Below are 57,565 nucleotides of genomic sequence, written 5' to 3' on the forward strand. Positions count from 1 at the left end.
ACCGGGTCGAGCAGATCAAGGCCAGCATCCGAGCGAAGGTGGAGCACCCGTTCCGCGTGATCAAACTGCAGTTCGGATACACGAAGGCTCGCTACAAGGGACTGGCGAAGAACACCGGCCAGGTCATCACGCTCTTCGCGTTGAGCAATCTGTGGATGGCGCGCCGAAAACTGATGTCCGGCATGGCATGAGTGCGCCTGAAATGGGCGAATCGGGTGATTTGCCCATGATGCACGGCCGAAAAGCCTGCGAGAAACTTCGTCCGAGCGCTGGTTGAAGCATCGTCGGCTGCCGGCCCCGTTAAATCCGCCAGCATCGACCTCGAAAACGAGTTGTTCAGACCTTCCCTAGCTGAGGCATCCTCGCGCCAGGAATCGGAACTCCTGGGCTACGCAGATTTTGCCTCGCCCATGATCTACACCCACGTTCTTAAGGTGGGAGGTGGCGCTGCACGCGGTTCCTTGATTCCCTAACCGCCACTGAACTGCCGCAAAGCAGACGTCGTTGAATTTCCCCAATCAGCCTAAAGCACGCATAGCCCGCCTCGGATGGAGGACTGCTCATGGCGGCGGTTTTAGTCGATCAGCACCAGCGGCGGCCAACCTGAACCGGCGCGGGTGACCAAATAAGCCGGCACATGCAGTCAATGAGCTACCTTCAGCGTGATGACCCCGCCCACGATGACCGCCACTCCGAGCACACGCATGACCGATGTCGGGTCACCGTAGAAGAAGATTCCGACAAGGAAGGTGCCCGCTGCTCCGATACCGGCCCAGATTGCATACGCCGTACCGATCGGAATATTGCGCTGGGCCAGCCACAGCAAGATGCCGCTGCATGCCATGAAGAAGATGGCGATAACGATCCCCAGCCAACGCTTGGTGGGGCTTTTCTCCGCGAGGCGTTCGATCGAGGTGAACAACGCCGACCACTCGGGACAAAATCAGGCGCATGAAAAACAAGGCGCCGGCCCACCTCGCACACAATCTCGCGAGGCCGGCCGGCGCCTGGGGAAGCGGTCTGTGTTCAGGCCGTTTCGCTGTCGCTTACTAGGTGGCTTACAAGGATCGCAGGAAGGCCATCAGCGCATCCCGGTCGGTCGCCGCGAGCTTCTCGAAGCGCTGGCGCGACTTCTCCGCTTCGCCACCGTGCCACATCACCGCTTCGGTCAGCGTCCGTGCCCGCCCGTCGTGCAGATAACCCACGAACGACGCACCGCCCTGAACCTTCTCGGTGTACCCAATGCCCCACAGGGGCGCCGTGCGCCACATCGCGCCCAGTGCCTGGCCTTCCGGCAGGTTGTCCGCCAGGGCAGGGCCCATGTCGTGCAGCAGCAAGTCGGTGAACGGCCGGATGGTCTGGCCACGCAACTCGGCAAACGGCGTGTTGTTGCCCGTCTTCATCTCGGCCGTATGGCAGGCAGCGCAACGCAGCGCGTCAAACACGCGGCGGCCGGCCTGGATCTGCACCGGGTCGACACGGTGCTCGGACATCGGCATCACACCCTTCGGGAAACCGCTGGACAAGCTGCGCTGGGCAGGTACCGCCAACAGGGCGACGTAGCGGACCACGGCGACCAGGTCGGTCTCGGAGATGCCCTTCTGCACGGCCGCCGTGTGGCAACTCGCCGGGTCGAACAGGCAGCTCCGGTTCGGGTAGACGCTGGAGGTCACGGACATGTCCTGCAGCAGGGCACCGGCGGCCTGATGGCGCACGCTGACCTTCGCTGCCTTCCAGCCAAAACGGCCAAGCCGCACCGCTCCGGTCTCGGGGTCGTACACATAGTTGGCTCGGCCCACCACGCCGTCTTCATCCGGTGTGGCGCGGGCGCGGGCCAGGATGTCGGCCTCGTTCACCGCCTCCAGCAGGCCCGCCCCGATCATCGGCTGGGCGCTGCGCACCGAGTAGAGCTTGGGCACGGGGCCGTCAAAGCCCACGGTGGGCTTGCGCAGTTCCACGCTGGTGCCATCGGCCAGCTTGGCCGTGGTTGACGTGAAGCCGGTCACCCGGACGCCGTTGCCCCAGTCCTGCGGTGCGCCGCTGGCGGAGACACCGTTCATCTGGATCGCGACGCCGTAACGCGGGTCCGCTTCCACCTGGCCCTTGGCGTTCAGCACCCCGGTGTGGATGGACATGGTGTCCAGCCGCTGGTTCAGCGTGGTCAGGGCAGGGCTGCGGCCATTGTTGGTGTGGCACTGCACGCAGGCGGTCTGGTTGAAGCGCGGGCCCGTCAGGCCCTTGATGGCGGTGTCGACATCATTGCCAGCTTCGGTGTGTGCCCCCGTCAGGAAGCTGCTGTGCGTGACACGGCGGCCTTCCACAAAGCGCTGCATGTTCTGCATGCCGATCCGGTTGTCCGGCTGCATGAACATCCGGAAGCCTTCGTCCGAATAGTTGTAGGAGACGGAACCCAGCCCCCCGGACAGCGTCTCCGCCGGCAGCGGCACGCTGTTCAGGCGCGGCTGGATGCCGTACCAGGGGGCCAGGCCTTGACCCACCACATAGACCCACTCATTGGCGTAATAACGGACGCCACCGTTGTCGCCCTTGGCCTGCATGGCGGCCGTGGTGGAGAACATCGAAGGCGCGACCTCGATCACATCGCCCGCCACCAGCGGACGAGCCGCCACGGTCTGCCCGTTCGGGAAGCCGTTGGCATCCAGCGCGGCGTGGCCCGGGTAGTCCTTGATCACCAGGGTGCAGGCGGAGTCCTTGCCCAACTGGCCATCCGCCGGGTAGGGGTTGGGCGGGCAGATGGTGGGGTTGCCCTGCAGCGCGCCCGGGGCCATCCAGCCGTAGCCGGTGACGCCCGGCCGGTCGAAGCCACGGAAGAAGGCAATGCCCCCTGGCAGGTTGTCGATCTGGTTGTAGGTGTTGACCTTCAACTGCGGCTTGGTGACACCGGCCACGCGGCTGTTGTCGATGATCTCCAGACCCCAGGTGCGGTTCTGGAAATACTGCGGGACAAAGGTGAGGTAGGCGCCAGGACCCTTGTCGACTTCCAGGCCGGTGGCCGGGTCGACGGTCTCGTTCGGGCCATAGCCGATTTCGTTCCACTCCTCCCCACGTTCGCGGCCATGGCGGCCGACCCCACGGTTGCCGAAGCGGGTGACGATGGTGCCGTCCGCCAGCGTGAACTGGACGGTTTCCAGTGGCGCCTGCGGCTGGAACAGCGGGCTGGCGGCCTGGCCCGACGGCGGGACGGGCAGGGCGGACGTGGTCTGGGTGGGGATGCTGTTGTCGCTGCCCGGTGTCTTGAATTGCACCTCGAACAGCGAGTAGCCATATTGGGTGGCCCGGGCCACCCCCTGCAGGCGCACGAAACGGGTGGTCACGCCCAGGTTGTAGAACTCTTCCGTGCCGCCCTTGCCGTTGATGACTTCACGCAGCAGGGTCCAGGTCGTGCCGTCGTCGGAGACCTGCAGGTTGTAGGCCTTGCCGTAGGCGTTCTCCCACAGCAGGCTCATGTAGCCCAGTTGCACCTTGGTGCCGAAGTCCCAGGCGATCCAGGCGCCGTCTTCCGGTTTGCTGGACCAACGGGTGGTGGTGTTGCCGTCAATGGTCTTGTCAGCGGCCAGGCCGCCGTTCTCGGCGCTGGAGGCGGTGGCCAGCACCGGCTTGACCAGCACGCCCGGCTGGCTGGTGTCCACCACCGGTGGTTGCGGCGGCGTGGTCTCGACGGGCGCACCGCTGAAAGCCTGGATTTCGAAGATCGAGTAGCCGTAGCTGGTGGAGCGGGTGAGGCCCTGCATGCGCAGGTAGCGGCCTTGGCCGCCGAGGGCGGTCAGGTCTTCGGTGCCGCCAGCGCTCTTGTCCACGGCCCGCAGCGTCGTCCAGGTGAGGCCGTCCTCGGAGGTCTGCAGCTGGTAGCTGCTGGCGTGGGCGTTCTCCCACTGGATCTTCACCCGGTTGATGGAGACGCTGGCCCCGAAGTCCAGTGTCAGCCATTCGTTGTTAGTGAAACCGCTGCCCCAGCGGGTGCCATCGTTGTGATCGATGGCCTTGTCGGCGCTGAGGTCGCCCCGCTCCAGCGAGCTGGCGGTCGCGCTGACCGGCGTGAGTGCCGTCTCGGTATTGGCCGCCAGGATGGTGGCGCGGGTGCTGTCCGCAGCACTGGCAGACGCCGTGGCCGTGTTCTCGCTGGACTGGCCGCCACCGCAGGCGACCAGCAGTGCGCTGCCAACGAGCGCGAAGGTCCACGGCAGCATGCGGCCGTGCACAACAGTGTTTTTCAGGAATCCCATACGTCCCTCCCTGGGCTTGGCGCTGGTGGCGCCGACAAGTGGCTGAGATCAGGAGCGCCATGAGGCCAGGCCCACGGCGGGCGCAGTTTAGGTGGGGGCCTCTACACGGCAGAAGCGTCTTTGTGTCCAAAGGCGTACATACGGGACACGCCAGCAACAACTTCGGAAATCCGGCGATTCATGCCGGTCTACCCCCTGTTCAAGGGCCAGGCCTTAAGTCATGCGGGCTGGCGGGATCCGCGGCCTATAGTGACGCAGGCCTCTGGGGCGCTCTGCATCAGGCCACGCAGTCGGACACACCGCTTGCGGTTGGTTGCCTGCGGTGACGGAGCGACAGATAAGCTGGCGCTCATTCGTGCTGCTTGCTTGCCATTCCCAGCGCGTCGGTTCCTCTGTGCCGTTTCCAGTCGATCGTTTCCAATCGATCATTTCCCACCGGTCGTTCGCCGTCTTCCCTTCGCCGCGTTTCACCAGAGCTGCCCCCCCATGCTTCACACACCGCCCTGGGTGCGCTTTCATGATGCGGGCCGCCTTCACTTCCTCTGGGAGGACGCTGTTCGCAGCGCCAAGGACCTGGGCAGCGAGGCACAGGCAGCTCCCGTCCTGCGGACAGCGCTGAAGATCGAACCGCGTGCGCGGATGGCGCTGGCGGTGGCCTTGACCGAATGGATCGTGTGGCGGTTCGAGGGCCTGCATGTGCGGTCGGCGCCAGGCGCCTTCATCGAAGCCGCCTGGTGCGCCACGGCGGACCCACGCTACCTGCGCTTCTTCGAGCTGGCACCGGTTGAATGGCGCGGCCCTGTGGAAGGCCCGCTGTGGTGTGCCATGACGCATCTGCGCCATGCGATCTCGGTGGGCGTGGACTTCCCGCGTTATCTCAATGACGCCCTGAGCTACCTGACCCGGCTGGCCTTCCACGTGCAGCCGACTTCCGGGCCGCTGATGGCCTGGTTGCCGCTGGTGCTGGATCGGCTCGCCCTGGTCTATCCGGCGCCGCCGGAAGATCCGCTGCCGGATCTGTTCTCGCGCGACTTGTCGGCCCGGATGGGTCCGTGGGTGGCGCGTGAAGTGTTCGACCTGGCCATTCCGGTCGACGGCAACACCGGCCGCGCCTTCCTGGAAGAGACCCTGGCCACGGCCCGGCGCGAGGAAAACCCTTTCCTGGTCACGCCCGAAGAACTGCTGGCGGCCGGGTTCAGCGGCACGCCCTATGAGCTGCGGAACCCGCGCCCCGGCGGGCGGGCAAAAACCCTGCTGGTGGCGCGGGACCGCCAATTGCCGTCTACTCCGACCAACCACGGGTAGCTCCGCCATTTCCAAGGACGGGCCATGAAACACCTCAGCACTACCGCTATCGGATTGTCTGTGGCTGTCGTTGCCGCTGCTGCGATTGCACAGACCAAACCGCCGGAAACGCCGACGACGTCCAATGCCAGCCGGAAGCAGTCCGGCACCGTTGGCACCAGCCCGGATGCGGCGCCGGTGGCCAATCCGGCGTCCCACACCCAACCCGCCGAACCGGCCGCAGTGACTTCACCGGCCGCGCAGACACCCGCGCAAGCACCCGCTCTGACACCGGCCCCGGCAACGACGGGCACCGAACATCAGGCACCCGCCGCCAGGTCTCGGCCGGTCGCCCCGGCGGCCGACGCCGTGGACGAAGACGGCCATCAGGCCGCCGCGCCGGCTCGCTTGCCCAAGCGGCCGGACCGGAACTGACGGCGGAGCAGGGCCGTGGCCGCGCGGCGTTGCGCAGCCGTGCCTGCCATGTGGGTGTGCCGTCTGATTTCATGGCCAGGCTGTCCTTGCCCACGGTGAGGCGGATCTCGTCCTTGGCGTGCACCGCATCAGGGCGCTGGTGGCCGCTTGAAGTCGTAGTCCGTCAGGACCACGGGCTGAATGCACGTCGAGTTGTTGACGTCACGGCGGCACGCAGGCTGGGCGATGTTCGCGCGAATCCGGTGGTGGCACTTCCGTCACGATGACCACCGCTATAGTCACGCCCCCGCCGCAGCCCTCACGATTGTCAAGTCCATGTCCCTTGCCGACGTCCGCGCGGCCCTGAATGCCGAGCTGTCGGCCACGCCCGAGTTTTACGACTTCAAGGTCCTGCACACCGAACGTGACGGTGCGTTGTGGCGCGTCACGCTGGATCCGGGCTACGTCTACGCGGAAGGCCAGCGGCCCGGCCAGACATCGGCCCATGCCTTGCTGGACGACAGCCTGGACGGCGCCTCGGCCTGGTGGGGCGCACCGGCCAAGGGTGGTGCCAGTGTGCTGGCAGTGGTGCCGGAGGAGGATCAACTGGTGCTGCAAAACGCCAGTTCAGCGCCGCCCGGGCCGGACCAGTTGATCCGCCTGTATCCGACACGCTTTCTCAACGCGGTGGCGGATGCCTGGTCGGACACGCCGTGGGCGGAGCAGGCCATGGCCGCACTGCCGGATCTCACCCGGCCCCAGGCAGCGGCAGGCCCGGCCCTCACCGGCGAACCCTTCCGCTGGTTGCGGCCGGCGCAGCGCCAGGCCCTGCAACTGGTGCAGCACAGCAGCGCCTTCCTGTGGGGGCCGCCTGGTACGGGCAAGACCACCACACTGGGCGTGCTGCTGGCGGAGTATCTGGCGCGTCGTCCCCAGGCCCGTGTGCTGCTGCTGTCCACCACCAACCAGGCAGTGGATGTGGCGACGATTGCCGTCGACAAGGCGCTGCACAAGGGCCGCCGCGAGCCCCTGCGGGTTGCGGTGCAGCGCCTGGGCACACGCTTTGACGCCGCGATGTATGCCGGCCGCGAGCACCTCATCCCGACGCAGGACCGCGACCTCATTGCCCGGCTGGCCCGCGCCGAGGCCGCGCGCCCCCACGCACGCGACGCCGCCGCGTTGAAGACCTGGACCGACCGCGTGGCCGCCTTGCGAGACGAACTGCGCACCTCCTCCCTGCAGGTGCTCCAACGCTGCCGCCTGGCCAGCATGACCACCACACGCGCCGCCTTCACCCTCAAGACGCTGCGCGAGCTGTCACCGGATGGCGACCCCCCGTTTGACCTGCTGGTGTTTGACGAGGCCAGCCAGGTGAGCCTGGCCCACGCGCTCATCCTGATGCCGCTGGCACGCGCGCGGTTGTTTGCCGGTGATCCGCAGCAGCTGTCGCCGGTGCTGCGAAGCTCGGACCGAGGCGCACGCCGATGGTTAGGGCGCTCCGCCTTCGGCGAGATGCCGCGGCAGGGCGCTTCGGTGGCGATGCTGGACGAGCAGTCCCGCATGGCCGCGCCCATTGGCGAGCTGGTCAGCCAGATGTTCTACGACGGCTTGCTGCGGGTGGCCGAGGCGGCGCGTCAATCTGACGAATGGTGGGCTGCCCGGCGCCGGGCCTTTGGCGACGTGCCGGCGGAGCAGCATGTCCATGTGCATGCAGTCAAGACGGAGGGCGGCTGGTCGGCCGAAGCACGAGGCCCCGTGAGGCGCGAATCTGCCGAGGCGATTGCGCAGGCGGTGGCAAACGCGTTGAGTACTGGCGACTGGGCGGCGCACGAAGTGATTGTGTTGACACCATTCCGGGCCCAACGGGCCCTGATCCGGGTGCGCCTGCGGGCGCTGGGGGTGACGGAGGCGGTGAAGGTCAGCACCGTGCACCGGGCGCAGGGCAGTGAGGCGCCCGTGGTGTTGTTCGATCCCGCCGATGGCCGGCAGCCTTTTCTGCAGACCGAAGAAGCCCAGCGCCTGATCAACGTGGCCTTGAGCCGGGCCCAGGCCAAGGTGATGCTCTACCTCTCGGCCGCGGACCTGTCCAACCCGCTGCTGGCGCCCATCGTGCACCGGCAGCGCCTGGCGGGGGACGCGCGGGAGGTGGTGCCCTTGCTCATGCTCGCCGCCGCAGCCGATTTCCCGGCCAACGCGCTGGGTCGGCGTGTGGCTGCAGGACGGCAGGTGGGGGAGGTGGCCCGGATCAGCACGGATGGGGCGCAACTCTGGCTGATCAATGAGCGGACGGGGGCGAGCCAGGTCATTGACGCGGCATTCTGGCGGGCGCGGGCGGCTGCGGCCAGGGGATGACATCGGCTCCGCCTGAAGCCAACGCTCGCATGGCGGCCACGGAGTCTGATACCGTGCCACCTTCTTGCCCACGTTCCGACCCATGGCCCTGCACACCTGGCTCGTCTATTTGCTGACTGTCGTTGGCCTCTCGCTCACCCCGGGCCCGAACAGCCTGCTGGTGCTGAGCCACGGCGCCTTGCACGGCCACCGGCGCGCATGTTTCACGGTGGCAGGCGGGGCGGTGGGCTTCATTGCGCTGATCGGTCTTTCGATGCTGGGCATCGGTGCACTGCTGCAGACCATGGCTGGCGCGCTCACCGCGCTGAAGATCGTCGGTGGCGCCTACCTGTGCTGGCTGGGGTTCAAGCTGTGGCGGGCGCCTGCCATCGAGCTGGACACCACTGAAGCGTCCACCTCCGGCGATGCCCGTCGCCGGACGCTGTTCCGGCAGGGCCTGTTCGCCGCCATCTCCAATCCGAAGGTGCTGCTCTTCTACGGCGCCTTCCTTCCGCAGTTCATTGACCCCACCCGCAGCCTCCTGATGCAGTTCGCCGTCATGGCGGCCACCTTCGCCCTCATCGAGGGCGTGGTGGAGTACCTGCTGGTGCGCCTGGCCTATCGCATCCGCCCGTGGCTCAGGACATGGGGCCGGCAGTTCAACCGGGTCTGCGGTGGCATGTTTGGCGTGCTGGGCGTGGCGTTGCCGTTCACCAGGTGATGTGAGCTACCCCAGTCAATCCTTTTGCTAGGGGGCCGCCGCATTCACGGGATGACAGCGCCCATGGGCCATCCCGTCACGTTACCGCGAAGGCGCTATCGCCGCTTCTTCCTTCAACACCTAGTCTGCATTCATTCCAACCGGGGCGGCATCCGCCCCACATCTCGGGAGTGAAGCGATGGCAACGATCGAAGAACTGGGCAGGAAGATGCTGGGCACCCTGAACGACATCCTGACCGGCGGGGATGGCAAGGTCCCTGCGCCCGTCAACAACAAGATCTCATGGTGCCAGCCCGGCATCCCCTTCATGCCGGAGGACTTCCAGTTCGCGGCCGAAGGCATTGCCAGCATTGCCGATGCCGAGCATCTGAAGAAGATGCAGAAGCAGGCGTTCAACTTCTCGCTGGCGGTGGACTTCGTGCCCGACGTGAGTGGCATCTATGCGGGCGACCGGCAGCAGACCATCTACCGCACCTCCGAAGCCCGGATGAGCCACATGTATGGCGAGATCCTGAAGTTCTCCAAGGTGGTGCAGAGTGAACTTTCCGCCGACGAGAAGGCCAAGATCGAAAAATTCCGGGGGTTGCTCTACGCGACGAAGACGACCAAGAACCTCGTGAATGACGAGGAGAAGACGTTCTCCGAGCCGGGGCCGGTATTGGTGGCCTACAACAGCACGATGTCTAACTACATCGACGCCGCCACCAACTACCAGAACAAGCGCATCCAGGCACAGGTGGCGACCGGGCCCGGTGGTGCGGCGGCGGTGGCGGACTTTCAATACAACGCCGAGAACTACTACCTGAAGGTGAAGGCCGCGCTCAACCAGTGGGTCTCGGAGGGGTACCGCAACGAGGTCGATGAGATGCACGCCTACATCGACCACGTCACCCAGCGGTCCATGACGCTGTGGAAGCAGCAACTGCTCGAGCTGTATGACCGCGGCACGCTCACCGACGCAGACAGCAACTCCCCGTTCAAGTACACCACCATCATTCCCGGTGCTTTCGCCACCTCCAACGGTTGGACGGGTTATTCGTTCAGCCACGAACAGGCCAACTCCAGCAGTAACTGGCGCACGAGTTCCTGGAGCGGGGGCGGTGGCCTCAATCTGGGTCTGTGGCGCGCGAGCGGGGGGGCCAATGGCAACACCGAGTCCTCGCAGAACAGCCTCAACGTCAACAACTTCAAGATTTCCTTCGAGCTGGTGCAGGCCGTCATCGCGCGCCCCTGGTTCTACCCGGAGTTCTTCATGAACCGGGGGTGGACGCTGCGCAAGGGGGAAGGCTGGAACTTCGAGGAATACCCCTCCGACGGCGCCGCCGTGCCCAAGGGCACCTTCATCGGTTATCCCACCCAGGCCATCTTCATCCGCAACCTGGTGATTGAATCGGACGAGTTCGCCACGGCGTTTGCGCAGCATGCGTCGTCGGTCAGCGGTGGTGGCTCGGTGGGCTGGGGGCCGTTCTCCATCCATGGCAACTACTCGCACGCCAGCGGCAGCCAGAGCTACAGCATGGACCGGCAGGGCGGCCGCATCGTCGTGCCGGGGATGCAGATCATTGCCTTCATCAACCATTTGATTCCAACGGCGCCCAACCCGTTGCCGGACATTCCCGCCGAGCAGTTCCAGTAAGGAGCGGCCATGACAGCGCTTGACTCACGTCTGGCCCTGGCGCTGATGGCCAAGGCCGAGCGGGTGTTCGGGTCACCGGGGCAGGTACTGGCGTTTCCCCTGTCGGGCGCCAGCTACCGCGCCGGGCAGCTCAACTTCCTGCCGACCAGCACGGATGCCGAAGTCGCGCGCGCGGCATTGGGCGCGCTCTCTGACTTCTCGAGCCTGGTGAACACGCTCCCCCTCGGGCGTGCCTGGGAGGCAGGGGCCGGGCGGGCGGACCTTCCATCGGTCTACCGGCAGGTCATCGAGGGTGCCCAGATCGCGGACCCGACGGAATCCGAGGCGGACCGCCAGCAGCTTCAAGCCGCGCAGCGCTTGTTGATCAGCAGCAACCTGGATGGCTCGGAGGTCGACACCCCGGTGTATGCGGCCTACAAGCGGTGCCGCGACACCTGGTTGCTGGCCTCGCAGCAGTACAGCGCGGCCAAGGCCAGTGGTGAACTGGGCGCGGACGAGGCTGCAAGGCAGGCCTGGCTGTTCAATGAGCCCGTGCTCAAGGCTGCCGTGGACAAGGCTTTGGAGGACTGGCGACTGGCCGGCCACAGGAACGAGGTGGAGGAGGCGCAGGCCCGGATCGATGCGCTGACCCAGCGGGCACCCGTCACGCAGTGGCACGACTGGGACCTCCGGTCGCGCCGCGGCGTCGGCTCGGTGGCGGACCTCACTGGTCAGCCGTTCTGGCCGGCCTACATCAGCCCGGCCAATGCCTGCGAGGTCGGCTGGCAGCGGATGGTGCTGACGCGTGGCGAGGTCGAAGCCTTGCAGGCGAGTGCGCCGGCAGAGATGAAGGCCCGGCTGGGGGCGGGCAGCGCAACACTGGCGGTGGAACAACTGCAGTTCGAGTTCACCTCCGCCAAATTGCAGCGGCCCTGGTTCGATGGAGAGGTGTTCAGCGCCCGCTTCTGGCGGCCTCGGCCCGGGTCGATTCTGCAGGTCAGCCAGGGCCTTGAGCCCTTTGCCGGAGCCTGCCCGCTGTATGCCAGTGCGGTGGTGTTCTTTCGCCGGGTCCGTGCCGTGGTTCAGGGCGAGACGGCGGCGGCCAATAGCCTGGGGGGCCAGGCGGGAGGGTTGGATCTGGGCCTTATCCAACCCACCTGGACCGCGCTCAAGGAAGTGCCGCCTGCGCAGGCTGGTGGCGCCGCGCCGGAGCGGGTGGAGGAAGCGCCCGATGAGCTGTTGCACCGAGGGGCGATCCGGCCGGTGGCCCTGCCTGCCCATCTGCGCATGGCGCCTGAACACCCCTCCATCGGGGGTCTGGCGGCGGCCGTGGTGGAACCGCCCGATCCGGTGGGCATCGCAGGCATTGCCGGTCCAGGCCGCGCGCGAGCGGCGTTTCGCTTCTCCGAGCGCGATCTGGTGAACCGCCATCTCATTCTCCGCGACGTGCAATGGACCCCGCCCGTCATCCAGGAACCCGCGCTACCGGCGGGCGGGACCTCGGTCCTTGCCACCAACGACGACGACATCTTCATCCTGGCGTTCATCTGCACCGCAGTGCCCGCCAGTCCTGACCCCGATCCCGGCCTGGTGTGGAACCCGGCCGGCTGACTCTCAACTTCAAGGAGCATCATCATGACGACCCCCTTTCGTCCCTACGGCGAAGCATCGCTGAATTACTACCTGCAAGGTTTTGCCAAGGCCTATATCGCCAACGAAGTCTCGGTTCAGGAAGACGAGGTCCCCGAGGACATGCAGGCGCCGTACCGGGACGGCTTGCAGGACGGTGAGCGTTGTGCGGTGGAAGGCTTCCCTGTCGAACCGACGTTCTATGACCTCCGGGAAGGCGTGCACCATCCGGTGGTGACGGCGGCCGAGGGGCTGGATATCGCCGCCGAGATGTACGGCGTGGGGCACGCCATCTGGAAGGGCCTGCTGGGTGCGGCATTCTTCGAGACGGCCGTGCTGGCCCTGATGGTCAGCATTGCGGCCACCCAGCATTTCCAGGAAGCCGCAGCGGCGGTGCGCCCGACCAACTACGTGGAGTTTGCCAACTTCCTCGGCAGCATCGCAGACCCCGTCTCCATCGAACTGTTTGTGGGCGGTGGCGTGGACGAGAACGAGGAGGGCAGGGAGCTGCAGATGACGTCCGTCTTCAAGACGCTGGAAGAAGCCCGCCAGGCCGTACTGGCCTTGGGCCGACCCAAATACATCATCTGCTCACTGCGGACCGACATGAGTGGGGGCATGCGCCTCGTGGAACGGTCGGAGGAATGACGAACCACGGGGGGCCCCCACCCCTTATTTGGCCGCGTTGACGATCTTGGTGATGATGTCCGAGTAGGTGCGGCTGCCGGTGGTCCGGTCAAACAGGCCCATGCTGTGATTGCTGGTCGACGCGCCGGCGTCCCAATAGATGGGCACGGCACCATGCGTCCAGGCGGACCGGGCCACGTACTGGTCCCAGGCGGTTCGATACGCCTCCGCTCCCGAATACTCGGTGCGGCGGATGGCGCCGAACTCGCCCAGGATCACCGGGACGCCCTGGTCGACGAAGCGCGTCTTCATCTTCTGGAACTGACCGTCGATATAGGACTCGTTGGCCCAGGTCTCGGTGTTGGCCGCACTGCTGGCCCCCGCACCCCATTGCCAGATGGCGCTGTTTTCATTCAGCGTGAAGTTGTAGGGGTCGTAGAAGTGCACTTCCATCATCAGGCGCTTCGCCACCGAATCGCTGGGCACCGTCGCGAAATTGACGGTGTGGTCGATGTTGGTATTGAAGCCCTGGACCACCAGGTGGCGCGCCAGGTTGCCGCCGCCCGTGGCGCGTACCGCGTTCACGAAGGTCTGGTTGAAGCTGTTCTGGACCGTGTAGTACTCCACCGTCGGGGTGCCGTAGTCATTGGTCACCATGACCTCGTTGGTGCCAGCAAACAGCAAGGTGTCGTCATACCCCTTGAAGTTGTTGGCGATCTGGGTCCAGAACTTGGTGATGCGGGTGTTCACCGTGGCCTGCTGGGCATAGGTGGGTTGCATCCAGCCACCATCCCAGTGGATGTTGATGATGGTGTAGAGGCCGGCCGTGCGGGCGTAGTTGACCACCTGGGTCACCCGCGCCATCCAGGTGGCGCTGATGTTGTCGTTGGCATCGGCGTACTGCTTCCAGGACACAGGAATGCGCACGGTCTTGAAACCCGCGGCCTTGATGGCGGTGAACAGCGCCTGATTGGCGGCCGGGTTGCCCCAGGCGGTTTCGCCGCCAATGGCCTCCAGTGAGTTGCCGAGGTTCCAGCCGGCCCCCATCAGCGCGGACAGCTGCAGGCTGGTCAGGTCCCGGAAGCCCGGCACCGTGACAACAAAGCTCTGCGTCGACTTCGTGCCGCAGCTGTTGGTGTAGGTGGCCACGGCGGTGCAACTGGCCTTGGCGGTGAGGCTGAGTTCCCGCGAACTGGCGGACGCGCCGCAGCCGGACCAGGCCCAGGCACCACCGCTGGTGGGTTGGGGCCCGAAGGTGAGGGCGCTGCCGGCCGCCGCTGTGGCGGCTGCGGTGTTGCTCCAGGCGCCGGTGCCGATCTTGACGTAGGGCTTGATCGTGGTCGCCGTGCAGGTTTGCGCGTCTGCGTTGAGCGCGCTCATGAGGCCGCACGCTGCCATCAGCAGCGCGGCCAGGGGTCTTGCCGTCATGGTGTTGTCTCCAGGTCGAAGGTCGCCTCGCGCCTTGCCGCAGAGGGCCTCATGGGACCCCCTGTCCTTGGGAGGAAGGTTAGTTCGCGCGATGGACTAATTTAGCGGCATAAACCCTGAGACGGATGTGCGGGAGAGGCAACTCTCGTAACCAGGCGATGGGGCGTGCCGGGCGTGACCCCTGAAACAGCGGCACTCCAATGACGGGCTGTCACTAACGACGCCGTTGCCTGCGGATGGCCGCCAGCAGCATCAGCGCCCCGACCGTCATCAGCAGTCCCGTGGTGGGTTCCGGCACCGCCGGCGCCAGCGCATTGGCGTAGTCCACCCCGACCGCATTGAATGCGGTGATGCCACTCAGCAATTGGCCGTTGACATCCCGTACCTCGGTGATGCCGCCCCAATAGAGGCTGCTCCCGAAACTCGTATTGAAGGCCGACACGCCGTCCATGGCCGCATCCAGGTTGAAGTTGCCCACCGTGGCCGACCCTTGCACGACGGCGTCCCAGGTGAAGGACAGCGGCTGGCCGATGATGAAGCTGGCGGTGTGCTCCCCGTCCCAGATGGGTCGATCGTGTGAATCCCCGCCGTACTGCATGCGCAGGAGGCTTCTGAACATGGCGTCTTGCACGGCGGACCCCGGGTTATTGACGTCCGGGGCCGACATGTAGAAACCACTGGAAATAGCGGAAAAGGCGGTGAACTGGGTCCCCGAGCCCAAATCCGGGTTCTGTACCAGATTGCCATCGGCAAACACGCCGCCCTCGGCCACCAACCGGAAGGTCACGGTGGCCTCGGTACCCGCCACACAGGTGGGGCAGGTGATGAGGAAACTGTCGGTCAGCCGGGCGTGGGCCTCCGCACTGGACACCACCTGGTCAATCGTTCCCGCCCCGCTGAGATGGGCCCCGCCGACGGTCTGCAACTGCATGTGGCCATAGTCGACCACGCCCCATGCGCTGGCCCACGCGCCACCGGTGAGCCCGCCCAACTGCCCATCCGTGCTGGCGTGTGATGAGACGCCGCCGGCGCGAGCCAACGATTCGGTGCCAGGGGCCACCGTGCGGCCAAAGGCGGACGCTGAACTGGTGGCGGTGACCTCCAGGCTGGCATCCTGCGCCAGCGCCACCCCGCCGAACAGCACCGTGCCGGCCACCAGGACGGGGCGGGCAAAACGCCGAATGACTCGATGGATCCACGGGTGGTCCGAGCGGGGGACCGACACCGACAAGGCTTGCTTCATGGAGATGCTCCTTGCCGGGAACGATCCGGCGTTGACTTTGAAAGGCGCGCTGCGTCACGCCCTTGGCGAGGCGTTCTGCAGCGCTTCCTTAACAGTAGTCGACGGCCGGCGCTCGCCCTGTCGGCGATTTCCGCTTCAACCAGGCATGGCAAAGCCGGCGCACCGCATTCGCAGCGGTGCGCCGGCTGACTGGCTGGCTATCTAACCGAAGATCAGTAGGTCGCCACCAGTGATGCCCCGCTCACGGCGGCATAGGCATTCAGCAGGATGTAGTAAGTCCCTGCCGTGGTCGCCGAGATCGTCACCGTCTCGGCGTTGGTGCTGCCTTCCGACTTGCCATCGTAGGTGGTGGTGGTCGGTGCAGAACCACGGCGCACGTAGATGTCGCCATCACCCGTGCCGCCCGAAAGCTTCACGGTGATGCTGGTGCGGCCCGACGGCACCACGATGCTGAAGAGGCGGGTGGCGCTCTTGGCCAGCGCAATGCCGGTGACGGCCGTGCCGCTGGTCAGCACGGTGGTGGTCGGGGTGGTGGTGCCACTGCAGCTCACGCCCACGGCCGCAAACGCCGCTGTCACATCAGCCGTGGCGTAACCACGCGCCGTGGCCGCCTTTTCCACACCGCAGGCACCCTGGTTGAAGGTGCTGCTGGAGGTCCAGTACAGACGGTTGGCATCCACCATCACTTCGAAGGCCTTGCGCGTGGTCCACCCGGTCTTGGTGGCCAGCGTGTAGAAAGCCTTGTTGTACACGCCGCTGGAGTAGTGAACGTCCAGGCCGCTGGTGTACTTGGAGGCGTTGGCAATCGACTTACCGTCCTTGGTCGGGTCAGCAAAGTAACGCAGCGCACCGGAGCTCTTGAAGATCTCGGTACCCACCAGCCAGTCGTTGGTGCCACGGGCGTAGAACTCCGCCGCTTCACCGGCCATGTCGGAGAAGGCCTCGTTCATGCCGCCGGATTGGCCGGAGTACACCAGCCCCGAGTTTTGCTCCGTGAACCCGTGGCTCACTTCGTGGGCGGACACGTCCAGCGACACCAGCGGATAGAACGTGCTGGCGCCGTCACCGAAGTACATCGCGGTGCCGTCCCAGAAGGCGTTTTCGTAGCTGCTGCTGTAATGCACCTTCATGTACAGCGTGTTGGCAATGGGACGCAGCGTGAACCAGTCCCGGTACATGTTGAAGATGACGTTGCCGAAGAAGTGGGCATCGTTCAGCGGCGAGTAGGCGCCGTTGATCTGCTTGTACTCATTGCGCGAGCAGGTGAACTGATAGGGCGTGCTGCCACTGGTGCCGCCGTTGAGGTTGACGGTGATGACATTGCCGCCAGTGTTCATCTGGCAGGTGTCGGTCACCTGCAGCGCCGGGTAGTTGGTGCCGTACTCGTACTTGCCGGTCTTGGTATTGCCGCCGGGGCCGGTGGCGTCCTTGTGGGTGATGCCTTCCCAGCGCTGCAGCACGGCGCCGGAGTTGGCGTCGATCATGAAGTACGGGCGGCTCGGGGTGCGGCTGTCGGCGCGCACGAACGACACCAGGTAGAAGAGCTGCGCCACATTGCTGTCACTCAGCCGGATGTAGAGCTTGACCTGCTCATTCTCGGTGTGGGTGGCATTCACCGCGCTCTTGGCGATGGTGAGCACGCTGGCCGGCGTGATGCTGGCTTGCGTGGTGTTCAGGTCCTGCTGGATGTTGGTGACCAGGCTGCCGGAGAAACGGGCGGCGCTGGCACCCGGGTCGCGGTGTTCCACCACGGCTTCGCCCCAGATGGGCACGCCCTGGTAGTACTGCTGATGCCGGGTGATGACCCGGCCGTTGGGGTAGACCTGGCTGCGGACCGCTTGAAGGTCGTTGGCGGCCAGCCCCAGCGCCGTGGCGGCGGCTTGGGGGCCGCTGGCAGCGGCTTGCTGCAGGATGTTGACGGTAACGGGGGTGCTGTCGTCGAGCGTGACGCGGTCTGCAGCCCAGGCTTGGCAGGCGGCGGTAGCCGCGGTCGCCAGGATGGTGACTTGCAGGAATCGCTGAAGGGATGCCTTCTTCATATCGTCTCTTTCGTTCGTGATAAACGTGGTTTGCGAAATCCCGAAGAAATGCCGTGCCCCCATGTGTGGTGGAGGGGCTGGCGTCCCCACTTGCGCGCCGGGTAACGGCGCAGGGTGGGTGTTGTTGGTGACGAAAGCGCGACTGTAAGGAAAATGTCATGCACGCCAGCCTGTCAACACTGACATCCGGGTGAACCCTTTAATTTGGTGCGTCGGGCACGCCAATCGCACGATGACAATGCGCGCGGGCAGCACATGGACGGACGGCTAAGGCTTGCTCGCGCGCCCCTGTCGATTGAGCTTTCGCAGCCAGCGAAGGGCGACAGAATGCGCGCCGGGGTTTTCCGGCCGTGCCATGTGCGGCCGAACCCATGGCGGGTGGGCGCCCGGATCGTTGCCCGAAGGGGCGGCCATCGCCGGTCAGCGGTTCAGATAAGGCGCGGTCCGGGAGGCCGGCACGGTGGCCACGTCCTGCGGCGTCCCCGCCGCCACAATGCGGCCGCCAGCGCCTCCCGCGCCGGGGCCGAGGTCGATCACCCAGTCCGCCTGGGCGACCACACGCATCTCGTGCTCCACCACCACCACGGTGTGGCCCGCCTCGACCAGATCCCGCAACTGCGCCATCAGCTTGTCGACGTCCGAGGGATGCAGCCCGGTGGTGGGCTCGTCCAGCACATAAAGCGTGTGGCCGCGTTGTGCCCGCTGCAGTTCCGTCACCAGCTTGATGCGCTGGGCTTCGCCGCCGGAGAGCTCCGTGGCCGGCTGACCCAGGCGCAGGTACCCCAGCCCGATGCCTTGCAGCAGCCCCAGCGGGCGGGCGAGGGCAGGTTCATCCGCAAAGAAGGCCAGGGCCGCGTCGACGGTCATGCCCAGCACGTCCGCAATGCTGCGGTCGCGGTAGAGGACCTTCAGCGTGGCGGCGTTGTAGCGGGCACCGTGGCAGCCGGGGCAGGGCGCAAAGACGCTGGGCATGAAGAGCAGTTCGACGCTGACAAAACCTTCGCCCTCGCAGGTCTCGCAGCGGCCCTTGGCCACGTTGAAGGAAAACCGCCCGGCATCGAAGCGGCGCGCACGGGCCGCCGGTGTGGCGGCGAAGAGCTTGCGCACGTGGTCGAACAAGCCCGTGTAGGTGGCGAGGTTGGACCGGGGTGTGCGGCCGATCGGTTTCTGGTCGACCTGGACCAGCCGGCGAATCGTCTCCGCGCCTGTAGCAATGCGCCCGCCGGTGGCGGCAGACAATTCGTCCTCGGCCTCCTCATCGTCCTGCGCCGCCGTGGGTTCCTGGCCCAGGTGTTCTGCCACCAGATCCACCAGCGCGCGGCTGACCAGCGACGACTTGCCGGAGCCGGAGACACCCGTCACTGCGGTAAAAACGCCCAAGGGGAACTCGGCGTCAAGACCGGCTAGATTGTTTTGGGTGATGCCTTCAAGCCGCAGCCAGCCTTTGGGCTGGCGCCGTTGGAGCAATGGCGAAGCGTCGCCATCAGCATCGGGCTCGGATTCATTGCCTGGCTCGCTCTGCGGGAACAGATAGGCGGCCGTGCGCGATTCCACCACGCCCGCCAGGCCTTCCACCGGACCGCTGTAGAGCACCCGCCCACCCAGTTCACCGGCTGCGGGCCCCACATCCACGATCCAGTCCGCCGCGCGCATCAGATTCAGGTCGTGCTCCACCACATAGACCGAGTTGCCCGCCGCCTTCAGCTGGCGCAACGCATCGAGCAGGGATTCACCATCGGCGGGATGCAGGCCGGCGGACGGTTCGTCCAGCACATAGACCACGCCGAACAGGTTGGAGCAGATCTGCGTGGCCAACCGCAAGCGCTGCAGCTCGCCAGGAGAGACCGTGGGCGTGGACCGGTCCAGCGAGAGATGGCCCAGGCCCAGCGTCAACAGCGGGCCCAGACGCATCAGCACGTCGTCCACCAGGCGCTCGGCCGCCAGGCGCTTTTCTTCACTCAGCTCGGCGGGCTTGGCCCGACGTAGCCGCTGCGCGAGATCTGCCAGGGGTAACTGGGCGAGCGTGCCGATGTCGAGACCGTCGAACGTGACCGCCAGGGCCTCGCGCTTGAGCCGCTTGCCATCGCATTCGGGGCAGGCGCCGCCGATCATGTAGCGGGAGACACGGCGCTTCATCAGCGCACTTTGCGTCGTGGCGAAGGTGTGCATCACGTAGCGCCTGGCGCTGCTGAAGGTGCCCTGGTAGCTGGGCTCCATCTTCTGGCGCAGGGCGTCCTTGGTCTCGGCGGGCGTGAAGCCTGCATAGACCGGCACGGTGGGCTGCTCTTCCGTGAAGAGGATCCAGTCACGTGTCTTGCGCGGCAGCTGCCGCCACGGCTTGTCCACATCGATGCCCAGCGTGACCAGGATGTCCCGCAGGTTCTGCCCGTGCCACGCGGGAGGCCACGCGGCCACGGCACGTTCGCGGATGGTCAGGCTGTCGTCCGGGACCATCGAGGCCTCGGTGACCTCATAGACACGGCCCAGCCCGTGGCAGTGCGGGCAGGCGCCCTGTGGGGTGTTGGGCGAGAAGTCCTCGGCATAGAGCATCGGCTGCCGAGGCGGATAGTGGCCCGCCCGCGAATACAGCATGCGCAGCAGGGAGGACAGGCCGGTGACGCTGCCCACGGAGGAGCGTGCATTGGGCGTGCCACGCTGCTGCTGCAGCGCCACCGCCGGTGGCAGGCCGTTGATGGCGTCGACGGCGGGAACACCCACCTGGTCGATCAGCCGGCGGGCATACGGCGCCACGGATTCGAAATAGCGACGCTGGGCCTCGGCGTAGATGGTGCCGAACGCCAGCGAGGACTTGCCGGAGCCGGAGACACCGCTGAAGACCACCAGCGCGTCCCGCGGGACGTCCACATCCACGTTTTTCAGGTTGTGCTCGCGGGCCCCGCGCACCTGGACAAACGGGCTGCGGTGAGCAGGGGGCTCGATGGGGCGAGAGGTCTGGCGGTTGGAGCGTGACGGCAAAACGGCACCTTCAAGTGGACAATTCCAAAATATCCATTCATGGAATAGCGCTTGAAGAGCAAGGCGGATGCCCGAGGGATACCCGCGCTGCATACCCAGGCTGCATCGGCCCGCTGCATAAGCCGGGTGGATCCGTGCTCAGGGGCTTGCAGCCGAGAGGCTGTTGACCGGCAGCCAGATCCGGAAGGTGGTGCCTTGCCCCACCTCACTGGCCACCTCGATCCGACCCGCATGCTTCTGAATGATCGAGAACGAGAGTGATAACCCCAGCCCGGTGCCCTGGCCCACTGGCTTGGTGGTGAAGAACGGTTCGAAGATTCGCCGCTTCACGTCCTCGGCCATGCCCACGCCTGTGTCCGCCACCTCCACACAGACCCATCCTCCTTCTGCCCGCGTGCGCAGCGTGATCTCCCCGCGCTCGGGAATGGCGTGCGCGGCATTGACGATGAGGTTCATGAACACCTGGTTGAGCTGCGCCGCGATGCAGCGGACCGGTGGCAGCACGCCGTAATCCTTATGGACGACGGCCTTGTACTTCACCTCGTTCATCACCACGTTGAGCGTGGAGTCCAGGCCGGCGTTCAGGTCCGCTTCCTGCCATTCGGCGTGATCGACGCGGGAGAAGTCCTTCAGGTCCTGGACGATCTTCTTGACTCGAATCAGCCCGTCCTCGCTTTCACTGAGCAGTTGCGGAAGATCCGACTTCACGAAGGCCAGGTCGATACGCCGATCCAATGAGGCCAGCGCCTCGGCCACAGGGCCGGGGAGGGCGCCGGGGGCCTGCGCCTGCATCACGTCAATCAGCGCGAACATCGGTTCCACATACCCCCGCAGGGTGCCCAGGTTGGAGTTCACGAAGCCCACCGGGTTGTTGATCTCGTGCGCCACCCCAGCCGCCAACTGGCCAATCGAAGCCATCTTCTCGGATTGCAGCAGCTGGTTCTGCGCCTCCTCCAATCGCGTGTTGGTCTGCTTGATGCGCCGGTAGTTGTCCTCCAACTGCATCTGGACCTCGCGCTCCTCGGTGCGGTCCTGCATCAGCCACCAGGTCTTGGCCAGTCGGTCATGCGGGTTGGCGACGTAGGCAATCATCTCCACCCACAAGGGCCGTCCCTTGGCGGACACCATCGCCATCTCATGCTGCAGCGATTCCCCCCGTGTCAGCACCGGATAGGCCACCGTGCCCAGGGTCTGAAACGCCTCGTCGCTGGGAAAAAACCGGCGCGTCGGCTGCCCGGAGGCCGATTCGCCGTCCAGTTCGAAGATCTCCGAGAACTTGCGGTTCCCGCGCACGATACGGTGGTTGATGGTGGTGACGATGCCGACCGAGGCTTTTTCAAGAAAAGCTTCCAGTTCGTGGTGGGTCACCAGTAGTTCGGCGGTCCGTTCAGCCACCACTTCTTCCAGTTGGTCGCGGTGCCGGCGAAGTTCCTCCTCGGCCCGCCGGCGCCGTGTCACGTCCTGGAGGGTTTCGATGGCGCCAACCACGGCACCATTCACATCCAGCAGCGGTGCCGCGGTGAAATACAACCAGCGGCCGCCCTCATTCATGCGCGGGTAGAACGACTCCACTTCGTAGGCGTTGTCCACCACTTCGGAGCGCCGGCACAGCCCCCCATACAGTGCTTCACGCTGGGCGTCGATGGTGCCGTCGATGATGAGGTCGGCCAGCAGCGCGCGCTTGTCCGGGTAGAAGGCCTTCCAGGCGTCGTCCCGCCCCAGCATGTCGATGCTGTTGCAGCCGGTCAGTTGGGCGCAGGCGGCATTCCAGTGCGTCACCCGGTGCTGCGCATCCACCACGAAACTCGCCACCGGGCTGTTCTCGATGATCTGGTTCAGCACGCGGCCGATATCGAGCAGGCTGGTCTGCACATGCTGGATGTCGCTCAGGTCCTGCACGGTGAGCACGTTGACCAGGCCCCCGCCATGCTCCATGGGCCTGGCGCTGAGCTCCAGCGTGCGGATGCTGCCGCTCGCGGTCAGTGCCTCGATTTCCACCGTGGGGGCCAGGCCGCGTTGGGCCAGCGCTTGCAGGCCGTAGTCACGCAGCTTGTGGCGGCATTCGCTGGTGGCCCAGCCGTTGAAGGCCATGCAGGAGAGGGATTCGGCGTCATACCCCAGCAGGCGAAGCAGCGGGGTGTTGGCAAAGAGAATGGCCTGGTGGTCGTGCACCAGCAAGGGCGTGGAGACCGCTTCCCAGGCCATCTTCACCGCCTCCGAGAGCGACGGCCAGACGCGGACCTGCGGCCCTGAGGGCGCCGTTCTCATGACCGTGCGTCGTCCGGATCCTCCAGGATGAAGGAGCCATCCTCCGCCCAATTGACATGGGTGATCCCGGGCTCCATGCGCTCCAGCCGGCGCAGCTCCGCCTCATGGGCGTTGAGCTGCCCCTGCTGGGTGCGGACGATGTCGGCCAGGCGCCGGCTCTCCAGGGTCAGTTCACGCACCTTCAAAACTTCACGCACGGCGCTGAGCAGCTCGTAATCCGTCCAGGGCTTGGCAATGAACCGGGTGATGCCGGCCTCATTCACGGCACGAATCAGCCCGTTCAAATCGGTGTAACCCGACAGGATGATGCGCTGGCAATCGGGTTGCAGACGCCGCAGTGCACTGAGGAAGTCCACCCCATTCATCTCCGGCATCCGGTAATCCGAGATGGCAAGTGCGTAGACGTGGACGCTGGCATGTTCCAGCGCCAGTTCGCCGCTGGCGCACTCGTCGACCAGGTAGCGCTGGCCGTTGCCATCCACCAGGCCTTGCCGCAACAGCCGTTGCAGCGCATGAAGAATGCCTGGCTCGTCGTCGACGACGAGGATGCGCTCGGTCATGGGAAGCCTCCTTGTCGGGGTGCTGCCACCCCGGGTGGGTCAAGTGCGTGCTTTGTCTTCGGGTCGAACGATGAAGATGGTCATCCTGGCGCCCTCGCGCCCGGCGAACTCGCGGATCTGCTTGACCATCCGCGCGTCGAAGACGAAACCAGCGGCGAGCAGGAGCGTGCCCTTGGGCGTCAGCAGGTCTCGCGCCAGCACCATGCCGGGTTCGACGCCGGCCGGGCTGACCTGCTGGTCCCGCGGCACGTCTTCGGGCTTGTCTTCCAGCGCCAGCAGGAACGCCTTCACCACGTCCGAGTCATACCGGGTGCCTGCGCCACCGCGTACGAGGGTCAGCGCCTGCACGAGAGAGTGGGCCTCTTCGGACAGCCGGCCGGACAGGGCCGCGTGATAGTCACTGGAGATGCTCAGCGCCTGTGCCGCCAGCGGAATGGCGTTGCCGATCAGTCCATCGGGGAAGCCCTTGCCGTCCAGCCGTTCATGCTGGCTGCGCACCAGGCGGGCCACATCCTGCAACTGCGCCAGCGGTAGCAAGGCCGCCTCCGCATTCAGTGTGTGGCGACGGTAGCGGGACGTCTCGTCGGCATTCATCAGCGAGGCGGGCTTGCGCAGCAACGAATCCGGGAAGCCGATCTTGCCGATCTCGTGCAGCAGGCCGGCGCTGTGCACGTCTTCTTCCTGCTGGGGGCCGAGCCCGAGCCGGCGCACCGTGCGCCGCGCCAGATCAGCCACCTGGCGGGAGTAGCCCGCGAGCCCGCCCTCGCGGAGTTCCAGCAAGCCGGAGAACACCTGGATCGACAACAGGAAGTTGTCCTTCACCTGTTGGACGGACTGGGCCAGTTTGGCGTTGCTCTGCTCCAGCTCGCGCGTGCGTTCCAGAACCCGGCTGGAGAGGTCGGTGTTGAGCCGCTGCAGTTCCTCGTTCTGGGATGTTGTCAGGCTCAACAGGGCGCGGTTCTCAAGCTCGAGGCGACGGCGCGCGAGTGCATCGTCAATGGCTGTGAGCAGTTCCTGGTCGTCCCAGGGCTTGGCAATGTGGCGCTGAATCTGCCCCCGGTTGACGGCAGCGACCGTGGCCTGGATGTCTGCATAGCCGGTCAACAGGATGCGGCCCACCAGGGGCCATCGCGTGCGGACCTGCTCCAGGAATTCCGCGCCGTCCATTTCGGGCATGCGCATGTCGGAAACCACCAGGTCCACCGGCTCCTGTGCCAGCTGTTGCAGGGCCTCGGCGCCGCTGGTGGCCAGCAACACCCGATAACCTTGAGGATGAACCAGCCGCCGCAGTGAACTGAGGATGGAGGGCTCGTCGTCGACGAAAAGAACGGTCGGGTGGTCTGTTTCCGCTGTCATGGAGAGGTGGCGTTGGGAAGCAGGTCAGTGCTGGCTACGCTACCTCTGTGACGGACGGATGTAAAGAAGCCGATATTCAGCGCGACTGGCGGCGTTGGTCGCGCAGCATGAAGAGATAGAGCCCCTCGACCTTTTCTCTTGCCCACGGGGTCTTGCGCAGGAATTTGAGGCTGGATGAGATGCTGGGGTCGCTGGCGAAACAGCGTACGGGGATGCGGTCTGCCAAGCCAGGCCAGCCATAGGTGGCCACCAGGGCATTCAGCATGTCTTCCAACCGTACGCCGTGCAGGAGGTTGCGCGGCTGAGTGGGAGGCGCTGAAGCAGGAGGCGCAGCGGGGGGAGGGGCAGAGGGACGATCGGACATGCGGCATTATCGGCCGCTTCCCTCAGGCGGCCGCAAGCGGGCTTGCAAACGCAGCAGCAGTTCCGCAGGCGCTTGCCGCTGGCGCTCGGCGGCAATGACGAGGTGGTCGACCAGGCTGCGCATCGTTTTGGCCTCGACGACGCCGGCCGGTGAGCCGTCGGGCGACAGGGCCTGATAGTCGCCTTGTGCCGCCCCGAAGCCGGGCGGCGCCTCAGCGCGAACACTTGCTCGTACCACTGACCACTCGGGTGCTTGCACCACCAGCACCTCGCGCCCGGTGGCCCCGCAGTCATGGCAATCGGGCAGCGCCAGGCAGAAGTCGGGCATGGGCTTGTCCTGCACGCCTGCATGTGCAAAACACAGGCAGCCCGGTGGCGCCGCCGGGCTCAGCAGCGCTGAGGCCAGCATCGTCAGCGCGAGCATGAAGCCGTTATCCACGAACATAAGCCACCAAAATTAGCCACGAACGTTGACCACAGACGTCAAACGCCCGCACCTGCACCAGCAGCGGGTCGGCCACGGCGACGCTGTGCAAGACCCAGGCCGAACAGGCCCGCCATCCACAGCACCATCGTGGCGGGTTCGGGGATGACGGAGGTGACAAACCCTCCGGCAGTCGCATTGGCAAAGCCGATCAGCTCCAGCTCGAAACCCAGCACAGCCAGGCCCGGCATAGTATTCGGGTCCTTGTCGCCACCGCCCACCAGCGCCGGGGTGACGCCCAGCACCGGCGTCAGGCGGGCCATCAGATCTGCGGTGGCCGTACCGCCTTCCACCACGTTGAACGTGTTGCTGAACGCGCCGTTGGTGAAGCGGACGAAGTCGGCACTGGCCACCGGGTCGTCGGTGTTGGGCGTGTTGGTGATGGACAGCTGCGAGTGGTAGGTGAGGTTGGCCTCGGTCACATTGGTGAAGTTGAGCGCAATGTCCAGCCCCAGTGCATCAACGGCGCTGCCGACCTGGGTGGCGCCGTTGTGATAGGTGAGCGTGCCCACCTTGAACAGATCACCGACCACCGGCGCGAACGCAGTCGCCGCAAAGCTCAACGAGCCGGGATCCCCCAACCCCCAGGAGACGGCCGAGGTGCCAATGCCCGAGCAGGTCGCGGGTGGGCAGGTCGGGGAAGGGGACGCGAAGACGCCGCCCGAGTTTCCGACAGTGGCTGGTTTCATGTTCCAGCCCCAGCTGACGCCGTCGTGGACGGTGATGCTGTTGTTGCCGTCGTACTCCACCGCATAGAGGCTGGCATTCCAGGTCACGGGGTTGACGCTGGAGAGCGCGGTGGGCGGGCGCCGGGAGAAATCGCTGAACGAGACCGTCTTGCTGGTGGACTTGCCGGCCACTTCGGCCGTGGTCCAGTAGAACGGCAGGGTGTCGTCATTGGGGCGCGGGTCGATGTAAGGCGTGGACGTCCCGCCCGCAGGCTGGTTGGTATCGATCACCTGCACCCAATGGAGTTGATGGCCCGCGGCCACGGCATTGGTCTGGCTGTAGCTGGCGGTGAACATCGCACCGCCGCCGCCACCTTGCCAACCAGCCGTGTACGTGCCCGGGGTGACCACGCCGCCGGCCGCGTTGGCCAGGCTCACCGTCCAGCCGGGGTACTCGCCGGTGAGCAGCGCGGTGTTGAAGCTTGCGCTGCTGATCGTGGTCTGCGGCACCACCCGCACCACCGTATTGCCGTCTGGCGACAGCGCGTAGTCGGCGGCGCTGGCGGGCAGGGCGAAGACCAGCAGAAGCAGGCCATTCCACCCTTGTCGCCATCCTGATCGGTTGACGCAGTTCCACATGAGTCACTCCTGTTGCATATCGCTCAGGCAGTTAATCGGCGCGGTCCGGCGGTGTCAACGGCGGGGTCGCCGGTTTAAGTGGCAGTGGGTGGCACCTCCCCCTAACTTGGCCTCGATAGCGGCCCCGGGCGCCTGGCATCGGGAAGTTCTCTCTACAGGTGCTGGATATCGGCGGCGATTACCGATGAGCAGGCCTGCTCACCGCCAGGCCGAACCGCGTGAGCGGCTCTTGCTCGCCATGACGCCAAGCACGGCGGTCTTTACACGGCGTGCGCCGTGTTGCGGCCTCGATCTTGCGTTCCGTTCAGGGAACCACCATGTCTGACACCCACGCCCACCTCCCGTCCGAGACCACCGAAACGATCGCGACGCATGGGCGCGCCAGGATGGTGATGACGTGAACGAAATCACTCAGGGGCCGGACGGAACGGTGACTTACGAGTTGTTGTTCGTGACCCTTCATCAGGGTGCCAATTTCGTTTTTCCTTGCGATCCGAATGGCACCGTGGACCTGAATGACCTGACCGACAAGGCCAGGCACAACTACCTGCTCGCGCGGGCGCTGGTGGGGCGGGACTTTGCAGCGCCGCGTGTGGTGCTGCGGCGTGGACCTTGAGGGGCCTCTGCATCATTACCCCTGGATCACAAACTGCGACGATGCCCAGGCCCAGTTTTCCTGGTGATCGGCATACATGTCCATCCAGCTCTTCTGCAGGGCCTCTTCAATCGAGCAGGAGTCCAGCAGCCGGCGATAAAAGTGCGCCGAGTGCTCCCAGGCCACGTTTTCCATCACTGGCCAGGGATAACCGGAGAGCGCCGGCACATTGCGGGCACACAGCTGAACCACGAAGTCCCGGTGGGAGCTGGAGCAGCCGCTGAGGAAGACAAACCGCACCCCGTTGAGCCACGCAGCCATCTTGTTGATGCCCACCGCATGCGGGCTGGGCATGGCGCCGCGAGTGGCCGCCTTGCGTGGCACAAAGACATAGCCGAAACCATCCTCTTCCGTGCCCTCGAAATGCGAGTGGCCCGTGAAATGAACCAGGTCCCAGGGCCCCTCCTGCGTGAGCAGACGCTCCAGCACGGCTTCGAAGTGGCCCGCATGGGTCGCCTCGATTCGTTTGGCGTCATGGTGGTAGGTCACCGTTCGGACCACCCCCTGATCCATGGAAATGGACACCAGGCGACCGACCCGCCGAGGAATGGCCTGCACGATGGAGGTCGTGATGCTGTCGATTTCCTTGTCCGCATGCACAAGCGGATCCAGTGTGCGATGAAGACGCCCCGTTCCTCCTGGGATCGGGTTGGGCATGTCGGCCGCTCCGCCACAACGTGCATTGATCAGCAGGCAGTTCAGGGGGGCATTCGGGACACTGCTTTCAGCAAACAGCCTCTGGCCACTGAAGCTGAACTCCGGCAGCCGCCGCCACAGCGGCGCTGATTCCATCCAATACTTGCTGATGCCGCGCGCCGGGAACTGCAAGGCCTCGAACGGCAGCCGATAGAAGCTACGGTCCACGGAGAAACACAGTCCGACACGAATACCGGGGCTGGCCAAAGTCACGCCCTTCATCACCGTGAACTCTTCGAGCACCTCGGCATGCTCGCGAAACAGGGCGCGCGTCAGCTCCTCACCCACGCTGCGATAGGTGTCTATCCATTCCTTCAGGGAGGGCTGCACACCATCACTGATCGTCGGCATGCGGGCGAGCAGGTTTTTCAGGCGCGCAGGCTCGACGCTGAAGCGGACGTTGCTGTTCAGATCCACGGCGGTCCTGACCGATCGCACCTGATAGCCGCAATTGCCACTGGCATCCACCTGCACGTTGATGTAATAGCACGGTGGCCGCTCGGTCAGCGGTGTGGCCTTGCCCTCGACTTCATTGACCAGGCATCGCAGGGCATATTGGTAATCCCGTTCCAGGTCCCCGCTGGTATGGATCAGCGAGCAGACAGGCAGCTCCAGCGCCGCCTGCCTCAGCGCATGGTCGGCGGCGGCGGCGACCAGCAGGACCGGCACGGGCCTGCCATCCGTCCAGCGGGCGCGCATTTCTGTGGTCAGGGTCAGGCCGGCATGGGGGCCGCCGCCGGGAAGGTCGCTTTCCACCACCAGCATGTCCGGCGGTTCTGCTGCAGCCAAAGCGGTGCGCGCCGTCTCCATGTCGTGACAGACGCGCGCCGGCAGGAAGTGGGCCGGCACCATGCCAATGGCCCAGGCTTCCAGCTCCTCGGTCAGGTAGTCATTGCGATGAACGATGAGCAGGCTCATGGTGCCTCCCCGGAAAGTGAGCGTGGAAAGGAGAAGGAGAAGGTCGCGTGGTCACCATCGCGCTGCGCCTCGAATCGACCGCCATTGCGTGACACGATCTCGGCGAGTGTCTGGCTGCCCAGCGCGAGTTCAGCCACCGCCTGGCTTCCCCGGCAATTGGTCTCGAAGTCCGCCGCGCCGAGCGCGTCGGTCTGGCCGCCGATGTCCAGATGAACCCGATCGCTGTCCTGCCAGGTACGCATGTCAATGTGTCGAGCGGTGGCCGCCAGCCGCAAGAGATAGGCCACCACGGTGAGTACGCAATACCGGAGTTCAAAGGCATCCGCTCGCACCCAACCCTGTGGCGCCTCACTGACCTGGTTCACCGCCTGACGTTCCCGCTCGGGCAGGTCGCTCAGGGATTGGGTGATGACCTCGTCCAGGGGGAGCAGCGTCGGGAAGTGCGGGCCCGCCCGACCGCCTCGTTCGATCATCAGCATCCGGTCCAGCGACAGTTCTGCCTTCTGCAGCTGCTGGATGACCTTCTCCGGCAGGTCCTGGCTGGTGGAAGCGGTCTGCTGCGCGAAGCGTCGCAACCAGGTGATGGCCAGCGACATCGGTGTCTTGACCTGGCCGCTGATCTCGCGGAAGAGGTCACGCGCCAGCTCCAGTTCGTCCGCCCGCACGAAGCTGGAAAGGTCGCTGGCGATGAATACCCGTCCGGGGTTGTCCTCCGGCAGCATGGCCACCGACAGCAGCACCTGGACGGCTTCCAGGGCACCGTCTGAGCCAGGCCGCTGCATGAGCGCACCGTGGTTGACGAAGGCATCGCCCTCCAGCACCACCGCGGCGCGCTTCGCGTCGTGGAAGTAGGCGCCGATGGGGCTGCCGATCAGGTCCGTTTTCTTCTTGCGCAACAGCTCGGCGGCGGCCTCATTGGCATCCACAATGATGTTGCCCGGATCAACAAGAAGGATGGCGTCCTTGGCGTTGTCGACCACCGCCTTGCGGTAGTTGTAGTCCTGCGTGCGGCGGAGCAGGGCCTCCAGCGAGGTGGCCACTTTCTCCAGGCTGTGCTGGTCCTCCGGACAGAAGGCCTGCATCTTCTCGTCCTCGACGTTCAGCAGCCAGTGAGCGTCCTCGCCGATCGGCACGCAGAGCTCAGACCGGGTGACGGTCTTGCGATGGGTGAGAAAGATGTCCTTGTAGGTCGGATCGGTGGCGACATCGGTGATAAGGGCGGGCTTGCGCGTCTTGTGGACGCTGCCGATGACGCCGCGGCCGATGTCGACCTCGAACAGCTCCGACATCAGCCCCGGGGTCTTGGCGGTCTGGGCAATCATGCGGATCTTGCCCTGGGATTCATCCACCCGGTGAATGGAGACATAGTCCCAGCCATAGTGCTCGGCGATGCGCTTCACCACCGTTTGAGCCACGCGCTGCACGGTGTCGTAGGCGCCGGCGATGTCGTGGATGAGATGGATCAGGAAGTTGAGGTCGCTTTCGGTGTCGTTGCGTTGGGCGACGCTGACCGCCTCGGTCAGCGGCAGGCGCTCGGCGATGTTCACCTCTCGCCGATCGAAGGGCGCCCAGTTCTTGCGGCACAGCACCACACTCGCCACCTGGCCGTTGTCATGGAACACCGGCAGGCTCAGCGTCCCCGTGTAGCCCTGATCCAGGAATTGCTGGATGGCTTCGTCCGGCGGCAGCCCCTGGCGGCGCTGCTCCGCATACCAGGCCGGCAGATCATTGATCACCAGCGGTGCTCTGCTCTCCAGCAGATGACGCATGGCGTGTGGGATGTGCCACCAGCGATAGCTGCGTTGCTCGGTGATGCAGTCCGGATAGATGGTGCGCAAGTGGGTGCGTGACTTGTTGAGCCGCAGCACCTGGAGCAGGTCGAAGGCGACCAGCGGCTGCAGGACCGCAGAGACTGCATCGATGAGGTCCTTGGTGCGGGAGATGTTTTCCACATGGGTGACCATCTGCTGGGTGGCCTTGTCCAGCGTGAGATCGCGCACCAGTGCCAGGGTGCCCTGGACTTCGCCATCATCGGCCGTTTCGGGGAAAGCCGTGATGGAGATCGGCACGCGGGCGTTGTCGCGCTGGCGTTTGAGTTCGACCTCGTATTCATCGCCCTCCCGCAGCTCGATGCGTCGGCGCAGGCCGTCCAGCACGGCGTCCAGATCCGCACCGTCAAAGAGATCCACCACGGTGACGCCCTCCCAGTCGTCCAGCCCCGAAATCGCCAACATCGTTCGGTTGGCGTAGGTCAGCCGCCCCAGGCGATCCACCCGCGCGATGCCCAGGGGCACCTGGTCCATGGCGGACAGAGGCAGATCCATGCGCAGGCGAGGGGCTCGTGGGGGCGACAGATCCGCAAGCAGGTCGTCGCGAAGGCGCGGCTGCGCAAAGCCCAGGGTCATGGGCGGCGGGTGCATGTCTGCGGAACGGCTGAACGCCAGGTCAGGATCCGGCATCGGTAACTTCATGGTGGACCTCCAGTCGAGCCAGGGGATCGGCGTAGACCGTGTAGGCCAGCCAGCTCAGGGGATCGCCCGGCCGCCCCCCGGTACGCTGATCGCGTGCCTGGCGCCGAGCCTGGAGGGCTGCCGCGCCGATCGGCAACCCGAGCTGGAGTCCGTCATACAGGGCGGTGGCGAAGGCGTGTGCCGCCTCGTCATACACCGACCAATACGTGCCAATGAACACCGCCGCGCCGTGGCGCTCGCGGTTGGGACGGATGAACCGATGGGCCCAGCCGCCCACGCCAGTGAGCCCCGCGCCACCCAGCGCGCTTTGGCAGGCGTTGAAGAAGATGAAGGGGCGTGGAAGCAGGGCGTTTTCCACCGTGCCGGCGAACAGGCTCGCCGTCATGGTTTCGTTGCCCTCCAGGCGCAAGGCGGCCCGGTCGCCCTGTTGCAGCGCGCCCGCATTGGCGTGTCCGCAGAAGTGCCAGGCGTCGAAGGCACCCGATTCCAGCGCACGGGTCAGCGGCAGGTATCGCGGGGTGACCTCGGTCACCAGACGGCCGTTTTTCGCCAGTGCGAGGTAGTAGTCGCGTTCCCGGCTGGCGGTGTCCAGCCTGCTGTCGCTCGGCACCACCAACGCACAACGGGAGAGGCGGAAGGTGCTCGGCGCGGGACCACCGTGCAGCCATCGGGTCATGGCGAAGGCCTCGGCCAGGAAGGGGCCTTCGACCGTGCGGCCGTTGGCGTCTTCCCGGACCAGGCGACAGGCTTCCCAGGGGATCCAGCCATCATCCGAACAGACCTGGAGGGTGAGCGTTCCGGTACCTTGATGCTTCCAGAGCAGTGCCTGAAGGGGCTCCGGGATCAGTCGGCTGAAGAGGTCCGCCCCCCAGCTCTGAAGTTGCCGCAAGGCCTTTTCCGCAGCTTCCTGCTTGCCGATGGTCAGACCCTCGATCGCACCCACGAACTCGCGCATGCGGGTGGGGAGGTCGTGGAGGGCCACTGCGGGGAAGTCCTCCACGCCGCCACCGGCGGTGCGCAACTGGAAGCGCAACCCCGTGGCGGATTCCATCACCAGCAGGCGCAGATCCGGCTGAGGATCGACGCTGGGCGCGGGCAGGGGCAGGACTTCCTGAATCTGGACCTGATTCGGCGGGGACGCCTCGTAGGGCAGCACCACATTGACGCCCAGCACCATGCGGGCCACCGAGATGCCGTTGCGGAACGCAAACGCCTTGATTCGGGCCGGGCCGACTTCCAGCGTCCGGAAGTCAAAGCTGACCGCCCGGAAGGTTTCCGTGGCCGGCACGCCCAGCGGGACGGAATTTCCGTTCACCGGCTGCAGGCGGGCATCGCCCTGAACCGTGATTTCGAGGGGCTCGCCCGGGTGCAGATCGATGTCGCCGATGGTGGCCTGAGCGCGCTCCAGGCGGTCCAGTGCAATCACCAGTGTGACCGTATCCCCGACACGGACCTGGGCGGGGATGGAGGCGTCCAGCCGATGCGGCGCCACGGGCGGCGCTTCATCCATGTCCAACGCAGCGTCCAGCAGGGCGTCGTCCGCCAGGTAGCGATCCGGCAGGTAGCGATCCGGCAGCGTCAACCGTCCACCCCGGGTGGTGGGGCGGCGAGTGGTGGTCACCCCCATCGGCACACCGTCCTCGTCCACCACCACGGCGCCGACGTCGCCGGCGGCCTCGTAGCGTTGGAGATCGTGCACCGGCGCCACTGGCGGCGGCAAGACACCCAGGCGCGGAAGGAGCCGACGGTCCGCACGCTGCTTGTTGTCGCCCAGGAAGGTGCGAAGGTCGTTTCGGCGCAAGGCTGCCTGTTGAAGCGCCCCTTGGTGCCACCAGCGCAGCAGGAACCAGGCCGCGGACGGCTGCGCATCCATGAGCGCCAGTGCGCCGGCATGCGTCAAGCCATCGTTCTCGGCCAACTCAATGACAAAGAAGTTTCGATCCAGGCTCAGCAGCGACTCGGGCTGAAGGGGCGCCAAGCGTTGGATCGGGTCAGGCCACATGCCGCATGCCCTCCACATAACGTGGGTCCAGGCGTTGGGCATCGGTGGATCCGGATTGCGCTTCGATGTGGCTGCGGAAGGTGCTCATCAGATCCGGCAGCGCGGCGAACAGCTGGCGCAGGTGGTCCCGCTTGAGGCCGGAGAGCCACGGGACGCGGCCGTACCAGGCAATGCTGTCCCAGAGGCGATCCAGATCGTCTTTCGCCATGGTGGCGGAGAACTTCTGAACGAGTGTTGGCGCACCTGGGTCGGGCCACGGTACCCGCGCGGTGGCGCGATAACAACCGTCCGGCAACTGCTGGTGGCGCCAGGCCATCAACAACTCCTCTACCGAGTCGGCGACGGCTTCGACGGCTTGCTCTACGGCCGGGTCCTGCGTAGAACGGTTCAAAAACAGTTGGCCGTCGCAAAAGGTTTCCCAGCGCTCATCGGCCGCATTCACGACGGGCAGCCCCAGCCCGTGGCGATGCGAGACGCCCTGTTCGTGTGGCTCGCTGATCCCGTGCAGCGACTGAAGGTCGGCATGCCCGTCCTGGTCGTGCAGCACCTTGGATAAAGCGCCGGCCACGCGGTCATTCAGCCCTTGGCGGTCGGCCCAGTCGCAGATCTCCTGGCGCGGCACGCGAATGTGCCCGGCGGCAAAGCCGTCAGTCAGGAAGTGGTCGGCAAAGGCATTGGTGTAGAGGGCTTGCCGCAGCCAGGGGTCGTCCGGGCCCTTGGCGCGTAGGGCGAGTTCCAGCGCAGTGCGGTGGTGGCGCACGTACGCCAGCTGGTTGTGCCAGCCGAAATGATCGACGTTGCGCAGGGCCAGCTCGACGTAGGACTTGGCGTTCCAGGCCAGGCGGATGTTGGCGTCGGGGTAGGGCGTAGCGTACTCGCCCACGCCGTCGAGACGCTGGTCGATCCAGTGGAGCTCCTCGGCAAAGAGGCGACGGATATCTGACAGGTCATTGCTCTCCCACAGCCAGGGGAGGCGGGACGGTCTTTCCTCGAAGAGCGCTTCGGGCGACTCATAGAAGTCTCCGGACAAGGCCACCAGTTCGCCGTACTGCAAGGACTCGCGTTCATCCTTGCGGGGAATGGACTTGAACAGCTCGGCATCCACGGCGACACCCTGGCGCGCCAGGCGCTCGACGGCTGCGGCCGCCCCGCAGCCGCCCAGCCAGGCATGCTCCCCCGCATTGAAGCGCTTTTGGGCGATGCGGCTGCCATTGGAGCCGGCGTGGGCAGTGAGGAAGAGAGAGAACGGATCGGCGAGCGGGGGCGAACCGTGAGCATCGGACGGCGTGGCGGACATCGGACCTCCCTTGCATGGCAGGGCCACGCAGTCTGATCACTTGGGGGTGCGGTGCACATCCCATGGAGTGATGAGGAGGGGCTGCGGTTCTAGGGGGGCGGGATGGAGCGCAGGGAGCGGGTGAAGTTGCCTCTGCGAATGCCGTCGATTTGGACGTACGTAGGAATAGGAAGGGTCATGACGTTGACGCACCGCCCGCAGGCCAGCAATACGGTTCACCTTCGAATCCCGCCGCCTTCATTTCTTCCGGCTTACCGAGGTAGGGATTGTTCTTCCAGTCCAGAGAGGCGAGATAAGCGGCAATATTTTCATCATCTTGTGTAGGCGTACTGATATAGCCTGGGTTGACGATTTCCCGGGGCAACGGGCGCCCCATCCGCGCAGACCGATCCTTGGGACACAATTCAATAAGCCGCTCGATGGTCTGGCGGCGCCAGGATTTAAACGCATCAGGCGCCCCGCAGACCCGCAGCGCTACCTCCGAGATGGTGACGGGCTGATGGATGAATGGTTTCGTATTTCTGGCGTGAGAAAATGCTTCTTCCAGAAAATAGACCGAGGCGGCAAGCGGGCTGCCGATATTTCGGTCATAGTCCTCTTCCCATGGCCTATCAATGAACGCATCCAAGTAGCGCCAATCAACAATACCAGCCCAGGCCGCATCAAGGAACTGAAAGACGCTGTCATCCGGCAGCATTTTGTGAAGGCGATAAAACGTCCACTCGATGGCACCCAGCGAAAAGGCGAGTGCGGCACGGTTGGACATGTCGCCAATTCGGTTGGCAATCCGGGGCTGCTGGAACAGCACTTCGTCGTCAGTCTCATTGTCCCAGTGATATTCCGGCTTGGTGAAAACCACGCCGGCTTCGACGATATGAGGGGGTGGGCGATGATTCATGCATGTTTCTCCCAAAGCTTATTCCTCCATTTTTGGGAGGTCGTGTTCTTTCTATGATTAACCTGCTTGCAGGGCGCCTTCTGCTTCTTCCTGTCTTCCGTGGGACCGTTACCCAGGAAAATTTCCAGCTGTCATTTGGCAGCGCAACCAAGGAACGCATGCAGGGGCGGCCTCGACAATCGGGCTGGCCGCTACTCCGTCGGCCGGGATTTCGTCCGGTACTGCGTCCCGGGCGCTACCCAGAACACGGCGCCAAACGGCGTCTCCTTCAGATTGACCGGCAGCTCTCGGGCGTCGAGCTCGGCACGGATCCCGTCCAGACCAGTCTCTGAAGACATCACGTAGCCTGCCTCCAGCACATCGCCGTAGTTCGCTTCGGTCTGGCCCACCGCCAGCTCTACCAGGTCCTCGACGGCGTCCACGCCCAGCTCCCAGATGTGGACATCCTCATCCGTGGCATAGGTCTTGATACGCCAGGCCTTGCCGTCAGCGGCGAAAAACTGAATGGTGTCGAACACCTCATCGGTGGCCGGCGCCTCAGTGTTGTTCAGGTAGCTGCTCTGAATGGACAGCTGGAAAAGGATCAATTGGGTCTGCGTGGACATCGCGGCATGCTACGACATCCCCTGTCGCATGAGCAGGGGACGACACCGAAGGGCAGGGTGATCCACCCCTGTTCCACCCCGCAAGCGCTGGCAACCAGATGTTGCCTCGGTGAGCTCGCCCGGGGGCCCCATCGCGATGGATGGCACTGTCCTTGAAGCATCCAAAGACGCTCCCTGGCCGCCCGCTGAGCAGCGCCTGCGCTCAGCCTCTCCGCCTCTCCGGCACCGCCGCCTCAGGTATGCAACTGGTTTCACACTGGTCTGCAACAAACCGGAAATATCCACAGAATCGCGCCAATTTCGGTACAGGGCCGGAACATCACCCGAGGAACGTCATGTCCAGATTCTCGAGAACTCTCCTTCGATGGCTGATGGCCATCGTCACGCTGGTGGGCCTGGCCTCTGCGGCCTTGGCCGCCGACTACACGCAGGGCGTGACCAGCAGCGGCAGCACGGCCGTCATCTGGTTCAAGTCGACCGTCGCCACCACCTGGGTGGACGCGCATTACCAGGTCAACAGCGGCCCGCAGCAGAACTTGCGCATGGGCTACAACGCGGCAAATGCCCGCTACGAGACGCCCGTCACGGGTGTGGCCAGCGGCAACACGTTGAGCTACTTCTTCACCTACAACAACGGCAACCCGGCCTACGACACGCCGCGCTTCAGCGCGACCATTGGCGGCACAGCCACGCCGCCGCCCGCCACCTCGGGCGCGGTGTGCTTTTACGAGAACGCCAATTACCTGGGCGCCTCGTTCTGCGCAGACGCCGACAGCAGTTGGGTGGGCTCCGCCTGGAATGACCGCATCTCGTCGGTCAAGATCCGCAGCGGCACATCCCTTCAGCTGTTCGACGACATCAACTACGGCGGCCGCACCATCACGCTGACCGCTGATGCGCCCAACCTGGGCAACAACAGCAGCTTCAACGACCTGGTCTCATCGTTCCGCATTCGCCAGACCGGCAGTGCCGTCGACCTGCCCGAGGGCAGCGGCGTGATGACGCTGAAGTTGGTCAACGGCACCAACGGCGCCTGGCAAGACCAACAGGTCTACTGGTCGATCATCGGCTACGACCCCGTGACCAAGGTGCTTTCGTATGTCGACAACACCGGCCGTCTGGTGCCTGCCTCCCTGGCCCACAACGACGGCGCGAACCACCTGACCAAGAACGGCCAGAACTATTCGAACTACTTCTACAAGCTGAACGAGATGCCCTGGGTGTCGATCCCCCGGATCGATTCCGGCCGCATGTTCATCAGCTTGGGTTCGCCGATGTTCATCAAGATCAACCAGGCTGGGGATGGCCGTCTGGGCTTTGCCGGCCCGGACATGAACAACACGAGCGACCCGAACCAGGACGTCAACTTCGAATGGATTGAGTTCACGGTCGACCAATGGGGCTATCACGGCAACACCACCCGGGTGGACCAGTTCGGCTTCCCGTTGCAGACCCGTCTGCTGGGTCGCGACGGCTATGACCGCACGCTGGGCGAGAACACCTCCCGCGCGAAGATCTTTGCGGACTTTGAAGCGATGGCGCAGCCCGAATTCCGATCACTGGTGCAGCGCCCGTACCGGATCGTGGCGCCCGCCAAGTCGGTGTTCAACCAGGGCCAGGCCTATGGCAACTACTTCGCGGCCTATGTGGACCAGGTCTGGGCCAACTACGCCACGACCGATCTGGTGTTCACCGCCGAAGCCGGCACCTTCCGGGGCCGCGTGATTGGCAATGACTTCGTATTCTCGAAGAACGGTGGCCCGCAAAACCTGTATATCCGCGGCAAACCCACCACGCAGGAAATCCTGGAAGGGTCAGGCCGCCTGGCCAGCGGCAGTGCCGACGAAAAGGTGGTGCAGGCGCAGATCACGGCTGCCTTCAATCGCCATCTGCTGATGCGCGTGGACCCGTCGCAATGGAGTACGGCATCGACGTACTACGGCGCCGGCCCGGCCAACTACTACTCGAAGTTCTGGCACGACCACAGCATCGACGGTCTGGCCTACGGCTTCTGCTATGACGACGTGCGCAGCCAGAGCACGTTGCTGGAGCATCCGACGCCGCGCGGGATGTTCATCACGGTCGGCTGGTAAGCCGAGCAGCAGGGGCCGCCGGGGGGCGGCCCCTCGTCTTGAAGCCGAACGCTGAGAGCGATCGTCAACCCCCGGGAGCCTCTACACAACTGTAATGCCCGCGGGATCGCAAGACCTACTCAGAGGCCCCCAAGGCTAGCCTTGAAAACCCGACGCACGCGAATAATCCCCCGGAACAAGGCCGATGCCTACCGCTGCCGTTCTCAGAGGTGCGTCCAGTTCGGCCGGCAGGCTGCCACCTCGATCACCGCCTCCCTGCTTTCATCGCTGAGGCAGCCATTTGCCTGCATTAGGGCTTTCCTGCAATCCGAGTGTCATCGGTTTTCGCTATAACTCCGGCCATCCAAAGGGTGCGCAGTCACCCGACAAAGGGAGTTCATGTCAGCCAGGTACTCGCCAAGCCCATCCTCTCGGACGCGCTCTCAGGCCTTGGCACAGGTGCTGTCATGCCTGGGATGAGCCGTGCACCCACTGAGCAGCCCGGTGCCGCATGGGGTGGATTTACTGGTGAGTCGCGATCCAATGCGACGGGCGCGGAGCTGTCGTTGAATGGCACGTTGGTCTTTGGCAAACAGCAATTGGATGCGGCGGCCCTGCGCCGGCGGGTGAATGATCGGAAAGTGCACTTGTCGTTGCTGCCGCGAGGCGCGCTGGTGCACTTTCCCGAGCATCCCTCCGCGGGATTCGTGGCGGACCTGCTGGCTTGCCATGAAACCCAGCGTTGCTATCAGCCGCACGGGGTGATCCTGAGAGCGCGAAATGCACCGCTGCCGGGTTATCTGGTGCCCACCGTCGACGAGGCATCCGGGCAGCGGCGGCTGATCCTGGGCAGTTGGCAATCGGTGGAGGACGACACGGCGGCCTATGCCCGCTTGTTTGCCGGCGAAAGTGGCCTCCGGTTCGCGCTGCTCAAGCCGACCCATGTGGATCTATTTCTGCGGGATATCTATACCCCATTGGTGGCAGGCCATGAATTGCATGTGCCGGAGGACCACGCCACGCCGACTGATCCGGCGTTGATGCGGCAGTGGATCCACTCGCACGGTATCCACGTGCTGCATCTGAGCGTCTCCATGGCGCGGCAGTTGTTTGATGCCGAAACGCGGCTACCGTCCGTCCGCTTCGTCATGCTGCCCCGGGAACGACTGTTCTGGCGGGACGTGCAACGTATCCAGGCGGCCATCGCGTCGGATGGGCAGGTGTACCACCTGTACGGACCGCCGGAGACCACGTTGACCCAATTGCATTTCCTCGCTCGGCCGGAGCCAGGGGCCATGCCTGATGCACCGGTGCCGGTCGGTCGGCCGACGGGGCAGAGCAGGGCGGTTGTGGTGAAAGAAGGGCGGCCGTGTGACGCGATGGAATCCGGTGAGATTCTCATCCGGCATGCGTATCCCGCGCATGGTTACCTGCGCGGTGTCGGCGATGGGTCGACCCTGGAACTGCAGTCGCCGTTCATTGCCAACCCGTTTCGGGTGGATGACCCGGAGCCCGTTTATCGGACGGGGGACATGGGGTTCATTGATGCGGATGGGGCGCTGGTTTGTCTTGGCAGCGCCTCAAGCCTGCGACGTGAACGGTCGTCGCCATCATGACGGCATCTTTGGTGCGCTGAAGTCAACCTCCCAAAGCCGGGCTGCATCTTTCGCATGGCGGCGAACACCTTCGCATGCCATGAAGGCCGGCCGATCGCCAACTTCTACCCTGACCCGAATACTCGAAGGAGATTCAGGTCATGCAATCGTCAAAGGTTCCCGCAGCTGCCACGCCGTCCCTCCGACCTGCGCAAGAGGATGCTGGCCATACGAATGTCACGTCGGACTTGCCACAACCGGCAAAGCGCCCTGGTGGTGTTTCAGCCTTGATCGAACGGTTTGGCGGTGGCGTGGGTGGAACATCCGCCACGTCGACCACGAGCGCAAGCCCGCGGCCGAGGCAATCCTTGCAGACCACGCTGGGGAGGAATTCTTCCGCGTTGCTGACGCCTGGGAGACTCACGTCGACGCCGGTCACTCAGCAATCGCCGCGGCCGACGGCCCAGGTAATGGCAACGGCAACCGCAACGTCACAGCCGGAGGTCCACCTGGCGGCACAGCCATCGGCCTCCTCGGCAACGCGGCCAACTTCGGAGCAGGCGGCAGAGCCAACGGTGCACAGCGAGGTGCCATCCGTGGCCCCGGCGCAGGCGCAGGCCGCGTCGTCGCAGGTCTCTGCCAGCAGCATCAAGGGTCCCACGGCGCTGTCGGTGGACAAGAAAGTTGGTGGGAGTGAAAAGCTCTGGGTCTGCCCGGAGGGCTCGTCGGTCGGCTGGCTGCAGCCTCACGCCTCCACCGACTCGGCCGTCATGACACGGGAAAGCGACACGATCAAGAAGCTGGCCGCTCTGGGATTTCCAGTCGCCAAGATCATTGACGGACCGCCGCCGACATCGATCAGCACGGGCTCCGGAAATGTGCCGGTGGCTTCGTCAGGCTTCTGGATGGAGAAGGTGGACAGCGTGGCCAACGGCAAGCCGAAGCGCCTGGGCGGGCCATTCGGGGGCGACGAGCTGGCGCAAAAGCTGGTCAACGAGCTAAAAGCCGGCGACGTCGATCTGGGCGCCCTGAGAGCGAATCTCAAATCGCTGCATGGGAAGGCCGAGGACCTATGCGAGCACGTGGGCGAACTGGATCTGTATGTCGGAAAGGACGGTCAGGTGAAACTACTGGACGTGGCGCCAGACCACACCGAACGTGTCCTTGGGGACGATCCGGTGGCGGTCGGGCAGGTCAAGAAGGGGCTGGAGCGAATGATGGCGGCCATCGACAAGCTTGAACCCGCGCCGGCCGCTGGAGCGGCGGGTTCCGCGACGGCGGGCCGTGCCGACAGGGTGGCGACCAGGGGGTGAGCTGGCGCCGTGGCTTCGGATGGCAGACGGCGCGCTGAGGTTCGCGATCTTCACCCACCGGAAACTTGCATTTATACAGCTAGGCTGTATAAATACGGCCTGTGTCTGAGTGCAGGCCGCAATTACCGGAGAAGTCATGAGCGCAGCATCGCCCAAACAGGTCGTTCAACGTTTCAACCTCGAAGTCATCCAGAATGGGCAACGCGCCTCGTTCGAAGAGCTCATGGATCCGGCGTTCGTCAATTGGTCGGCGCCGCCCGGTGTGCCGCGTGGTGGAGAAGGCCTATGGAAGACCTTTGACCAGGTTCTCCGCCCGGCCCTCAGCGATCTGACCGTCACGATTCACGAGCAGGTCTGCGAGGGAGAAAAGGTCACCACCCGCAAGACTGTCAGCGGCACCCATACGGGCACGCTCATGGACATCGAGCCCACCAACAAGCCGGTAGCTATCGAAGTGATCGACATCGTCACAGTTCGAAACGGACGCTACGTCGAGCATTGGGGCCTCAATACACTGGCGGCTGCTGTTGCCCAGCTCCGTACGGCATGACGCCCAGGACGGAACCAGGGGGAGCCACGCCCGAAGACGAATTGGCAGAATCCTTGCGTGACCTGGTGGGTCAGTTGGTCCGCTCGGTACGAGAGCGCACGGACACACAGAGCAATGCCCAGAGTGAGGCGCTGTCCCACTTGCATCGCAGCGGCCCCGTCAGTGTGTCCAGGCTGGCGGAGAGCCGCGGTGTGACGCACCAAACCATGCGGCTGGTGGTGGCGCGGCTCGAAGCCTCCGGGCTGGTGGAACGCAAAAGCGATCCGGCCGATGGTCGTGGACAGCTCGTGGAACTGACGGCACAGGGGCGGGAGGCGGCCCTGGATGGCCAGCGAAAGCGCGCCGCCTGGTTGGCACAGGCGATTCGCACAACGCTTTCGCCGGCGGAGCAGGACGCCTTGGCCGAGGCGCTGTCGCTGCTCAAACGTGTGATTGCGGCGTCGGGAACGCCTCCGCCGACGTGACTGCTGCCGCTGATGCGATGGGAGCTGCGCATGCACTCCAACGCGCCGCGGCTCTTATTGCCTCGCGCCATGCCCGTCATGTGGTCGTGGCCGGCGTCGACAGCCTTCTCGACCTGGGCAACGGTCGTAATGGAGGCCCGACGCCGGGCCGATGAGCGTGCCGTTTAGGATAGGCCATGACGTTCAAGACCATCTCAAATGCCGACGCTTCGCGAGTTGGCTCGCTTCCTGTCGATTACGAATGGGACACCCTGATCGGCAATACCTTTGTGGCAGCCACTGAAGAGAATAATCCGCGCCTCGCGCAGGCCCTGGAATCTCTGAATATCTACGGTGCGGCGGACCTCTATCTTGGGGCAGCTGAATGGTGCCTCGCTCGCGTTCAGAAGAACATGCCCGCCGAGGATGGCCGCCTACGCCTTGAAGCCGCCTGGGCGGCGACGGTGGACATCCGATATTGCCGGGTGGGCGAGATCGCCCCGGTCGAAGTGGGACCGGATGACATCTGGAACTTGCCGGAATGGCGCCTTCGTCGCAGCCTGACGGGGTATATCGGCTATCTGGCGCAAGGCAGAACCGCCAAGCTCCGACAAGTGGCGCTGGGCATGATTCTGATGGCCGAGCACATCTGTGGCCGCGACCCCGCATTTGGGCCGTGGCTGGCGGATTTACTGCGTAAGAAAATGGCCTCGTCGGCACGCCGAGCGGACGACGTGGATCACAAGTCCCGAGACAAATCACCTCCCACGGCCCAGGAACTGACGGAGCCGAGCCGGGACGAACGTCTTGCAGGGCTAGCCCCCGCCAACAATCCTTACCTGCGATCGGCGGCCGATATGGCAGCGCTAGGGTTTGCGGGCGATCCATATCCCTGAATCGCCGGCCAACCATGATTCAACGCCCCTCCTGGGTTCGATTCGAAGACCCTCAACGCCTACAATTTTCTTGGGACGACGCACTGAGCGGCGCGGATGATCTTGGCGGCCATGCGCTCGCGGATCAGGTCCTGGGCACGGCGCTTGAGATTGAGCCTCGTGCACGCATGGCGCTCGCTATCGCGCTGACCGAATGGATCGTCTGGCGCTTCGATGGATTGCACGACCGCAACGAACCTACGGAATTCCTCGAAGCGGCCTGGTGTGGTACTGCCGATCCTCGCTATCTCCGTTTTTTCGAACTGACGCGGGCGGAGTGGTTGGGTCCCGTGGAAGGGCCGCTGTGGTGCGCCATCGCACAGTTGCGCCATTCCTTTGCAGTGGGCGTCGACTTTCCTCGGGATCTCTATGAAGGGCTGAGTTACCTGACCGAGTTGGCAGCCTATGTGCAGCCGACGCCCGGACCACTACAGCGCTGGCTTCCTCTCGTGCTGGATCGCCTCAGGAAGTCATTTCCGCTCACCCCCGACGATCCATTTGCGGACCTGTTCTCGCGCGATCCATCGTCACGCATGGGGCCGTGGGGGTCAGCCCAAGGCCTTCGCCAACAGCGGCAAGCTGATATCCATCCGATAGTCCACCGCCGTGTGATCATCCGGGAACTCCTCGTAGACGTGCTCCACGCCCAACGCGTTCAGCCGCTGGTGCATCCGCCTGGCGCCATAAACCAGGTTGTACTGGTCGACATCGCCGCAGTCGATGTACAGCTTCTTGAGCGCCTTCAGCCCCTGCCCATGCGACTCGACCAGCGTCAGCGGATCCCAGGCCAGCCAGTTGGCCCAGCGCTCCGGGATCAGTTCGCAGGTGTCGAGGGTCACCGGCAGGCGAACGCCGTAGGGCGCGCTCGGGTCTGGATCGAAGCTGGCAGCCTGAGCCAGCATCATCAGAATGTGAACGTCACTGTCCTTGGTCTTCTTCGCACGCCAGAAGGCATCGACCCACCGGCCAACGTCCGGCTCCTTGGCCAGCGCCCGCAGCACCGGCACGAACTCGTGCCGATAGAGGAGTTCAAAGCCCATGTCCCCGGAATGGACAGCCGCAGCTGCCCAGAAGTCCGGGTGCAGCAGCGCATGGACCATCGCGCCATAGCCACCACTGGACTTGCCGAACAGGCCGCGCCGGCCGGCCCCGCCGCAACCGAAGCGCGCCTCGACGAAGGGCACCGCCTCTGCGCACAGGAAGTCGTCCCAGCGGCCCATGGCGACCGAATTGACATACTGATTGCCGCCCAGTCGGGTGAAACAGTCCGGGAAGGCGACGACCACCGGCGGCATCTCGCCGGCGGCGATCAACCGGTCCAGCCGCTCTGGCACGTTCTCGCCGAAATTCTTCCAGTTGGTGTGAACCGGACCGCCAGCGGTGAAGCCGACGATATCCACCAGCAGCGGCAGGCCGCCACCATCGTGGCCATGCGGGATGTAGACGTCGATGGCTCGACGGGTCGGGGCGCCGACAAGGTTGCTGGCGAGCACCTCGCTGTCAAGCGTCAGGCGGTGCACGGTGCCGGAAGGGGTGAGGGGGTCTCTTTGCATGTGGATCCAGTTCGGGCGAGGTGGCTCGCAGGGTGATCTTCGCCTGAAACGCTGGGGCACGGCCCAGCGGACCCGCGCGACAAGGAAACGCCAGACGGCGGGCAGGCCAAGGATGGCTTCATTCTGAAGTTCATCAAACCAGCCTTGTGAGGCCGGCAGGAGCCTTAAAAAGAAACTTCCCGGTTCAGTTGTTCGCCATGGGACTGGACGCACGGAGCCTTCTGGACGACTATTCATCCCCAGCGATACGCTGGTGCGGGAGACAAGCTGATGGTGCCGGTTGCGTCGTCCCGAGATGTGCCTGAGGGGGGAGTGAGAGTGGGAGTGAGAGTGGAAGAGGGCGCTGTCGAAGGCGCCGCCAGCCGGCGCACTCTCACGCTGCGCGCCCGGGTCCTCTGGCTGATCGTGACCGTCTTTTCCATCCTGGGCGCCTTGCTGGCCTGGCACCTGGTCGCCGAGCGGCGTGAGCGGATCAAGAGCGCTGGGGACAACCTCCTTACGCGGGTCAACCTGATTGCGGCGCGCCAGAATGTCATGGTGGATCGGGCCGAGGCCGTCCTGGACACCCTGATGGCGTTCCCGCTGCCCCGGCCCGGCGCTCCCGCCGCGGACTGCAACGCCTTGCTGGCCGATCTACTGAAGCGGGAGCCCGACTACGATCAGTTCGGGATCACCAACGCCCGGGGAGACCGCATCTGCGCGGCAGTGGAACCCGGCAAATCAGTGAACTTCGCCGACCGCGGCTGGTTCCAGCAGGCGGCGGCCAGTACCGGTATTGCCCTGGGCGACGTACTCGTCAGCCGGACCATCGGCAAGCCCACTGTCACCCTCAGCAAGGCTCGCCGGGACGCAGACGGCAAGGTGATCGCCGTCTATTACGGCGGCTTGAACATGAAGTGGATGAGCCGCACCGTTTCTGCGGCAGAACGTCAGCCAGAGGAAACCCTCTCCATCATCGATGGACGTGGCTTCCTGGCGGCCCGTCATCCGGATCTGGACCATTGGACAGGCACACAGATCGGCCCCTCTCCACTGGCCCAACGACTGCAAACGACCGAATCTGGTCCATTCGAAGCAGTCAACCGCGCCGGCGAACGAAAACTGCTGGCCCAGGCGCCGTTGTTGAACGCCACTGTAGGCAGCCGATACAAGCTGGTGCTGGCGGCCCCCATGGCGTCACTGGAGGCACCAGCTCGGCAGGAAGCAGCGCTGGCCTTTGGTGCACTGCTGGCCATGCTCGTCGCCACAGGCGCCGCACTGCTGCTGGGGCTCAATCGATGGATTGTTCATCCGCTGCAACAGCTCTCCGACCTGGTGCAGCGCCAGCGAAACGGCCAGCGCGGCGAACGTAGCGGCCTGCGCCACCAAAACGATGAGATCGGCACGCTGGCCCGCGCCATTGACGAAGCGGCCACGCAGATTGAAGAACGCGAGGATCGCCTCGAAGCGACCAACCGGGCCTTGCGTGTGGTCTCGGCAGGCAATCGCACCCTCCTGAAACGGCACGACGAAGCGGCCCTGCTTGATCAGATGTGCCTGGCCATCATCGAGGCGGGCCGCTTCCGCCTTGCCTGGGTGGGGTATGCCGAGGAGGATGGTTCTGTGCAACTGATGGCGACCTATGGCCTGGAGCCCAGCCTGATTGAAGGCCTGAATGCCTCGCTGGTGAGGTCCGCCCATGGCCAGGGCCCCGTCGGCAGGGCCATTCGGAACCATTCGATTGAAGTCTGGACACAGGCCGATAGCCGGCCCGAAGACGACTTCTGGAAAGAAGGCGCACTGCGACGGGGCTGCCTGGCCAGTCTGTCCCTGCCGCTGGAAGTTGATGACAAGGTTGTGGGGGTCCTGAACATTTGCGCCGCCGAGCAAAACATCTTCGACGACTCGATCATCGAGGTGCTGAAGGAGGCCGCCAGTGATCTGGCGATGGGCATTCGGGTGGCCCGCTCCGAAGTGCTTCGCACACAAATGGAAGCGCAATTGCGCGAGCATACGGACCGCCTGGAGGAACTGGTGGAAAAGCGCACCACCGCCCTCATCAGCGCCCGTGAAAGCGCGGAAGTGGCCAACCGCGCCAAGAGTGCGTTCCTGGCCAACATGAGCCATGAGATCCGCACACCGATGAACGCCATCATCGGGCTGACCCACCTCATGCGCCGCGAGACCAAGGAGGCGCTGCTGCAGGACCGCCTGCGCAAGATCGAGCGTTCGGCCAAGCACCTCCTCCAGGTGATCAACGACATCCTGGACCTCTCCAAGATCGAGGCCGGAAAACTGACGTTCGAGGACATCGAGTTTTCTCGGGATGAACTGCTGTCCGGCGTCCTGGACATGGTGGTGGAAGAAGCCAATGCCAAGGGCCTCGAACTCGTCCTGGATACTGACCACATGCCTGCACGCCTGCGCGGCGACCCCAAACGACTGGCGCAGGCGCTGATCAATCTGCTGGCCAATGCGGTCAAGTTCACCGAGCACGGCTGGGTGCGGTTGAATGGGCAGTTGCTGTCCGAATCCGGCGACCGACTTTCGCTTCGCTTTGATGTGCGCGACTCCGGCATCGGCATTCCGCCGGAGCGGCAGCAGAACCTGTTCAAGGCCTTCGAGCAGGCGGACCTCTCCACGACCCGGCGGTTTGGTGGCACCGGGCTGGGACTGGCGCTGACCCGTCACCTTGCCTCGCTGATGAATGGCGAGGTCGGTGTTGACAGCACACCTGGCGTCGGCAGCAATTTCTGGTTCACCGCCGAGCTGGGCCGAGCGGCCACACCGGACCTGGAAGGGATGCGGGGCAGCCTGGACGGTCTGCGGGCCCTCGTGGTCGATGACCTACCCGAGGCGTTGGAAGCCATCACCGATGTGCTGGGCGTGCTGGGCATGGCCGTGGATAGCCACCTGACCGGGGCAACTGCTGTGGAACGTGCGGCGGCGGAGGCCGCCGCCCACCGAGCATTCGACGTCATCATCATCGATTGGCGCATGACGCCGCTCGACGGATTGCAGACTCTGGCGGAACTCCAACGGACGCTGGGCGATGAGATACCACCCTGTGTGTTGGTCACGGCCTACGACGATGACGCCCTGCGCGCACGGGCCCGGGACGCCGGGTTTGATGCCCTATTGCACAAGCCGCTCACGCCGACCGCTTTACATGACACCATCGGCCGCGTATTGGCTGACCGGGCAGAGCAACACATGGAGACGGCCGCGTCAATGGCGGCGATGGCTTTCACCTCGGATGGCACGGCGACCGAAGATTCCACGAGCCGCCGCATCAAGCCGGGAGCCCCGCCCGACAGAGAAGCGCAGGCACTCTCGACCGAAGATGCGGCCCTCCGCGAGCTTCGTGCCCGGTACGCAGGCCGGCGCATCCTGCTGGCTGAGGACAATCCGGTCAATCAGGAAGTGGCTCACGAGCTGCTGAACTCCGCCGGTCTAAACGTCGAGGTGGTGGGCAATGGTGCCAGTGCGGTGGAGCGCGTGGCGGAAACGGATTTTGCGGTCATTCTGATGGACGTTCAGATGCCGGTGATGGACGGGTTGGAGGCCAGCCGACGCATTCGCGCAGCGGGCGCGAGCGTGGCGATCATTGCCATGACCGCGAATGCGTTCGTGGAGGACCGTCAGGCTTGCCTGGAGGCGGGCATGAATGACCACATCGCCAAGCCTGTGAACCCGGCGGATCTGTATGAGGCTCTGTTGCGATGGCTGCCCAGTTCACCGGTGGCCGCACCTGGCGTACGGGCGGCTCCAATGGCAGACGACTCGGCACTCATGGCGCGGCTCGGCCGTGTGGAAGGTCTGGATGCCGCGCTCGCCTTGAGAGGGTTGGGCGGGAATATGAATGCGCTGGTGCGGGTGCTTCAGCAGTCTGCGGTGAGCTATGCCGGCGGCGCGCCTGATCTGCTGGACCTGGAATCGCCCGGGCTGCCACAGCGCTGGCGGTCGACGGTCCATTCACTGATCGGGTCGAGCGGGGCGGTTGGCGCAGCAGGGTTGGAACGGAGGCTGCGGGCGTTTGAGGGGCAGCTGAAGGGAAGCGATGTGCCGGGTAGCGATAGTGTGGAGACGGCAGCAGGGATCCACCGAGCATTGATGGCGTTGGCGGGGGATTTGTCGAGCGTGTGGGGGGAGGGCGTTCGGGGTTAGGTGCCTCAGTCCAAGCCCCCCTGGCCGATAACTCGCATCAAGAATGGCAAACATGAATTTCAAAACGCTTTCGACCAATGAAATCTCCCGTCTGGCGGGACTGCCGCTGGACCATGAATGGGAAAACGTCATCGCCGACGGGTTTCTGGTGGCCTCGGATGAGGAGCATCCGAGTCTGTGGAATGTGGTGGACCCGATCAACATTCACGGCCTGTCGGACATCGTCATCGCCTCGGTGGAACTGTGCATGGCGCGGCTGAGCGCTCACGTGGCCGCGGACGACGGGTTGCTCAGACTTCAGTCGGCATGGGCGGCCACGGTGGATCAACGATATTCCCATCTGTCCGATGCGAATCCGTCCCCGCCTACCCAAGGCGACCTCTGGACACGTCCCGAGTGGTTCGTGCGGGCGATCCTTCACTACCTTCACTTCTTCCTGGAACGCGGAAGAACGGCGAAGGTGCGACAACTCGCCGTCACCGCACTCCTGACGGCGGAGCATCTCTGCGGCCGCGACGTCGAGTTTGACCGGTGGCTGAAGGACTTGCTTCAGACCAAGCGCCAAAGCTCCCCGCGGCGAAGCGATGAAGTGGACAACAAGTCCCGGGATGACTCATTCGCCACACCGGCTGAGCTGACTGGCCCCGACCGGGCAGATCGACTGGCGGGGTTGGATCCGACCCAGAATCCGTACTTGAAGTCGGCTGCGGCCATGGCCGCGCAAGGCTTCACCGGATCCCCCTATCCGGCCACGCCTTGAGCTCACATGCTGCACCGGCCTTCCTGGGCTCATCCGACCTTGACGGCCGGGTTGAGGCTGTACAGGCCGGTCAGCGCGGCCTTGGCCAGCACTGGCGCCTTCTCCAGCGCGGCCCGGACGTTGGCACCGGTCAGCGGCCCCTCGACCCCTAGCGTCGACGCGGCGAGGGCGTAGACGGTGAACACGTAGTGGTGAGGGATCTCGTCGTTCCACGGCGGGCACGGACCGTCATAGCCGTAGTAGTCGCCTTTCATCTGGTCGTCGCCGGCGAACCAACCCGTGTAGTCGTTGATGCCGTGGCGCAATCCTTGAGGTGCAGCAGGCCCGGGCTTTCCGCGCGGGGTGACGCTGCTGGACTGGGTGCCCGCGGCAATCTCTTGCGTCGCAGCCGGGATGTCCAGCAGCAGCCAGTGGAAGAAGTCGACCCGGGGCAGCGAAGCCGGCACGGTGCGACCTTCCTGGTTCACATCGTCCCCACGGCTCGGGACATCCGGGTCGTGGCACACGATGACGAAGGACTGCGTGCCCGCTGGCACGTCGCGCCAGGCGAGATGCGGATTGCGATTCGACGACAGGGCCACGTGGTTGGCGGCGTCTGGCACGGCAAATGCGAATTCGCCAGGGATCGGCTGACCGTCCTGGAAACTTTGACTGGTGAGTTGCATGGTGGAGTGGCTTCCGTTTGGAATGGTGGGGTGCGCGCGCGCATAGGTACCGTTCCCCTGTCTCGAGCGCTGGCATCCCACCTCGAGAAATTATCTGGTCGATCTTAGTCACTTCTGAATCAACCCGGGTTGCTTCAGATTGCGAGCGGCAGAACTGCCGGGACATCGGGCCTGGCCACTTACTTCGGATCATCGGCACCCTTGCGCGAAGCGGGGAAGCGGGGAAGCGGCGCGCGATGGAGGTCGTGTTGGTCAAGCGCGGCTTGGGCCAGGGTGGGTGTCACTAAACCGCTTCTGAAGAAAATGCACTCACCGACTTCCATTTGATTCGAGAGGTGTCAGCCATGGATGCCGATAAGGCGAGGATTTGCAACGCTGCGGACCACCCGAAGCGGGGTCGAAGCGGCCACGAGGCGTGAGGCACGGGTTCCCTAGCCATATGGCTTGACTCCGCACAGAGAATTACAGAACGTTGATGCCAACGATTAAACGCCAGGATGTTTACGATCTGTTCTACCGAGCTGCCTGCGAAATCTTCGACGGTGACCTAAAGGCTTACAGAACGACGCTGGACAGCAAAGATGTGCTCTACCGCTATGTCGGTTATCGCGATGCCATGCCCCAGGAGGAAAACGCTGGGCGTACCGTTTTCTTGAGGCTTGCCAACGACACGGAGAACCGCTGGACCGGTTCGGATCTCAATGGTGGGGGCCATCAGGGGCTCTACCTATCCGCGGAGTTTGTCAGCGAAAATCATCCTTTCCCGGAGCTGGAGCATTATCAGAAGCGGGACGAATACCAACACGATTCGCAGGTCACCTGCTTTAATTACACGCCTGACAATCCACCCGAGCTGGTTTCGAAGTCAGTCAGCGAATTGCGGTCGATGTTTTTATTCACGCTCGGAGAGGAGGTCCACGGCATTGACCTGCGCTATCCCGGCGACCACGTTCCCCACTGTTTGCTGCAGCAAATCTTCGCCAAGGCATGCGAACAGGATACGCGGGGCCTCATCGCGAACGCCAAACTCGGGCTGCTCCACAACGATCCCGAAGATGCGGCCTTCTGCCGCGCAGTCGGCAATGCGTGCTTCGAGAAGACCGCAGCGCAGTTCTTCCAGACCACCTCGGTACGCAGCATCAAAGACCCCAGGGCCACCAACATCATCATGCGCGCTCCGAAACGCCTGCCCAACGCCGATGCGCAGCCGATCACCACGCTCATTCCGCAGGGGCGAGCTACCTTCTTCGTTGGCGACTGCGTCGGTCAAGGCGTCTTCACAGTTTCCGACATGCTCTACAACAGAGCATTCGAGGATGCGGGCCTCGCTGCCGGTGCGTCGGCGCCCGTCCAGGAGTTTGTCGAAACGCTGTACAGCGCCGCCAAAAATAGCATCGTGAAAGTCACGAATGAGGTTCACGGGGCAAAGACCGAGCGGCCGAGGAGTCAGGTGATAGCGACTGCCTTCACGAAGATTGCCGATATGCGCGCGCAAATCGAAGGAAGGACGCTCACGCATGACTTTGCCTACCGAACACTTTCTGTACTCCTCGCGATCCCCGATGCCGGCCTATCGCGCCTGGAGCAGTGGGCACTCCGCATAACCTTGAGCGCCATGAAAGACATCCTGGAATACGCCAAAGCGATCGACGCAGCGACGAACGAATAGCAGCGGATCACTGCGAACAACCTTCATGGCGCCCGTGGGTCGCGACGAAATGTCGCGCCAAGCCCCCCGACAGGTTGGCTTCTGAGTGGCTTCGTCACTCAATCGCGCGACAGGTGCGAGCGAGCGGAATTTCCTGCGTTTGAACTGCGCAAAAACGCATATCGGGGAATGACATACTCCCGGCCGCCCGAGAAGCGAAATCGCATCGGGCAGGACAACGATCAAGGGGAGTCTGTGCGTCGTCGCACCTTGTTGACCATCGCGCGCCGCGGCGCCAGGAGCGTGGTGAAAGCTGGGCTGGCCCATGGCCTGCTCGTCGCGTGGGCGTTGCCCGCAGGCGCCTTCACGGTCGAAACGATGTCCGCGGACGAGCCGGCGGTCGTGATCGACGGGCAGTTGACGGAGGATGTCTGGCGCCGCGTGCCCGCGCACGCGGCATTCGCGCAGCTGCAGCCCACTGCCGGGGCGGCTTACGCCAGCGGCATCCGGACGCAGGTGCAGGTGGTGGCCGACGGCAGGGCGCTGATCATCGGCATCCGCGCCTGGTGCGAGCAACCGCCGCATGTTGTGCTGTCGCGGCGCGATGCGGTCCAGCGGGACCAGGACATGGTCGGCGTGTGGATCGACACCGGCGGACGCGGGGAGTCCGCGATGTTCCTCAAGGCCAGCCTGGCCGGCGTAGTGACGGACGGCCTGTACCGCGCCTCGGACGACGAGGAGGAACTCGGACCCGACTTCCCGGTGCGGGTCGCCACCGCGCTGCTGCCCGATGGCTACAGCATGGAGATCCGCTGGCCGTTGTCGGCGCTGCGCTACCCGTTCCAGCCCGCCGCGCCGTGGCGCATGGTCGTCGCCCGCGCGGTGCCGGGCGCAGGCGACCTGCTGCTGGTGAGCGGGAAGGCCGATGCCGAGGCGCTGAACTTCCTCCATGCGAGCGAGCCGCTGACTGGCCTGGAACCGGTGCTCGGCGAGCATCGCAATCGCCAGGAAGGGGACGTCACCGTCGAATGGACGGGACGAAACGTGCGCACCGGCGAGCAAACGGCGAGTCGCGGCAGCGTGGGGGTCGAAGGCTGGTGGCGGCCGCGCGCGGACTGGCTCGTGAACGCGACGCTTAACCCCGATTTCGCGCAGGTGGACATCGACGCGCCGCAGACCAACGGCAACCGCGCGGTGGCGCTCGCGCTTCCGGAGAAGCGCCGCTACTTCCTGGAAAGCGCCGACGTGTTGGGGCTGCCGCTGTCGGGCTTTTATTCACGCACGATCGCCGATCCGCGCTGGGGGCTTCGAGCGACCTGGCGCGGGGCCGGCGCCGACGCCACGATGCTGATGTCGGAGGACCGGGCTGGCACGGTGGTCACCCGGGGGCGTCCTTGGGGCACCGACGAATGGACGCTGGCGGCCCCCAGCACGTCGGAGGTATTCCGGGGCCGTTGGCAGCCGGGCCTGCCCGGGCCGGTGGCATCGGCCGATGGGGATTCCGACGGCGAGGACAGTGCGTTGACGCTGGGGACACTGATCTCGCGCCGCAGTCTGGGCGACGGACGCCGCGGCCAGCTGGCAGGTGTCGATGGACTCTGGAGAAGCAGTGCCGATGGACGCCACTGGCAGGCCCAATGGAGCCTGATGGCCAGCGAAAACACGTTGGCGACCGATGACGACGGCGAAGTCCAACGCAGGGCAGGGCCGTCGCGACGCGACGGATCCGGGTGGGCGAAGCTGCTGTACAGCGACGACCGATGGCTGAATTCCGCCGATGTCACGCGAGTGGGGCCCGAGTTCGTCAACCTGCTCGGGTTCGTCGACCAGGCGGGCTTGTGGCGAGCGCAAGGCGAGGTGAACCGGCGCCTGGGGGAGATGTCGCTGCCCGGAGGCGGGCTCCTGCATCAGACGGAATGGCACTTCGGTGCTTCCGAGGCGCGCAGCCTGCGCGATGCGGCGCGCGCAGAACCGGGGAACGAGGTCATCCGCCGCGAGCTGCGCACGGGCTTCTGGTTGTCCACCGCGCGACGCACGGCTGCGTGGCTCAATGCGGGCATGGACCGGCAACGCGCTCGCAGCGGCGGGCGGCTGCATGAGACGCCGGCGTGGCATGGTGGCGTCGAGACGACACCGTTCTCGTGGCTGGCGAGGCTGACGGCGGAAGGCAGCGTGGGCCGGCAACTGGACACCGACTTCGATCGTGTCGGTCAAGGCGGCTGGTGGTCTATGCAGGCCAGCTCCCGATGGGCGTTGCCGCAGGGGCGGAGCCTGGAGTTCGATCCGGTGTTCACAGGGACGCGAATCCGGGGCGATGGGCGGTACCCGTCGCTCAACGAGACGGGACTGAGGTTGCTTGGGGTGCTGCATCTGAGCGCCGAGGAAAGCATGCGTGTGATCGTGCAGCACGAGCGATCGGCGCGTGGCGCAGCCGGGGCCGAGGTCGCGCACACGCTGAAAAGCCAACACCGGTCGGTGATGTGGAGGAAGCGGTTCTCGTCGCGCTACCAGGTGGCGCTCGGGGCACAGTGGGATTCGAGATCGGAGAAGCCGTCGACGCGGGAGGTGTTCCTGAAGTTGGAGGCGGCGTTGGGAGATGGCGGCTGAGCTGTGTGCTCACGCAGGGAGGCGACCTCGAACAGAGTTTCAATCGGTTCAGTTACGTGCTGAATAATCGAAGGCCAATGCTTCGACCACCGCTGCGTCATCTGGAGAGCCGAAAATAAACCCGTCAGATGGGCGAAAAGTCCTTCGCAGTCGTGACGAAATTGAGTCTGATATTTCCGATGTCAAGAATAAAATACAGGAGATTGATAAAGACCTATTGCGGGGTCAAAGCTCATGCGCGAGCGTATTCGCAGCCAAATTCGCGACTTCTCCACAATAAGGTGGAGTTGGCGGAGGTTGTTCGGGCGTAATGAATGGGCAGCGAGTTGAGATTCATTACTTCGGAAGTGACACCCAGCGTGTTTCTGATAAAAAAAGTAAAGTATGATCATTAGCGTCAGAAGGAACTCAAGAATTTGGGGGGTCCTTGAATGAACATTCCAAATTCGGAACGTTTGGCTCAAGATTCGGACGCTCGATATAGTGTGCGTGAGTGTGCGATTATCTTGTTGAACGTGGTGAACGATTAGCCTGTTGTGGTGGGGGGGGGCACACGACATCTCTTTGAGGAGTTGTCTGCAGTTGTTGATGGCGAGATTAATGAGTTAAATATAAAGGCCAAACTTGCGAAAATTGACTACAGCTTCCGAAGCTTGGATTGGGGAATCGCTTACGGAATTAATAGAGATCTTCCCACTTTTTCCAAAGGGGATGTCTGTGTTGGAGATTCTGAAATTGATCGAAGGCGGCCCTGTTTAGGGGGCGGCGCTTATGCGACCAATACGGATCGGCCTACGCGAGTTGTCACCGCTGGCATTGCGACTCGTCCTAAGGTGATGGTTGAAAACGAGCGAGCTTCAAGGAACTCGCGGTCGTTGGTTGCAGGCTCTCAACATTCCAGAACGCTGGGCGGTTTCAAGCTTCAAAAGTGCCTGACCGTCATCGACGAGTACACCCGCGAGTGCCTAGCCATCGACGTGGCCGGCTCCATCCGCTCCACAAGCGCGTGATCGAGGTGCTGTCGCGGCTGGTGAGCTTGCACGGTGCTCCGCTGTTCATGCGCTCGGACAACGGGCCGGAGTTCGTCAGCCTGGCGGATTCTGGAATGGATCGCCGGCGCAGGCATCGCGACCGTGCTTAACGATCCTGGCAAGCCCTGGCAGAACGGCGCCGACGAGAGCTTCAACGGCAAGTTCCGCGACGAGTGCCTGTCCGTCGAATGGTTCCGCTCGCGCCGCGAGGCCAAGGTCGTCATCGAGTCCTGGCGTCAGCACTACAACGAGGTGAGGCCGCACAGCAGTCTGCAATACTTGACCCCGATGGAGTTCAAGCAGCAACTCCATCAAAACCTGCAACCCGCCGTCTTCCAGGAATTACTGTCTCGGAATTCCCGAGCAGGTCAGGCCCTCTGTATTTTGTCGCCCACCTGATCGGCGGAACCATTTCGATGTTCAGTGATCCATTGCCTGGCATGCGCTACTCTGACCGCTGGCATCGCAACAACTTCATGGAGACCGGCCTCGTGCAAGGAAGGAAATTCTAATGAAACACCATCTGCTTGCCCCCCTCTGCTGCGGGCTCGTGAGTCTGTCCGGCTGCTCCACCGTGACCTATCTCATGCTGGAGAACCAGACCCCCGCACCGGTGGAGGTGCGCTACAGCTCTGGTGCGGTGCACACCGTGAAGCCCTATGCTGAGGGGAAGGAGATATTCAACGTCCGCTGCCAGGTGTTCACCATCCAAGGAATCAACCAGACCTTTGATGTCTGGTATCCGCCCCCGGAATACTTTGAGTCCAACATCTTCAGCACGACGCTGAATGCGCGCGTGACTGTGGAGGGCGACCTGCTCATCTACAGCAAGAAAAAGCCCGAGCTGCCAGCGATCCTGGTGCCGAGGGGCTGCGGTCCTCAAAAGGAAAAATGAGCGCTGGGTCACTCATGACGGGTGTCTGTCGAGAAATACCATCTCGAAGTGGCTGCACGGGCCATTGAACGAGGCGCCGAGGCCGCAGTACTCAAAGAACCGCCTCAGTTGACGCACAACTTTTATCCTCAGACGGTCAAAAGCGGCTAAGCGCGACCAACTCACCAGGCTGACGGCACCAGTTGACGGTACTGTCCAACAGCTGGCGGTACACACGGCAGGTGGAGTCGTGACGGAGGCCCAGGTACTTCTTGTTCTGGTCCCGGATGAGGCGGAGGTGACGGCAGAAGTCGTTTTGGAGAACAAGGATATTGGCTTCGTTCGGCTCGGTCAGGAGGCCGAGATCAAGCTCGAGACTTTTCCATATACACGCTACGGCACCGTCTCAGCAACAGTGAAGAGCGTGGCTGCGGATGCGGTGAACGATGAGAAACGCGGAGCGATATTTCCAATAACGCTGGTGTTGGGGAGAGGTTTGATCGACATCGACGGTAAGCCTGTGAGGCTAGCGCCAGGGATGAATCTGACGGCGGAAATAAAAACCTCCCGACGGCGGTAGTACGTCGGCAAGATGTCGATCCTGGTGTTATGCCTGGATGAAGGGTGCGATAGGCATCAATAAAAATACCGGCCTCTATGCTGACTACATCAGAAATTACACGCGAGTGCAATTCGAATTGCGGGGTGGCCCCCATGATCTAGGGTGCGCAGAATCGAGGCGAGGGCCGTTTTTTGTCGCGGGCAGCACGATTTCAGGTGCGTTAGATCAGCAAACGCCGCGCTGACCAAAAGCTTGCTAGTGACATAGCAACTTTAGGTCACATAATGCACATTGTGCAGCGGGGCTCAGCCAGGACCTGGATCGCGAAAAAGCCTGCGCTGACGAAAGTAAGCATGGTCGCCACCACGCCATGACCCACG

The 57,565-nt window shown here is 64.4% G+C and carries 42 protein-coding genes and 1 pseudogene; 22 read left to right on the forward strand and 21 right to left on the reverse strand.

Features of this window, described 5'->3' with window-relative positions; translation table 11 throughout:
- Nucleotides 1-191: transposase (locus BMY53_RS24300; RefSeq protein WP_143074222.1), on the forward strand; the 191-nt coding region annotated here is incomplete at its 5' end.
- A gap of 452 nt (nt 192-643) precedes the next feature.
- Here BMY53_RS24300 and BMY53_RS24305 read toward each other — a convergent pair.
- Together BMY53_RS24305 and BMY53_RS24310 are read right to left on the reverse strand one after the other, a co-directional pair.
- Nucleotides 644-922, reverse strand: a complete 279-nt coding sequence (locus tag BMY53_RS24305; RefSeq protein ID WP_255370364.1) for a DMT family transporter — start codon at nt 920-922, stop codon at nt 644-646.
- 136 nt (nt 923-1,058) lie between these two features.
- Nucleotides 1,059-4,244: a di-heme oxidoredictase family protein gene (locus tag BMY53_RS24310; RefSeq protein ID WP_255370365.1), complete on the reverse strand. Its 3,186-nt coding sequence runs from the start codon at nt 4,242-4,244 to the stop codon at nt 1,059-1,061.
- A gap of 486 nt (nt 4,245-4,730) precedes the next feature.
- On the opposite strand from BMY53_RS24310, the gene BMY53_RS24315 reads away from it, so the two are divergent.
- The 7 genes from BMY53_RS24315 (at nt 4,731) to BMY53_RS24345 (ending at nt 12,886) form a co-directional block, all read left to right on the forward strand.
- Complete coding sequence (locus BMY53_RS24315) at nt 4,731-5,549, forward strand: hypothetical protein (protein ID WP_092949611.1); 819 nt, start codon at nt 4,731-4,733, stop codon at nt 5,547-5,549.
- Between the two features lie 24 nt (nt 5,550-5,573).
- Nucleotides 5,574-5,963, forward strand: coding sequence for a hypothetical protein (locus BMY53_RS24320; RefSeq protein WP_218151303.1), 390 nt, complete (start codon nt 5,574-5,576; stop codon nt 5,961-5,963).
- 315 nt (nt 5,964-6,278) lie between these two features.
- The gene (locus BMY53_RS24325; protein WP_092949615.1) at nt 6,279-8,294 is read left to right on the forward strand and encodes a DEAD/DEAH box helicase; all 2,016 of its coding nucleotides are present in this window, start codon (nt 6,279-6,281) and stop codon (nt 8,292-8,294) included.
- Nucleotides 8,295-8,376: 82 nt separating this feature from the next.
- Complete coding sequence (locus BMY53_RS24330; RefSeq protein WP_092949617.1) at nt 8,377-8,994, forward strand: LysE family translocator; 618 nt, start codon at nt 8,377-8,379, stop codon at nt 8,992-8,994.
- A gap of 178 nt (nt 8,995-9,172) precedes the next feature.
- Entirely contained in the window at nt 9,173-10,630 is a 1,458-nt protein-coding gene (locus tag BMY53_RS24335; protein WP_092949619.1) for a hypothetical protein, read from the forward strand.
- 9 nt (nt 10,631-10,639) lie between these two features.
- Nucleotides 10,640-12,220: a hypothetical protein gene (locus tag BMY53_RS24340; protein ID WP_092949621.1), complete on the forward strand. Its 1,581-nt coding sequence runs from the start codon at nt 10,640-10,642 to the stop codon at nt 12,218-12,220.
- Between the two features lie 24 nt (nt 12,221-12,244).
- On the forward strand, nt 12,245-12,886 hold the full coding sequence (locus BMY53_RS24345; protein WP_092949623.1) for a hypothetical protein: 642 nt from the start codon (nt 12,245-12,247) through the stop codon (nt 12,884-12,886).
- Between the two features lie 24 nt (nt 12,887-12,910).
- On the opposite strand, the gene BMY53_RS24350 is transcribed toward BMY53_RS24345, so the two are convergent.
- The 10 genes from BMY53_RS24350 to BMY53_RS24395 all read right to left on the reverse strand — a co-directional run bounded on the left by BMY53_RS24350 (nt 12,911) and on the right by BMY53_RS24395 (nt 26,889).
- Nucleotides 12,911-14,293 (reverse strand): glycoside hydrolase family 5 protein, encoded by a 1,383-nt coding sequence (locus tag BMY53_RS24350; RefSeq protein ID WP_092949625.1) that lies wholly within the window; start codon nt 14,291-14,293, stop codon nt 12,911-12,913.
- A gap of 214 nt (nt 14,294-14,507) precedes the next feature.
- Nucleotides 14,508-15,536, reverse strand: coding sequence for a PEP-CTERM sorting domain-containing protein (locus BMY53_RS24355; protein WP_092949627.1), 1,029 nt, complete (start codon nt 15,534-15,536; stop codon nt 14,508-14,510).
- Nucleotides 15,537-15,748: 212 nt separating this feature from the next.
- On the reverse strand, nt 15,749-17,575 hold the full coding sequence (locus tag BMY53_RS24360) for a M4 family metallopeptidase (protein WP_092949629.1): 1,827 nt from the start codon (nt 17,573-17,575) through the stop codon (nt 15,749-15,751).
- A 420-nt stretch (nt 17,576-17,995) separates the two neighbouring features.
- The gene (locus tag BMY53_RS24365; RefSeq protein WP_404947906.1) at nt 17,996-20,551 is read right to left on the reverse strand and encodes an excinuclease ABC subunit UvrA; all 2,556 of its coding nucleotides are present in this window, start codon (nt 20,549-20,551) and stop codon (nt 17,996-17,998) included.
- Nucleotides 20,552-20,689: 138 nt separating this feature from the next.
- Nucleotides 20,690-22,819 (reverse strand): ATP-binding protein, encoded by a 2,130-nt coding sequence (locus tag BMY53_RS24370; RefSeq protein ID WP_092949631.1) that lies wholly within the window; start codon nt 22,817-22,819, stop codon nt 20,690-20,692.
- Entirely contained in the window at nt 22,816-23,379 is a 564-nt protein-coding gene (locus tag BMY53_RS24375; protein ID WP_092949633.1) for a response regulator, read from the reverse strand. Before BMY53_RS24375 ends, BMY53_RS24370 begins: the two co-directional genes overlap by 4 nt.
- A 39-nt stretch (nt 23,380-23,418) precedes the next feature.
- Nucleotides 23,419-24,735, reverse strand: coding sequence for a response regulator c-di-GMP phosphodiesterase, NosR family (locus BMY53_RS24380; protein ID WP_092949635.1), 1,317 nt, complete (start codon nt 24,733-24,735; stop codon nt 23,419-23,421).
- Between the two features lie 76 nt (nt 24,736-24,811).
- Nucleotides 24,812-25,099, reverse strand: a complete 288-nt coding sequence (locus BMY53_RS24385) for a VF530 family protein (RefSeq protein ID WP_092949637.1) — start codon at nt 25,097-25,099, stop codon at nt 24,812-24,814.
- 6 nt (nt 25,100-25,105) lie between these two features.
- On the reverse strand, nt 25,106-25,522 hold the full coding sequence (locus BMY53_RS24390) for a hypothetical protein (RefSeq protein WP_143074225.1): 417 nt from the start codon (nt 25,520-25,522) through the stop codon (nt 25,106-25,108).
- A gap of 59 nt (nt 25,523-25,581) precedes the next feature.
- Complete coding sequence (locus BMY53_RS24395; protein WP_092949641.1) at nt 25,582-26,889, reverse strand: choice-of-anchor K domain-containing protein; 1,308 nt, start codon at nt 26,887-26,889, stop codon at nt 25,582-25,584.
- Between the two features lie 397 nt (nt 26,890-27,286).
- On the opposite strand from BMY53_RS24395, the gene BMY53_RS24400 reads away from it, so the two are divergent.
- Complete coding sequence (locus tag BMY53_RS24400) at nt 27,287-27,505, forward strand: hypothetical protein (RefSeq protein WP_255370366.1); 219 nt, start codon at nt 27,287-27,289, stop codon at nt 27,503-27,505.
- A gap of 15 nt (nt 27,506-27,520) precedes the next feature.
- Here the strand turns inward: BMY53_RS24400 and BMY53_RS24405 are convergent, their stop codons facing one another.
- The 6 genes from BMY53_RS24405 to BMY53_RS24430 form a co-directional block, all read right to left on the reverse strand.
- Nucleotides 27,521-29,158 carry a CHAT domain-containing protein gene (locus BMY53_RS24405; RefSeq protein WP_092949643.1) on the reverse strand — a complete coding sequence of 546 codons (1,638 nt, stop codon included), beginning with the start codon at nt 29,156-29,158 and terminating at the stop codon, nt 27,521-27,523.
- Complete coding sequence (locus tag BMY53_RS24410; protein ID WP_218151304.1) at nt 29,155-31,617, reverse strand: GAF domain-containing protein; 2,463 nt, start codon at nt 31,615-31,617, stop codon at nt 29,155-29,157. The genes BMY53_RS24405 and BMY53_RS24410 overlap by 4 nt, the downstream gene beginning before the upstream one ends.
- Nucleotides 31,604-33,631, reverse strand: a complete 2,028-nt coding sequence (locus BMY53_RS24415; protein WP_143074226.1) for a CHAT domain-containing protein — start codon at nt 33,629-33,631, stop codon at nt 31,604-31,606. The genes BMY53_RS24410 and BMY53_RS24415 overlap by 14 nt, the downstream gene beginning before the upstream one ends.
- Nucleotides 33,621-34,928 (reverse strand): hypothetical protein, encoded by a 1,308-nt coding sequence (locus BMY53_RS24420; protein ID WP_092949649.1) that lies wholly within the window; start codon nt 34,926-34,928, stop codon nt 33,621-33,623. The genes BMY53_RS24415 and BMY53_RS24420 overlap by 11 nt, the downstream gene beginning before the upstream one ends.
- A 175-nt stretch (nt 34,929-35,103) precedes the next feature.
- The gene (locus BMY53_RS24425) at nt 35,104-35,826 is read right to left on the reverse strand and encodes a hypothetical protein (protein ID WP_143074227.1); all 723 of its coding nucleotides are present in this window, start codon (nt 35,824-35,826) and stop codon (nt 35,104-35,106) included.
- A 191-nt stretch (nt 35,827-36,017) separates the two neighbouring features.
- Nucleotides 36,018-36,431, reverse strand: a complete 414-nt coding sequence (locus tag BMY53_RS24430) for a hypothetical protein (protein ID WP_092949653.1) — start codon at nt 36,429-36,431, stop codon at nt 36,018-36,020.
- A 335-nt stretch (nt 36,432-36,766) separates the two neighbouring features.
- On the opposite strand from BMY53_RS24430, the gene BMY53_RS24435 reads away from it, so the two are divergent.
- From BMY53_RS24435 to BMY53_RS24460, 6 genes are all read left to right on the forward strand, one after another.
- A complete protein-coding gene (locus BMY53_RS24435; protein WP_177201040.1) occupies nt 36,767-38,524 on the forward strand; it encodes a beta-1,3-glucanase family protein in 1,758 nt (585 codons plus the stop codon).
- Nucleotides 38,525-38,835: 311 nt separating this feature from the next.
- A complete protein-coding gene (locus BMY53_RS24440; RefSeq protein WP_143074228.1) occupies nt 38,836-40,119 on the forward strand; it encodes an AMP-binding protein in 1,284 nt (427 codons plus the stop codon).
- A 347-nt stretch (nt 40,120-40,466) separates the two neighbouring features.
- Complete coding sequence (locus tag BMY53_RS24445; RefSeq protein WP_143074229.1) at nt 40,467-41,411, forward strand: hypothetical protein; 945 nt, start codon at nt 40,467-40,469, stop codon at nt 41,409-41,411.
- Between the two features lie 136 nt (nt 41,412-41,547).
- Nucleotides 41,548-41,961, forward strand: coding sequence for an ester cyclase (locus BMY53_RS24450; protein ID WP_092949661.1), 414 nt, complete (start codon nt 41,548-41,550; stop codon nt 41,959-41,961).
- Nucleotides 41,962-42,002: 41 nt separating this feature from the next.
- On the forward strand, nt 42,003-42,425 hold the full coding sequence (locus BMY53_RS24455) for a MarR family winged helix-turn-helix transcriptional regulator (protein ID WP_177201041.1): 423 nt from the start codon (nt 42,003-42,005) through the stop codon (nt 42,423-42,425).
- A 176-nt stretch (nt 42,426-42,601) separates the two neighbouring features.
- On the forward strand, nt 42,602-43,300 hold the full coding sequence (locus tag BMY53_RS24460; protein WP_092949665.1) for a hypothetical protein: 699 nt from the start codon (nt 42,602-42,604) through the stop codon (nt 43,298-43,300).
- A 59-nt stretch (nt 43,301-43,359) separates the two neighbouring features.
- On the opposite strand, the gene BMY53_RS26135 is transcribed toward BMY53_RS24460, so the two are convergent.
- Complete coding sequence (locus BMY53_RS26135) at nt 43,360-43,524, reverse strand: hypothetical protein (protein WP_177201042.1); 165 nt, start codon at nt 43,522-43,524, stop codon at nt 43,360-43,362.
- A 363-nt stretch (nt 43,525-43,887) separates the two neighbouring features.
- The gene (locus BMY53_RS24470) at nt 43,888-44,892 is read right to left on the reverse strand and encodes an alpha/beta hydrolase (RefSeq protein ID WP_092949669.1); all 1,005 of its coding nucleotides are present in this window, start codon (nt 44,890-44,892) and stop codon (nt 43,888-43,890) included.
- 324 nt (nt 44,893-45,216) lie between these two features.
- Here BMY53_RS24470 and BMY53_RS24475 point away from each other — a divergent pair, with 324 nt between their 5' ends.
- On the forward strand, nt 45,217-49,038 hold the full coding sequence (locus BMY53_RS24475; protein ID WP_177201043.1) for a response regulator: 3,822 nt from the start codon (nt 45,217-45,219) through the stop codon (nt 49,036-49,038).
- A 52-nt stretch (nt 49,039-49,090) separates the two neighbouring features.
- The gene (locus BMY53_RS24480; RefSeq protein WP_092949673.1) at nt 49,091-49,798 is read left to right on the forward strand and encodes a hypothetical protein; all 708 of its coding nucleotides are present in this window, start codon (nt 49,091-49,093) and stop codon (nt 49,796-49,798) included.
- 29 nt (nt 49,799-49,827) lie between these two features.
- Here BMY53_RS24480 and BMY53_RS24485 read toward each other — a convergent pair whose 3' ends face one another.
- Complete coding sequence (locus tag BMY53_RS24485) at nt 49,828-50,463, reverse strand: YbhB/YbcL family Raf kinase inhibitor-like protein (RefSeq protein WP_092949675.1); 636 nt, start codon at nt 50,461-50,463, stop codon at nt 49,828-49,830.
- A gap of 475 nt (nt 50,464-50,938) precedes the next feature.
- Between BMY53_RS24485 and BMY53_RS24490 the strand changes: the two genes are divergently transcribed.
- The 5 genes and pseudogenes from BMY53_RS24490 to BMY53_RS24510 all read left to right on the forward strand — a co-directional run bounded on the left by BMY53_RS24490 (nt 50,939) and on the right by BMY53_RS24510 (nt 57,203).
- On the forward strand, nt 50,939-52,132 hold the full coding sequence (locus tag BMY53_RS24490) for a hypothetical protein (protein WP_092949677.1): 1,194 nt from the start codon (nt 50,939-50,941) through the stop codon (nt 52,130-52,132).
- Nucleotides 52,133-52,300: 168 nt separating this feature from the next.
- A complete protein-coding gene (locus BMY53_RS24495; RefSeq protein ID WP_092949679.1) occupies nt 52,301-54,718 on the forward strand; it encodes a DOMON domain-containing protein in 2,418 nt (805 codons plus the stop codon).
- 926 nt (nt 54,719-55,644) lie between these two features.
- Nucleotides 55,645-56,148 (forward strand): annotated as a pseudogene (locus BMY53_RS24500) (integrase core domain-containing protein); the annotation flags it as partial.
- Between the two features lie 112 nt (nt 56,149-56,260).
- Entirely contained in the window at nt 56,261-56,644 is a 384-nt protein-coding gene (locus BMY53_RS24505) for a hypothetical protein (RefSeq protein ID WP_143074230.1), read from the forward strand.
- 169 nt (nt 56,645-56,813) lie between these two features.
- The gene (locus BMY53_RS24510) at nt 56,814-57,203 is read left to right on the forward strand and encodes a beta-barrel domain-containing protein (protein WP_404947907.1); all 390 of its coding nucleotides are present in this window, start codon (nt 56,814-56,816) and stop codon (nt 57,201-57,203) included.
- Nucleotides 57,204-57,565: the final 362 nt, after the last annotated feature.

It is taken from the genome of Roseateles sp. YR242 (assembly GCF_900109745.1).
Classification (GTDB): domain Bacteria; phylum Pseudomonadota; class Gammaproteobacteria; order Burkholderiales; family Burkholderiaceae_C; genus Roseateles.

Coding starts and splice junctions, on each gene's coding strand:
- BMY53_RS24310 (WP_255370365.1), bottom strand. CDS start 4,244: ATGGGATTCCTGAAAAACACTGTTGTGCACGGCCGCATGCTGCCGTGG.
- BMY53_RS24315 (WP_092949611.1), top strand. CDS start 4,731: ATGCTTCACACACCGCCCTGGGTGCGCTTTCATGATGCGGGCCGCCTT.
- BMY53_RS24320 (WP_218151303.1), top strand. CDS start 5,574: ATGAAACACCTCAGCACTACCGCTATCGGATTGTCTGTGGCTGTCGTT.
- BMY53_RS24325 (WP_092949615.1), top strand. CDS start 6,279: ATGTCCCTTGCCGACGTCCGCGCGGCCCTGAATGCCGAGCTGTCGGCC.
- BMY53_RS24330 (WP_092949617.1), top strand. CDS start 8,377: ATGGCCCTGCACACCTGGCTCGTCTATTTGCTGACTGTCGTTGGCCTC.
- BMY53_RS24335 (WP_092949619.1), top strand. CDS start 9,173: ATGGCAACGATCGAAGAACTGGGCAGGAAGATGCTGGGCACCCTGAAC.
- BMY53_RS24340 (WP_092949621.1), top strand. CDS start 10,640: ATGACAGCGCTTGACTCACGTCTGGCCCTGGCGCTGATGGCCAAGGCC.
- BMY53_RS24345 (WP_092949623.1), top strand. CDS start 12,245: ATGACGACCCCCTTTCGTCCCTACGGCGAAGCATCGCTGAATTACTAC.
- BMY53_RS24350 (WP_092949625.1), bottom strand. CDS start 14,293: ATGACGGCAAGACCCCTGGCCGCGCTGCTGATGGCAGCGTGCGGCCTC.
- BMY53_RS24355 (WP_092949627.1), bottom strand. CDS start 15,536: ATGAAGCAAGCCTTGTCGGTGTCGGTCCCCCGCTCGGACCACCCGTGG.
- BMY53_RS24360 (WP_092949629.1), bottom strand. CDS start 17,575: ATGAAGAAGGCATCCCTTCAGCGATTCCTGCAAGTCACCATCCTGGCG.
- BMY53_RS24370 (WP_092949631.1), bottom strand. CDS start 22,819: ATGAGAACGGCGCCCTCAGGGCCGCAGGTCCGCGTCTGGCCGTCGCTC.
- BMY53_RS24375 (WP_092949633.1), bottom strand. CDS start 23,379: ATGACCGAGCGCATCCTCGTCGTCGACGACGAGCCAGGCATTCTTCAT.
- BMY53_RS24380 (WP_092949635.1), bottom strand. CDS start 24,735: ATGACAGCGGAAACAGACCACCCGACCGTTCTTTTCGTCGACGACGAG.
- BMY53_RS24385 (WP_092949637.1), bottom strand. CDS start 25,099: ATGTCCGATCGTCCCTCTGCCCCTCCCCCCGCTGCGCCTCCTGCTTCA.
- BMY53_RS24390 (WP_143074225.1), bottom strand. CDS start 25,522: ATGCTCGCGCTGACGATGCTGGCCTCAGCGCTGCTGAGCCCGGCGGCG.
- BMY53_RS24395 (WP_092949641.1), bottom strand. CDS start 26,889: ATGTGGAACTGCGTCAACCGATCAGGATGGCGACAAGGGTGGAATGGC.
- BMY53_RS24405 (WP_092949643.1), bottom strand. CDS start 29,158: ATGAGCCTGCTCATCGTTCATCGCAATGACTACCTGACCGAGGAGCTG.
- BMY53_RS24410 (WP_218151304.1), bottom strand. CDS start 31,617: ATGCCGGATCCTGACCTGGCGTTCAGCCGTTCCGCAGACATGCACCCG.
- BMY53_RS24415 (WP_143074226.1), bottom strand. CDS start 33,631: ATGTGGCCTGACCCGATCCAACGCTTGGCGCCCCTTCAGCCCGAGTCG.
- BMY53_RS24420 (WP_092949649.1), bottom strand. CDS start 34,928: ATGTCCGCCACGCCGTCCGATGCTCACGGTTCGCCCCCGCTCGCCGAT.
- BMY53_RS24425 (WP_143074227.1), bottom strand. CDS start 35,826: ATGAATCATCGCCCACCCCCTCATATCGTCGAAGCCGGCGTGGTTTTC.
- BMY53_RS24430 (WP_092949653.1), bottom strand. CDS start 36,431: ATGTCCACGCAGACCCAATTGATCCTTTTCCAGCTGTCCATTCAGAGC.
- BMY53_RS24435 (WP_177201040.1), top strand. CDS start 36,767: ATGTCCAGATTCTCGAGAACTCTCCTTCGATGGCTGATGGCCATCGTC.
- BMY53_RS24450 (WP_092949661.1), top strand. CDS start 41,548: ATGAGCGCAGCATCGCCCAAACAGGTCGTTCAACGTTTCAACCTCGAA.
- BMY53_RS24460 (WP_092949665.1), top strand. CDS start 42,602: ATGACGTTCAAGACCATCTCAAATGCCGACGCTTCGCGAGTTGGCTCG.
- BMY53_RS24470 (WP_092949669.1), bottom strand. CDS start 44,892: ATGCAAAGAGACCCCCTCACCCCTTCCGGCACCGTGCACCGCCTGACG.
- BMY53_RS24480 (WP_092949673.1), top strand. CDS start 49,091: ATGAATTTCAAAACGCTTTCGACCAATGAAATCTCCCGTCTGGCGGGA.
- BMY53_RS24485 (WP_092949675.1), bottom strand. CDS start 50,463: ATGCAACTCACCAGTCAAAGTTTCCAGGACGGTCAGCCGATCCCTGGC.
- BMY53_RS24490 (WP_092949677.1), top strand. CDS start 50,939: ATGCCAACGATTAAACGCCAGGATGTTTACGATCTGTTCTACCGAGCT.
- BMY53_RS24495 (WP_092949679.1), top strand. CDS start 52,301: ATGACATACTCCCGGCCGCCCGAGAAGCGAAATCGCATCGGGCAGGAC.
- BMY53_RS24505 (WP_143074230.1), top strand. CDS start 56,261: ATGAAACACCATCTGCTTGCCCCCCTCTGCTGCGGGCTCGTGAGTCTG.